40 protein-coding genes and 1 pseudogene (1 of these 41 running past the window's edge) are annotated in these 57671 nt (G+C 59.8%); 19 read left to right on the forward strand and 22 right to left on the reverse strand.

Features of this window, described 5'->3' with window-relative positions; all coding sequences use genetic code 11:
- Positions 1 to 74 precede the first annotated feature (74 nt).
- Together DKB71_RS27760 and DKB71_RS27765 are read left to right on the forward strand one after the other, a co-directional pair.
- Positions 75 to 3197, forward strand: coding sequence for a transglycosylase domain-containing protein (locus DKB71_RS27760; protein WP_408598718.1), 3123 nt, complete (start codon positions 75 to 77; stop codon positions 3195 to 3197).
- Between the two features lie 151 nt (positions 3198 to 3348).
- The gene (locus tag DKB71_RS27765) at positions 3349 to 8391 is read left to right on the forward strand and encodes an NEL-type E3 ubiquitin ligase domain-containing protein (protein ID WP_408598720.1); all 5043 of its coding nucleotides are present in this window, start codon (positions 3349 to 3351) and stop codon (positions 8389 to 8391) included.
- 51 nt (positions 8392 to 8442) lie between these two features.
- On the opposite strand, the gene DKB71_RS27770 is transcribed toward DKB71_RS27765, so the two are convergent.
- From DKB71_RS27770 to DKB71_RS27795, 6 genes are all read right to left on the reverse strand, one after another.
- The gene (locus DKB71_RS27770) at positions 8443 to 9699 is read right to left on the reverse strand and encodes a hypothetical protein (RefSeq protein WP_408598722.1); all 1257 of its coding nucleotides are present in this window, start codon (positions 9697 to 9699) and stop codon (positions 8443 to 8445) included.
- Between the two features lie 10 nt (positions 9700 to 9709).
- Positions 9710 to 10210 carry a CS1 type fimbrial major subunit gene (locus DKB71_RS27775; protein WP_408598724.1) on the reverse strand — a complete coding sequence of 167 codons (501 nt, stop codon included), beginning with the start codon at positions 10208 to 10210 and terminating at the stop codon, positions 9710 to 9712.
- A gap of 4 nt (positions 10211 to 10214) precedes the next feature.
- A complete protein-coding gene (locus DKB71_RS27780; protein ID WP_323606921.1) occupies positions 10215 to 10955 on the reverse strand; it encodes a molecular chaperone in 741 nt (246 codons plus the stop codon).
- A 42-nt stretch (positions 10956 to 10997) separates the two neighbouring features.
- The gene (locus DKB71_RS27785; protein ID WP_408598727.1) at positions 10998 to 12254 is read right to left on the reverse strand and encodes a hypothetical protein; all 1257 of its coding nucleotides are present in this window, start codon (positions 12252 to 12254) and stop codon (positions 10998 to 11000) included.
- A gap of 33 nt (positions 12255 to 12287) precedes the next feature.
- Positions 12288 to 14810, reverse strand: a complete 2523-nt coding sequence (locus DKB71_RS27790; RefSeq protein ID WP_408598729.1) for a TcfC E-set like domain-containing protein — start codon at positions 14808 to 14810, stop codon at positions 12288 to 12290.
- Positions 14811 to 14920: 110 nt separating this feature from the next.
- Positions 14921 to 15418 (reverse strand): CS1 type fimbrial major subunit, encoded by a 498-nt coding sequence (locus DKB71_RS27795; RefSeq protein ID WP_408598731.1) that lies wholly within the window; start codon positions 15416 to 15418, stop codon positions 14921 to 14923.
- Between the two features lie 490 nt (positions 15419 to 15908).
- Here DKB71_RS27795 and DKB71_RS27800 point away from each other — a divergent pair, with 490 nt between their 5' ends.
- Positions 15909 to 16484: a PadR family transcriptional regulator gene (locus DKB71_RS27800; RefSeq protein ID WP_274074256.1), complete on the forward strand. Its 576-nt coding sequence runs from the start codon at positions 15909 to 15911 to the stop codon at positions 16482 to 16484.
- The gene (locus DKB71_RS27805; protein WP_274074255.1) at positions 16481 to 17266 is read left to right on the forward strand and encodes a siderophore-interacting protein; all 786 of its coding nucleotides are present in this window, start codon (positions 16481 to 16483) and stop codon (positions 17264 to 17266) included. Before DKB71_RS27800 ends, DKB71_RS27805 begins: the two co-directional genes overlap by 4 nt.
- A 438-nt stretch (positions 17267 to 17704) precedes the next feature.
- On the opposite strand, the gene DKB71_RS27810 is transcribed toward DKB71_RS27805, so the two are convergent.
- From DKB71_RS27810 to DKB71_RS27825, 4 genes are all read right to left on the reverse strand, one after another.
- The gene (locus DKB71_RS27810; protein ID WP_408598734.1) at positions 17705 to 17875 is read right to left on the reverse strand and encodes a hypothetical protein; all 171 of its coding nucleotides are present in this window, start codon (positions 17873 to 17875) and stop codon (positions 17705 to 17707) included.
- Positions 17876 to 18400: 525 nt separating this feature from the next.
- Positions 18401 to 19417: an RHS repeat-associated core domain-containing protein gene (locus DKB71_RS27815; RefSeq protein ID WP_408598736.1), complete on the reverse strand. Its 1017-nt coding sequence runs from the start codon at positions 19415 to 19417 to the stop codon at positions 18401 to 18403.
- 278 nt (positions 19418 to 19695) lie between these two features.
- Positions 19696 to 20337 (reverse strand): Pr6Pr family membrane protein, encoded by a 642-nt coding sequence (locus tag DKB71_RS27820; RefSeq protein WP_408598738.1) that lies wholly within the window; start codon positions 20335 to 20337, stop codon positions 19696 to 19698.
- 19 nt (positions 20338 to 20356) lie between these two features.
- Entirely contained in the window at positions 20357 to 20587 is a 231-nt protein-coding gene (locus DKB71_RS27825; protein ID WP_274074250.1) for a VF530 family protein, read from the reverse strand.
- A gap of 259 nt (positions 20588 to 20846) precedes the next feature.
- Here DKB71_RS27825 and DKB71_RS27830 point away from each other — a divergent pair, with 259 nt between their 5' ends.
- The 5 genes and pseudogenes from DKB71_RS27830 to DKB71_RS27850 all read left to right on the forward strand — a co-directional run bounded on the left by DKB71_RS27830 (position 20847) and on the right by DKB71_RS27850 (position 28797).
- Complete coding sequence (locus DKB71_RS27830) at positions 20847 to 22214, forward strand: carbohydrate porin (protein WP_408598740.1); 1368 nt, start codon at positions 20847 to 20849, stop codon at positions 22212 to 22214.
- Between the two features lie 41 nt (positions 22215 to 22255).
- Positions 22256 to 22345, forward strand: a pseudogene (locus DKB71_RS27835) (outer membrane lipoprotein carrier protein LolA); the annotation flags it as partial.
- Between the two features lie 94 nt (positions 22346 to 22439).
- Positions 22440 to 24848 (forward strand): glucose/quinate/shikimate family membrane-bound PQQ-dependent dehydrogenase, encoded by a 2409-nt coding sequence (locus tag DKB71_RS27840; protein ID WP_408598742.1) that lies wholly within the window; start codon positions 22440 to 22442, stop codon positions 24846 to 24848.
- A 316-nt stretch (positions 24849 to 25164) separates the two neighbouring features.
- Entirely contained in the window at positions 25165 to 27216 is a 2052-nt protein-coding gene (locus DKB71_RS27845) for a putative bifunctional diguanylate cyclase/phosphodiesterase (RefSeq protein ID WP_408598744.1), read from the forward strand.
- Positions 27217 to 27441: 225 nt separating this feature from the next.
- On the forward strand, positions 27442 to 28797 hold the full coding sequence (locus DKB71_RS27850; RefSeq protein ID WP_274074246.1) for an imelysin family protein: 1356 nt from the start codon (positions 27442 to 27444) through the stop codon (positions 28795 to 28797).
- A 91-nt stretch (positions 28798 to 28888) separates the two neighbouring features.
- Here the strand turns inward: DKB71_RS27850 and ltrA are convergent, their stop codons facing one another.
- Both ltrA and DKB71_RS27860 read right to left on the reverse strand, forming a co-directional pair.
- Entirely contained in the window at positions 28889 to 30310 is a 1422-nt protein-coding gene (gene ltrA, locus DKB71_RS27855) for a group II intron reverse transcriptase/maturase (protein ID WP_408598746.1), read from the reverse strand.
- A gap of 477 nt (positions 30311 to 30787) precedes the next feature.
- Positions 30788 to 35038, reverse strand: coding sequence for a dermonecrotic toxin domain-containing protein (locus DKB71_RS27860; RefSeq protein ID WP_408598748.1), 4251 nt, complete (start codon positions 35036 to 35038; stop codon positions 30788 to 30790).
- A gap of 191 nt (positions 35039 to 35229) precedes the next feature.
- On the opposite strand from DKB71_RS27860, the gene DKB71_RS27865 reads away from it, so the two are divergent.
- From DKB71_RS27865 to DKB71_RS27885, 5 genes are all read left to right on the forward strand, one after another.
- Positions 35230 to 36657, forward strand: a complete 1428-nt coding sequence (locus DKB71_RS27865; protein ID WP_408598750.1) for a di-heme oxidoredictase family protein — start codon at positions 35230 to 35232, stop codon at positions 36655 to 36657.
- Between the two features lie 26 nt (positions 36658 to 36683).
- The gene (locus DKB71_RS27870; RefSeq protein ID WP_274074243.1) at positions 36684 to 37748 is read left to right on the forward strand and encodes an imelysin family protein; all 1065 of its coding nucleotides are present in this window, start codon (positions 36684 to 36686) and stop codon (positions 37746 to 37748) included.
- Positions 37749 to 37762: 14 nt separating this feature from the next.
- On the forward strand, positions 37763 to 38863 hold the full coding sequence (locus DKB71_RS27875; RefSeq protein WP_323627512.1) for a DUF1513 domain-containing protein: 1101 nt from the start codon (positions 37763 to 37765) through the stop codon (positions 38861 to 38863).
- Positions 38864 to 39054: 191 nt separating this feature from the next.
- The gene (locus DKB71_RS27880) at positions 39055 to 40203 is read left to right on the forward strand and encodes an efflux RND transporter periplasmic adaptor subunit (protein WP_274074241.1); all 1149 of its coding nucleotides are present in this window, start codon (positions 39055 to 39057) and stop codon (positions 40201 to 40203) included.
- Positions 40204 to 40217: 14 nt separating this feature from the next.
- Positions 40218 to 43244: a multidrug efflux RND transporter permease subunit gene (locus DKB71_RS27885; RefSeq protein WP_274074240.1), complete on the forward strand. Its 3027-nt coding sequence runs from the start codon at positions 40218 to 40220 to the stop codon at positions 43242 to 43244.
- 145 nt (positions 43245 to 43389) lie between these two features.
- Here DKB71_RS27885 and DKB71_RS27890 read toward each other — a convergent pair whose 3' ends face one another.
- The 5 genes from DKB71_RS27890 to colR all read right to left on the reverse strand — a co-directional run bounded on the left by DKB71_RS27890 (position 43390) and on the right by colR (position 47098).
- Positions 43390 to 43617 carry a hypothetical protein gene (locus tag DKB71_RS27890; RefSeq protein ID WP_081504798.1) on the reverse strand — a complete coding sequence of 76 codons (228 nt, stop codon included), beginning with the start codon at positions 43615 to 43617 and terminating at the stop codon, positions 43390 to 43392.
- A gap of 2 nt (positions 43618 to 43619) precedes the next feature.
- Positions 43620 to 44333, reverse strand: a complete 714-nt coding sequence (locus DKB71_RS27895; protein ID WP_274074239.1) for a lipopolysaccharide kinase InaA family protein — start codon at positions 44331 to 44333, stop codon at positions 43620 to 43622.
- A 3-nt stretch (positions 44334 to 44336) separates the two neighbouring features.
- Positions 44337 to 45005 carry a class I SAM-dependent methyltransferase gene (locus tag DKB71_RS27900; protein ID WP_408601164.1) on the reverse strand — a complete coding sequence of 223 codons (669 nt, stop codon included), beginning with the start codon at positions 45003 to 45005 and terminating at the stop codon, positions 44337 to 44339.
- A 136-nt stretch (positions 45006 to 45141) separates the two neighbouring features.
- Positions 45142 to 46425, reverse strand: a complete 1284-nt coding sequence (locus tag DKB71_RS27905; protein WP_408598754.1) for a sensor histidine kinase — start codon at positions 46423 to 46425, stop codon at positions 45142 to 45144.
- A complete protein-coding gene (gene colR, locus DKB71_RS27910) occupies positions 46415 to 47098 on the reverse strand; it encodes a two-component system response regulator ColR (protein ID WP_053155177.1) in 684 nt (227 codons plus the stop codon). Before colR ends, DKB71_RS27905 begins: the two co-directional genes overlap by 11 nt.
- Before the next feature lie 219 nt (positions 47099 to 47317).
- Here colR and DKB71_RS27915 point away from each other — a divergent pair, with 219 nt between their 5' ends.
- The gene (locus tag DKB71_RS27915; protein ID WP_408598757.1) at positions 47318 to 48055 is read left to right on the forward strand and encodes a phosphatase PAP2 family protein; all 738 of its coding nucleotides are present in this window, start codon (positions 47318 to 47320) and stop codon (positions 48053 to 48055) included.
- Positions 48056 to 48215: 160 nt separating this feature from the next.
- Here the strand turns inward: DKB71_RS27915 and groL are convergent, their stop codons facing one another.
- From groL to DKB71_RS27935, 4 genes are all read right to left on the reverse strand, one after another.
- Positions 48216 to 49862: a chaperonin GroEL gene (gene groL / locus DKB71_RS27920; protein WP_274074236.1), complete on the reverse strand. Its 1647-nt coding sequence runs from the start codon at positions 49860 to 49862 to the stop codon at positions 48216 to 48218.
- 49 nt (positions 49863 to 49911) lie between these two features.
- Positions 49912 to 50205: a co-chaperone GroES gene (locus DKB71_RS27925; RefSeq protein ID WP_020799908.1), complete on the reverse strand. Its 294-nt coding sequence runs from the start codon at positions 50203 to 50205 to the stop codon at positions 49912 to 49914.
- A 250-nt stretch (positions 50206 to 50455) separates the two neighbouring features.
- On the reverse strand, positions 50456 to 50932 hold the full coding sequence (locus tag DKB71_RS27930) for an FxsA family protein (RefSeq protein WP_408598760.1): 477 nt from the start codon (positions 50930 to 50932) through the stop codon (positions 50456 to 50458).
- Positions 50933 to 50998: 66 nt separating this feature from the next.
- Entirely contained in the window at positions 50999 to 51730 is a 732-nt protein-coding gene (locus DKB71_RS27935) for a HugZ family protein (RefSeq protein WP_274074234.1), read from the reverse strand.
- A 153-nt stretch (positions 51731 to 51883) separates the two neighbouring features.
- On the opposite strand from DKB71_RS27935, the gene DKB71_RS27940 reads away from it, so the two are divergent.
- Entirely contained in the window at positions 51884 to 52642 is a 759-nt protein-coding gene (locus tag DKB71_RS27940; RefSeq protein WP_274074233.1) for an SDR family oxidoreductase, read from the forward strand.
- A gap of 132 nt (positions 52643 to 52774) precedes the next feature.
- Here the strand turns inward: DKB71_RS27940 and apbC are convergent, their stop codons facing one another.
- Positions 52775 to 53869: an iron-sulfur cluster carrier protein ApbC gene (gene apbC, locus DKB71_RS27945; protein WP_406592745.1), complete on the reverse strand. Its 1095-nt coding sequence runs from the start codon at positions 53867 to 53869 to the stop codon at positions 52775 to 52777.
- Between the two features lie 153 nt (positions 53870 to 54022).
- Between apbC and metG the strand changes: the two genes are divergently transcribed.
- From metG to rsxB, 3 genes are all read left to right on the forward strand, one after another.
- Complete coding sequence (gene metG / locus DKB71_RS27950) at positions 54023 to 56074, forward strand: methionine--tRNA ligase (RefSeq protein WP_408598763.1); 2052 nt, start codon at positions 54023 to 54025, stop codon at positions 56072 to 56074.
- Positions 56075 to 56275: 201 nt separating this feature from the next.
- Complete coding sequence (locus DKB71_RS27955; protein WP_408598765.1) at positions 56276 to 56845, forward strand: Rnf-Nqr domain containing protein; 570 nt, start codon at positions 56276 to 56278, stop codon at positions 56843 to 56845.
- Positions 56842 to 57671, forward strand: the 5' portion of a protein-coding gene (gene rsxB, locus DKB71_RS27960) for an electron transport complex subunit RsxB (protein WP_408598767.1). It continues 181 nt past the right edge of the window; 830 of the gene's 1011 nt are visible here — the first part of the coding sequence; it begins with the start codon at positions 56842 to 56844; the stop codon falls past the right edge of the window. The genes DKB71_RS27955 and rsxB overlap by 4 nt, the downstream gene beginning before the upstream one ends.

Here is a 57671-nt window from a genome sequence, read left to right on the forward strand (position 1 = left end):
ATCGCAGCCTGCGGCAGCTCCTACTAAGCTTCAAACAAGTCCGATCAATCTGCGCGTGAATGGATCAATCGACTATGGGCGCTTTAGAACAAACCGATTCGAGTAAAACCGTGGTCCAGACTGAACCTGTGGATGAAGCGCCAATACCTGAAAAACCTCCTCGCAGTCGCGTCAAGCACGGCTGGAAAGCGTTTTGGCTGTTAGTGGTGATCATTGCAATTGTCCTGGGCCTCGCGGCGTCCAAGGAGATGCGAACGTCACGGTTTCAAGCTCGGGAAGCCAGCAAGTTCGCCAAGACCCTGAGCTATGAACTCAAACCCGGTCCCACCGACTCGATCCGCTACCCTGGCGCTGGCCCCTTCGACCTGCGCCTGGGTTACAGCTCGCTGGGCGAGTTCCTGCCGCGCCTGCTCAAGCGTGATTACGTGATTTCCGCCCAGACCCGGTTTTCTCCTGCCCTGATGGACTACACGGGCAAGGGCCTGTTCGTGCCTTATGCGGAGAAAATCCAGGCGGGATTGTCGATCACCGATTGCCGCGCCAACCCCTTGTACCAGTACAAGTATCCGCAACAGCTCTATTCCAGCTTCGAGGCGATCCCGCCGGTGGTGGTCAACAGCCTGCTGTTCATCGAAAACCGCTTTCTGCTCGACCCACGCCAGCCCCTGGCCAACCCGGCCGTGGACTGGCCGCGATTCGGCATGGCGGCCTATACCCAGGTCGCCAAGATGCTGCACCTGCCTGGTCAATCGGCAGGCGGCAGTACCCTGGCCACGCAACTGGAGAAGTATCGGCACTCACCCGACGGATTGACCGTGTCGGGCGGGGAAAAGATTCGCCAGATGATTTCCGCCACCGTGCGCGCCTATCAGGATGGGCCGCAAACGCTCATCGCCCGGCAGAACGTGGTGCGCGACTACCTCAATAGCGTGCCGCTGTCGGCGGTGCCGGGCCACGGTGAGGTCCATGGCATGGCTGAGGGCTTGCGCGTGTGGTACGGCGCCGACTTCAACACGGCCAACAAAACCCTGGCGAGCGACGCCACGGATGCAAAGAGCCTGGCGGAAAAAGGCCTGGCCCTGCGCGAAATGCTGTCCTTGATGATTGCCCAGCGCCGACCTTCCCATTACCTGACCAAAGGTCGCGATGAACTGGCCGACCTCACCGACAGCCACATTCGCCTGCTGGCACAAAACGGCGTGATCGATGCGCCCTTTGCCGCCGCGGCATTGGCGAGCAAAGTGACCTATCGCGACTGGGCCACCCAACCGACCATTCAACCAATCGAAACCAACAAGGGCATCAGCGTGGCACGCAGCCGCCTGGCCGGGCTGCTCAATCGTCCGCTGTACGATCTCGACCGGCTCGACCTCTCGGCCACCAGCACCCTGCAAGGCGACCTGCAAACCCAGGCCACCGCCTACCTCAAGCGCCTGGCCGACCCGGCCTATGCCGCTGAAATCGGCCTGATGGGCGAACGCTTGCTGACCCCCACCAGCACCACCCAGGTGCGCTACAGCTTCACCCTGTTCGAACTGACCCCGGATGGCTCGCGGGTGCGGGTACAGACCGACAGCACCGACCAGCCGTTCGATATCAACGAAGGCAGCAAGCTGGAACTGGGCTCTACGGCAAAAATGCGCGTGCTGACCACCTACCTGCAGATCATTGCCGAGCTGCACGACAAATATGCCGAGATGAGTGTCCCGGACCTGAAGAAAGTCGAGGTGCCGGAGCAGGATCGCCTGAGCCGCTGGGTGGTCGACTACCTGATCCAGAACAAGGACCACGGCCTGCAACCCATGCTCGGCGCCGCGCTGGATCGCAAGTACTCCGCCAGCCCCGGCGAAGCGTTTTTCACCGGTGGCGGCTTGCATGTGTTCCATAACTTCCGCAAGGAAGACAACGGGCGCAACCCGACCTTGCGCGATTCCCTGCGTGAGTCGATCAACCTGCCGTTCATTCGCCTGATGCGCGACCTGGTGCGCTACACCACCTATTCGGGCCCCAACAACCGGGCCGAACTGCTCAAGGATGATCGCGACCCTCGGCGCCAGGAATACCTGGCCTCGTTCGCCGACCGCGAAGGCACGTCGTTCCTGCTCAAGTTCTGGAAGAAATACAAGAACAAGGACACCCAGGCGCGGCTCGAGACCTTCCTCGACAGCATGCGCCCGACCCCCATCCGCCTGGCCGCCGTGCACCGTTACCTGTTACCCCAGGCCAGCCAGCAAAGCTTCAACACCTTTGTGCGTTCGCACCTCACAGGCGAAAAGTCCACCGACAAGGAGAAACTCACCGACGAGCGTCTCGAACGCCTGTACCTCGCCTATGGCCCCGGCACCTATGACTTGCCCGACCAGGGCTTCATCGCCAAGGTCCACCCGTTGGACCTGTGGATGATGGGCTACCTGCTGACCCACCCGGACGCCACGTTCAAGGACATCGTCAAGGCCAGCCAGTTCGAGCGCCAGGAAGTCTACAGCTGGTTGTTCAAGAGCCGTCACAAGGGCGCCCGTGACAACCGTATCCGCACCATCCTGGAAATCGAAGCGTTCCTCGACATCCACCAGCGCTGGCAGAAAGTTGGCTATCCGTTCGATCACCTGGTGCCCTCGCTGGCCACTGCCATCGGCAGCTCCGGTGACCGGCCGGCGGCGCTGGCCGAGCTGATCGGCACCATCCTCAACGACGGTGTGCGCATGCCGACGCTGCGCATCGACAGCCTGCACTTCGCGGCGAACACACCCTACGAAACCAAGCTGATCAACGACCCGGACGTCGGCAAACGGGTGATGCCATCCGAAGTCGCCACGGCCATGCGCGAAGCCTTGTCGCAGGTGGTGGATGCCGGTACGGCCAGACGTTTATCCGGCAGTTTCATCACCCCGGATGGCAAGGCGTTGGCCATGGGCGGCAAGACCGGCACCGGCGACAACCGTATCGAAGCCATTGGCTCCGGTGGGCGAATTCTCAGCTCCAAGTCACTCAACCGCACGGCCACGTTCGTGTTCTACATCGGCGACCATCATTTCGGCACCCTGACGGCATTCGTGCCGGGGCGCTCGGCCGAGGCGTTCACGTTCACTTCGGCGTTGCCAACCCAAGTGCTCAAAGGAATGGCGCCGATTCTCACCCCTTATTTGCAACCAGGGAGTAATACACAGTGCCTGCCCGTAGAGGTGGCACGGCGTTGAGGAACCCGGGTAGTAATTAATTATTTTCGGCATGGAAAATCCCGCTGTTTCGTACGGACGAACAGCGGTTTAACAGCAAGAATTCAGACTTTTACTTTGGGCGATGGAAGATAGGCTGGTGACTTCCATTGGTACTCAAGGTTTATTAAAAGTGAATGAACTACAAGGACGTACAACCGACAATAATGGCCGCCACTACGATTTCATTAAAAATCGAATTCCTTCTGTCATCCAGGCTGCTTCCCTGCAGCGGATACAGGCACTGGACGCCGCCAAAAAGGGCCCCTCGCGCTGGGTCACGACAGCCTCGAACTACAATCACAACCGGCTGAAAAATGCCAACCTGGAACTCTGGGCAACACACAACAAGGTCGATAAGGCCCTGGACAAGCTACAAAATATTTACGAATTCGCCGAACCGCTATTAAGTGCGGCCCTGAAAAAACAATACGGCGTCGATGACGACGTTCGAACAACTTACTTACATCTTTACTTGCCTAAAGAACGACCCTGGTATGCCCTCAATATCTCAAGTGGCGTCACCACTCGTACTGTTTCCCTGCTGGACGCCGCCTTGCATAACTTCGCCCTCTCCGAAACCTGCGAAGCGGATTCCGATTTCATCAGTCAGCCCGATGAACGCGGACTGTTCGACATCAAACCGATCAAACGCAAAATGTCGATTGCCCAGTTCCAGACCCTGTGTCGCGAACTGGACATCGGCGCGCAATACACCGAACACCTTGAAAGCTTTTTGCTACCCGGCGATCCGGTCGCAGAGACTTACCTGAAACGCAGCGTGGTCAAAAGCCAAAAAGCCGCGTTCACGGCGGCTGCACAACTGGCCGTGATGACTGGCGACATTCAGCGCGACACCCTTCAGCTCGTACTGGCCATGCTCGATGGCCAGCGCAACCTCACCTTCAAGGGCAAAATAGTACAGTTCGGCGAATTGTCGATCATGGGTACGGCGCTGACCGGCATCGTGCTGATTTCGCCAGACCTTGAGCGAACCCGCGAGGTCGCGCCGATCATCGCTTACCTCCCTCACGATCCGGAACATCCCCTTAAGGAGTACCCGTCGGTCACCGACTTCCTGAACGAACTGACTCGCCAGTTGCGCGATAACAACTTCATCCCTTCCAGCGGCATGACCTATCGTCAATACTTCAGCCAGTTCGTCGATCAGCCCGAGCGCGGGGCGTTTTTTGCCGGGCTGCAGCAACGTCTGTTCACAATTGAATGGCATCAGAAGGAGCCCCTGGATCAACGCCCGACATGGCGCGAGGAGCCCGTGCCTACCCCGCACCTGCAGTTTGCGGTGACACCGGTCAGCGGTGACCTCTGGGAACATCTCTTTCAGAAAAAACTGAACAAGATCCTTAACGACGCCAAGCACATTGCCGTGTCCACCGCCGACACCGACAGCAATGCCCGCTGGGCCTGGTGGGACAATTTCAAAAAAGTAGTTTCCGACATCTTCAATGTCGCGCTGATGGTCCTCACCCCGTTCGTACCCGGCCTGGGCGAATTGATGATGGCCTATACCGCCTACCAGATCACCAGTGACGTTATCGAGTCGTTGGTAGACCTGGCCGAAGGCTTGTGGATCGAAGCCGCCGAACATATCGTGTCCGTGGTGACCAATGTCGTGGAGTTGGCGATTTTCGCGGCGGGGGCCGAGCTTGGGAAAATCCCCCGGCTGAGGCTCTCGGCATTTATCGAAAGCCTGAAGCCTGTCGTACTCCCCGAGGGTCAGACCCGCCTGTGGAACCCCGATCTCACCCCCTACGCGCTGCCAGACTTCAAGCTGCCGGCCGACAGCCAACCCGATGCATTGGGACTGCACACCCACGAAGGCAAGCACATCCTGGCGCTGGACAATCAGCATTACGAAGTCCAGCGCCAAGACCCGATAACACAGCGCTATCGCATCAAGCACCCACAGCGCCCGAACGCCTATTCACCTGAGCTCGAGCACAATGGCCTGGGCGCCTGGACCCATGAAGCTGAAAACCCGCGAACCTGGGACAGCCCGACGCTGATGCGTCGACTCGGCCATGGCGTGGACGGATTCAGTGATACCGAGCTTGAGCAAACCCGCATAATCAGTGGTACCGAGGACGGCGAGCTGCGTCGGATGTACGTCGACAACACCCCGCCACCACCGCTCCTGGCGGACAGCCTCAAGCGCTTGCAACTGCAGAAGCAGACCCGCCAAGCCATCGAAAACATCCGCACCGGCGACGCGCTTGAACCGACCGCTTACTGGTTCGAACCGCTGGCGACTTATCTGGACGGCTGGCCCACGGAAAAAGCCCTGAAGGTCTACGAAAACGCCGATCTCACAGGACACTCTCGTCACTATGGCAATGCCGAGGCAACGCCGGCGCAAACCCTGTCCGTCAGCCTCTCTCACATCACCAGCGGTGAACTGCCACAAAGCCTTGTCGATTTTCTGAGTAAAGAAGAACTGCGCGACTTGATCGGCAGTCACCCCGCCAAGCAGGAGCAGCTTCAGGCCTTGCGCAATCGCCTGGCTGATCTGGCCAACAGCCTCGAACCGGATATTTTCAATCAGCTCTACCGGGCTGCGCAAAGCTCCGACACCCCCTCCGTTCAACTGCTTTGCACCACGTTCCCGGACTTGCCGGCCAATGTGGCGCAGACGCTGCTGACCCGTGCCAGCGCCACCGAGTTTGAACGCATGACGGACCATCAACAGATACCGTTGCGCCTGAAATCCCTGGCCCGTGAAGCAGCCTTCGAAGCACAAACCAATCATGCCTACGAAGGGTTCCAGGATGATGTGCAGATGGTGGCGGACACGGAACGTTTGGTGCTGAACACCCTGAGGGTTTTCACCGATTCGTTCGGTGATTTGCGTATCGAAGTCCATGACGGCACGTACGACGGTGACTTGCGTTGCAGTGTTGGCCCTGAGGACGCTTCGACCCTGCGCAAACTGATCAGGGAGCAGCCGGGAAAATATGCCGTTTATGACGCTTCAAACACCCCACTGCATGCAGCCGATGATTTTTACCAGGCAGTGCTCAACGCGCTACCCGCCGACCAACGTGCTCGCCTGGGCTATCGACCCGGCCAGGGCGCCCAATTCAAGCAGTGGGTGATGGTGAAAACCGAGGCACCGGCTGAACGTCGGACCGTGCTGGCTGAGCCACCGATTCGCGCGACCCAGGATTTGCAGACCGAACGGTTACTGCGTGGCCCGAGCCTTTCTACCGTTGCGCAGACGCCGGAAGAACGGGTGCGAGAGATCTATCCGCATTTCAATGAACGGGAGGTCGCGATATTTGTAGAGTCGCTGGGCGAGCCAGACGAAGCGCTCGAGACGCTCAAACGCCTGGAACGCGAACAGTACGAGCTGGGTGAAATTCTCGACAAATGGCGCAACCAGCAACCGGAGCACTGGGGCCCTGACAGGAACGGGTTTTTAAACGGTGGTGGGCAGCATATTGCCGACCGGCTCATGCAATGTTTCGAAAGGAAGTCGACCGTGTTCGGCGAGCGCAGCACGCGCCTTGAAGACGGCTACGTATTGGACCTCTCAGTCGAATTAAGCCGCTACGATCTCGAGTTGTGGTGGAAAAAGCTGCCGGATATTCAGCGCTACCTCGATCAGATAGAAACCCTGAACCTGGATCGCACGACGTTTTCCGCCAACGCCGGCGGCCTGCTGAAAAACTTTTCGAGACTACGACAATTGAGTGCCAGGGGCTGCCAACTGACGCAACTGCCGGAAGGTATCGGCGCCATGCACTATCTGCGAACCCTGCGCCTGATGAGCAACCGGATCAGGTTGACGCCGCGCGCTGTCGAGCACCTCAAGCACCTGACGCGCATGGAAACCATCAGGCTGGACGACAACCCGCAGCTGGGACTGATGCCAAACGTGGAGCGCATGCCAAAACTGAAGATCCTGAGCTTGAGCAATACCGGCGCGACCACCTGGCCTGAGGGCCTGTTCAACAAGCGCCGGCCGCGGGGTTTTCTACTGGACCTGATGCAAAACCCGCTCACCGAGATTCCAAGCGTGGTACCGGGTTCCGATGACGCGCGCCTCGTGGCGCGGGCACGGCTCTATGTGAAAGACCTCTCGGACGCCAATCGTATCGCCTACCAGGACTACAGACGCTCGGTAGGCCTGAATGCCGAGCAGTTCTATTCCGCCATCGCCGATCGAGCGATCGATCAATGGCCCATGTCGGACGACTCCCAGTGGTGGAGCGACCAGGCGACCGGATTGGGGACCTTCAGAGTGGAAGCCTGGCACGACTTGATTAACGAGCCTGGCGCCGAAGATTTTTTCGCCTTGATCCAGAAGCAGACGCGGTCTGCCGATTACCTTGCGGGAGGTGACCTGCGCCAACAACTCAGTGATCGGGTGTGGCGGATGATCGAAGCCATGGACCTGGACAGTGACCTGCGCACAGAGCTGTTCGAGATGGCAACATCGCCTACCACCTGCGCCGATGCCGGGGCCCAGGTGTTCAACCACATGGGCATCAAGGTGCTCGCAGCCGAAGCCTATGCCTTGTCGACGTCGGCTACCGTCCTGGAAAGCCAACTGGTCACGCTGGCAAAAGGTGCCGCGCGCCTGATGCGGGTCGATGACATCGCCCGTGCGGATTTCGGCAGTCGTACCGGTACGCCCGATGAAGTCGAAGTGTACCTGGCCTATGAAACCGGACTGGCTGAGCGCCTGGGTCTGCCGTGGCAATCACAGGCAATGCTTTATCGAGAAGTTGCCGGTGTCAGTGTCGAGACCCTCGACACCGCTTTTGATACGGTGATTTCGATGGGAGAAGGCGATGGCTTGATCAACGACATGCTCACCCAGACATTCTGGGAAACCTACCTGCGCAACACTTACCCGCGCGAGTTCCAGCGTAATGCCCGAAATTTCGAGCTCAAAAACGATTTGCTCGAAGAACTGCGGGACGCACAACGCGCCTGGTCTGAATCGCCAGGATCGTCGATTGAGCAACGACAAAAGAGCAAGCAACGGTTGCTGGACCTCGCCACGCAACTCAATGTTGCGCCAACCACCGTGCTCACCGCAGAGCGAATGAGCGACGCGGTGTACGAAGGGTTACAAAACGACATCGGTTATGAGGAACAACAACTGAGCAGGCGGTTGACCCGTGAGGCCCTGCAACGCGCCGGGCAGTAGTCGATCCCTGGCCAGGATACGCCCCTGAAGGTCACCTTCAGGGGCGTGCATTCATACCTCCGAATCCCAGATGACATTGACCCAACCCGAATACTGTCGTGACTGTCGCGGCTTGATCATCTCCCCTACTTCGTCGGGGGCAATCTCGAAATGCAGCGTTCCCGGTTTTCTGTCCACATAGATGCCTGGCTGAAACAGTTCGGTACCGCTGCCATCCAACAACAACCGACGGCGATTGATGGCTAACCCCTCGGCGTCGGTCAACCCATGGGGCAAGCTCACACTGACCAACAGCGGTACGGCATGGCCGGTCAGGGGTTCATACAACGAGCAGGTCTTGCTGTCTTGGGAATGCTGGCATTCCAGGCTCATCTTGAACCGCGAGCTGGCGGAGATGTTGAACGTCTGGTCGCGCAACAGACGCGTCGGCTTGCGCCCCTGGGTGAGCCAGGATTGCCAGCCACCCTGGGGGACCAGCTCCACGCGATTGCCGCCCGGTGGCACTTCGACTTTCAACGTGTGCTGGACCTCCAGCTCAAAGTTCAAGAGCATCTGGGGATCGTTGGGAACCATGACATCGCCCATATCGAAGTCGCCCCCGGGGCCGACGCGATAACTCAAGGTGCCCGTATAAGAACCTGATGACATGCCCAGTGGATTCGGCGTTCGAAGTTCGTAGGCGAAATCCAGATAGTTGTAAGCCATTGCCGAAATGGGAAACAGGGTCGTTTTGAGACAGGTACCCGCGACAGGCGTCCTCCAGAAAAAAGAGTAGGAGTAAGGGGAGTAGAATCCGACGCCACTGTACTCGCAGGGCGGGGGGGCATAGACCCAGCTCGATTGGGTCCACAATCTCTGGTGCGCTTCACCTTCCGGGGCACCTGTCAGATTGGCGGCCGTATCGCTTAGACTGTATTGTGAGCCGAACCCTGCAATGCGTACTTCCACTTGCTCCGACTCTCCTGTACTGATGTTCCTCACCGTCAGGGAGCGCCACTGTGCCGGCACGCTAAAGATGGCATTACTGCGTGGATCAGTGTCAGGCAGAAGCGGCCTGGTTGACTCGAACCTCAGGGGTAGCCGAATGCTGAACATGTTCAGCCGATTACACTCGACGGGGTTGGACACGCAATACCCACTGTTCGGTGTTTGATTGATGAACTTGTTGTCCATGGGCTTCGATGAATCCGGCCGAAACAGCGCCTTGATGTCCGTGGAAGCACCCATCGCTGGTTCAATGCTCCCTGCAAGCAACACCATGACCCAGGCTAAACGGCTGGTTTTTCCTGATATTTTTTTGAAGTTCATCGCCTTTCACTCAAGCCTCCGGCAATACCGCATTGAAGATCAAATTGACGCTGCCAAAATAGTTGCCGGGTTTGTAGACACCATCGGCAGGTGGCATGGGCAGGATTTCCAGCAACACCCGTTTACCCGGCGCCGCATCGCTCAGGGAAACCACTTCGCTGCTTTGCAGTTCGCTCAAAGCCGTGCCGTTGAACAGCACCTGCAAGCCGATGTCTTGGGCCGCGAATCCGTTGGACAAATAAGGCCGACCTTCAAGCCTGGCCTCTATGGCGCCCGCTTCGTTCTTGACGTCGAAATACTTGCGCAAGCCGCCCAGCGTCGAGGCGCTCAGGTTCCAGGGCAGTTGTTGTTCGCGGTGGATCCAGCCGGGGTCAGCGGGAATGACGTAAAACCCCAGGGTCGGAATGGTGACGAACACGTCGAACGTTTGCACTTCCCGGGCCGCAAATGCCGACAAGCTGGCCCACGCAAAGGTCGTAGCAACAAGCACCCGTGAAAGCTTCTTGAACATGGCGTTATCCCTTCACATCAAGTTTTTTGCTGCTCTGGCCTTCCACCAGCGTGAAGTGGTACTGACGACCCGCCTGTTTTTCGAAGGTGAACGTGCGGCCCGCGAGAATGTGGTGTTTGGTGGTGGGTTGGCAGTCTTGTTCGTTCTTGATCGAGCAGTCGCGAAACTCATCGACCACCACGACGGAATTGCCGTTGTTGCGGATTCGATAGTTGCCCGGGTCATTCTCGATGGCACTGTTGAAAACCGTGTCCTTGGGCCGGACAAAAAACACCGCGCCATAACCGGCCAACACGGTGACCCCGGCGGACAATTCCTTTTTATAGTCATCGCGCTCTTCACTGGAGACCGCGAACTCATCCTCTTTCTCGGGCACCACCGGCACGAAACGCACGCGGAAATAGCGCTCTTTGTCACGCTCGCCCATGAACAACAGGCGTGTGCCCTGCATGCCGTTGGCCGGCACGATCAGCCGCGCCGGGCTGGCCATCAGGCCATCGCGGGAATTGCCGTCGGCATGGGTCTTGAGCGGCACTTCCTGGGATGTGCCATCGGCGCTGTAGAGAATCTCGAGGATGTTGACCTTGACGAACGCCGTACTGTCGCCGCCATTGAATACGCGTTTCAAGAAGGTACTTTTGTCCCCGTCCAGATAGTCATACACGGTGCCGATATTGATGTTCGGGGCGGCCTGGGCCACCTGGGTGAGCAGACAAAAACCAACAGTTGCCAACAGACGTTTCATCGTCCTGTACCTCGTCGAATGGATGTGCAATAACGCAAAGACCTAGACTTCGGAGTCCCAGATAATCGTGACCTGGCCCGAGTAATGTCGCAGGCGTCGCGGCTGGATCATTTCCGCAACTTCGTTCTGGGCAATCTCGAAATGCAGCGTTCCCGGTTTACGGTCCACATAGATGCCTGGTTGGAATAGTTCGGTACCGCTGCCATCCATCAATAACCTGCGGCGGTTGATGGTTTGCCCGTCAGCGTCGGTCAACCCATGGGGCAGGCTCACGCTGACCAATAGTGGTACCCCATGTCCGGACCGGGGCTCATACAAAGAGCAGGTCTTGCTGTCTTGTGAGTACTGGCATTCCAGGTTCATTTTGAAACGCGAACTGGTGGAAATACTGAATGTCTGGTCGCGGAACAGACGCGTCGGTTTCAGGCCTTGTTGCAACCAGCTCTGCCAGCCATTCTGGGGTTCCAATTCAACGCGGTTACCACCAGGAGGAATCTCAACTTTCAATATGTGTTCAACATCCAGCACAAAGTCGAGCACGATCACGTTGTCTTCGGGCTGCATGATGTCGCCGAGATCAAAATCCTTATGGGGACCTACTTGAAACACGTGCTGGCCGGTGTACTGACCCGCGACCATTTGCAGCGGGTTGGGGGTCGTCAGCTCATAGGTGATGTCGAATGTCAGATAACGAAAGGGCTGTGGGATATTGACAAGCGCACGCTTGGCACACACCCCGGCACCCACCGGGTGTCTCCAGAAGCTGTTGAAACCAATGTCATCGCCCGCCCCGTCAAGACCTGTGCAAGGTGGCCCCGCGTGCATCCAGATTCCGTGTTCCCACACAAAATTGTGCCCGGCCCCATTCGTCAATTCTGGTGCGGGAAGTGGCAGCATGTAGGCGACGCCCATACCTGCAACCCGGAATTTGACAACTTGCGGCGGCGCGGTGGGATGCGTAACAACAATGTCCTGCCAGTCCGAGGGTATGTTGAACATGGCTCCCTGGCGTGGATTCGAATGCAGTCCCTGGATCGTGGCAATCGAATGGGAAGGAATCGGTAGTCGGAGGCTGAATAAATTGGCTTCGCGGCATTGCGATGGGTTATCCAGGCAAAATCCGCTGTTCGGCGTTTTGTTGATGAATTCGTTGTACTGCGGGTTTGTCGGATCCGGCCGGAAGGTGGCGCTGATTTGCTGAGTTACCGCCTCCACGGAAGCCGGCAGCAGCATCGCCAAGCTGAAAAAACACGCGGCGCTGCCACGCAACCGCTTCGGTAATACGCGAAAAAAATTCACTGTCCTGCCCCCTTGAAATACGTCCGAGACGGATTAACCCGCCTCCCCTTCCGCCTGCCCGATACCCGCCAACGTATCCGGCGTGCAGCGCAGATCGCCGATCATCAACACGTTGTTTTCAGTGCGCCCAAGGCTCGGGTCCAGGCGGAACTGGCAGAGCAACTGGTTACCGTGGCGCACCTCCAGCGTCGGTGAGCCTGCGTTCATTTCCATGGAGAAAAACCCGTCCACTTCACTCACGCCGCGGCTGGCGTGGTTGATGATGTGGTGGCCCTTGAGCGGATTGCCCTGGGGGTCGATCAAGCGACCGAGCACGGTGAGGGTTTTCATCACGCGGACCTGGCGATATTCCACGCCACCCTTGTTCAGGTGATAGCTCGAACGGGCGGGCTGGATGGTCGCGGCAGGCACGTGATTGCCCTCGAAATCGAAGCTCACCGAGCTGCTTCTGTAGGCGGTGATCGGCACGAAATTTCGCCCTGGGCGCAGCACCGCGCTGCCGCCACTGAGGTCGTCGGCACGCAGGGCAATGCCCTCGATATCGGACTCCACGTCGATGATCATGCCGGCGCCGTTACGGTGGTACTGGCTGGTCATGACCATTTTCTGTCCGCCAACGGCCACGGTGCTGTCCAGGTTCAGGCCACCGGTGAGGTCGTTGTTGTAGGACGAGCGCTGAATGAAACCGTCGCCGTTGATCAGGTCCGAGGTCATGGTCGCCATGGCGTTCAGACCGATGCCATAAGTATCGGTGATGGCTGTCGCCGAAACGCTCTGCAGCAGGTGATCCTGCAAGTCCTTGCGGTAGGTGACCGAGGCATTGTTGTCCCGCCCGCCATCGCGGTCGGTGCGCGAGCCGATGCTGCCCGAGATCTGCTCACCCGGCCCGCCCAGGGCCAGGGTCAGGCTCAAGTCGACGCCACGATTTCTATCGTCACCGGAGCTGTAACTGCCAGGCCGATCGAACAGCGACAGCCGCCAGTTGGCATCGCTGCCGAACAGGCGCGTGCGCTGGGTCCAGCCGAGATCGACGCCGGTGCCTTCGGTGTTGCCTTCACTGTGGGAGACCCGGGCGTTGAGGGAATTTTTACTGTCGAGCCGATGATTCACCGACAACGAAGAGTTGCTGGTCTGGCCGACAAACACGTTGCGCTGCCGTACCCGCGTACCATCGGGCAAGGTGTCGTAGAGTCGGGTCGTGTCGAGCCAGCTGCGGGTGTGGCTGGCGACGATGCTGCCGCTGCCGTAGGACCAGAGCCCCTGCACATCGAGGCCGGTGCCGTAGTCTTCGGTCTGGTAGACGTTGGCAAAGAGATTGGCATTGTTGACGATCGCCCAATCGACCGACGTGCCGTATTGCAACGTGTCGCGCACCTGCCGCCCGCTTAAGCCCAGGATGACCCGCGGGTGCAGCAGGAAGTTGAAGGCCGCGCCGGCGGTCATGTCGCCATCGTCCTGCTCGTCCCAGTTACTGAGCACCTTGGATTCACGGCCGGCAAACAGGTTGTAGCGCCAGCGCTCGTCGTGATTGCGCCAATTGTTGGGTTTGTAGATCAGCTCCTGTGTGCTGGAGGTGATCTGGCCGTCCTCGATCAGGCGCACTTCCACTTCATAAATGCCGCCCGGTAGCGGCCGGGTATCGAGGGTCTGCAATCCGGCCGGTACGGCCTGGGTATTGATCAACAGACCGTCGCGGTAGATTTCCACCGACCCCTGGCGATTGGCGGTGACGTAGACCGGATAGACCGCCGGTTTCGGGTTGTTGATGGCCAGGCTGTCGGAGCTGCCATACATGACGCCTACCGCGGTGTCGGGGCTGGTGCCGAACGTACGCGGTTGTCGGGTCAGGCCTTCGGACGAGGGCGTGAACAACCCCAGGCGCAGGAAGTTGCCCTCCAGTTCGCGTTGGGTGTACAGCTCGTTGACCGAGTGATAGAGCTGGTTATCCAGGCCACCCAATCGAGACAATTGAATGTTGGCCGCTTGCGTCCAGTTGCCCAGGCTGCTGCTGGCCTCCAGGCCATAACGCCCACCCAGGTCCTGATTCTGGCCACCATTGAGGTTCAACTGGTTGCGCACGATCAAGCCGGTACTGCCGCCTTCGGGCAGGCTGTAGTAACGCTGCACCTGGTCGTCGCGCTCGGCGTTTTCGGTCAGGATCGACACCAGGGAATTTTCCAGGCTGTAGTGCACGGCCAGCAGCTGTTCCGGGCACTTGGCCTGACACCCGCCCAACGCTATGCCTTGCTTGAGATAGCTCGACCAGGTATCGCGTTCACTGGCCTTGATGGAGCTGTCGCTGACATCAGTGAAGTCAACGAGGGTGATGCGATCGTCGCGCGATAACACGACCATCGCCTCACCGAGAAATTGTTGATCAAGTTCCACGCGCACCGCCAGCGGCACATCAAAGAAGTGCTCTTCAAACTCACTCGGTAAACCTTTGGCTTGCGCCAGCAAACTTCGAGGCGTCTGGCTGTTATCCATGGGCGCAGCCAGGGCGCTTGCACAAAAACACAGGGCAAGCGCCGTCGCGATGGGCGTCATCGGGAACATGAACGGAATTCTCTGAAGATAAATGCATTGAAACCCGATCGACGGACAGAAGTTACCCGTCGACCGGTATTTGTCATCAAACAGGGACAGTGCCCTGGTGAATAACCGTATTACTGGGTGACGCGAGGAATGGCGTCGAAGATCACCACTGGATTGGCGGTGTACAGGCCGGTCTGACCATCGCCCGGTTTGGCCGCCGCAATACGCATCTCGGCACGCATCCCGCCATTGGACTCGGTGTCACCCACCACTTCCTGAGAAACGCCGGTCAGTGTTACGTTGTTGAAGGTGTAGGTCAGTGGAATGTTTTGCGCTGGATTGCCATTGAACAATGGCTGCGGGCCGCCTTCGACGTAAGCATTCACCGAGCCATTGGTGTGCTGGATGTCGAACATGCCGGCCACATCGGTCAAGGTACCGGTGCCCAACTGGTACTGCATTTTTTCGTCTTTGCCGAAATCCGGGTTCACAGGCTGGGCATGGAACACCTTGCTCGGAATATCAGCGGTGATGTTGATGGAGGTGCGCGCTTCTTCCGCAGCGAACGCCATCGAAGTGCTGAGGGCCAGGAGGGTCATCGGGACGGCGATTGCAAACTTCTTGAACATTGTCGAGTACCTGTGTTTTCAAAGGATTGGTCTGTAGAAAGTTTTGATGATCCGTGCCAACAACCAGAATGATGGCGTTTCGGTTCAACTTTCGACACGGAGAATGATTGACCAATTTCCTAAGAAAGTAAGTACGAAAACTCTGCGCAACATGTAGTAAAAGTGACTCACGCATCGACAGAAAAAGCATTCAAATCAGACAATTACGACATTTACCCATCAGCCATATCCTACACACAGTTTTAGCTGAAAAAGCATACAGACAAAAACTAAAACAACTTCTGTAAGAACAATACTACTTACCCAACAACTAACGCCTAACAATAGTTGCATGCCTGATAATTAGTTTAATTACTCTAAAATAGCCAGCACTCCTTTCTCCCGCCGGACCGGCGGGCGCGGCGCTCCTACCGACCGCTGGTCAAAAAAGCTTGCACGGCCCATAAGATATATCTTACGTTGTATCTAGACACGACAGGAGAAGGAAAAAATGAGAGACCATCATTCCCCCCACCGCGAACACGGCGACGGTCGCGACGGCTTCGAAAAACGCCCCGGCCGCGAACGCGGCGGTCGCGGACCCCGGGTATTCGCCCCCGGCGACCTGAAACTGCTGTTGCTGGCCCTGATCGCCGAACAGCCCTGCCACGGCTACGACCTGATCCGCCAGATCGAAGGCATGTTCGACGGCGCCTACAGCCCCAGCCCCGGTGTGATCTACCCCACCCTGACCTTTCTGGAAGAAAGCGAAATGATCCAGGGCGATGCCGAAGGCGGGAAGAAACGCTACAGCGTGACCGACGCCGGCCGCCTGTCCCTGAGCGATCAGGCCATCGCCCTCGAAGGCGTGCGGGTGCGCATCGATGTCAGCAAGCGCTCGTTGCGCGGCCACGATCGTCCGCCGGAAATCCACGAGGCTGTGCATAACCTGCGCCATGCCCTGCAACTGCACCACGGTCGCTGGAGTGCGCAAGAAATCCAGCGCGTTGCCACCCTGCTCAACAACACCGCCAAAGCCATTGTCGACGGCCCAGCCGTTCAGGCTGGCCAGGAGATCGCCGAATGACCGCAGTCGATACCTCAACCATTCACCGTGTGATGCACGAGATCAAACGTCGCAAACTTGAAGTCCTGCGCGTCGTCGACCTGACCCCGCGCATGCGCCGTATTACCTTGGGCGGCCCTGAGCTGGCCGGTTTCATCAGTCTCGGCACCGACGACCACGTCAAGCTGCTGTTCCCGCAGGACGCGGCGCAACAGGCGGCACTGGACACCCTGGTACTCGGCGCCGGCAAGGACGACGGCCCAAAGCCGGCCATGCGCGACTACACCCCGCGCCGCTACGACCTGGATGCCCTGGAGCTGGATATCGATTTCGTCCTGCACGGCGACGGCCCTGCCTCGACCTGGGCCGAACAGGCTCAGCCCGGGCAGTTCCTGCACATCGGCGGGCCACGGGGTTCGATGATCGTGCCGGACATCTTCGACAGCTACCTGCTGATCGGCGACGAGACCGCCCTGCCCGCCATCGCCCGACGCCTTGAAGGCCTGGCGGCCAATCGCAAGGCGCTGGTGATTGTCGAAGTGGAAAACGGCAAGGAACAGCAGGTGTTGGAGAGTGCTGCCGAGGTCAATGTAATCTGGGTACTGCGCGAAGGCGGCAAGGATCATCTGCTGAGCACCGTACGCCAGATCCAGGTGCCCGCCGGCAGCCTGTACGCGTGGGTGGCGACCGAGAGCAAAGTGTCGCGGCAGATTCGTCGGGTGTTGCTCGATGAGCATGGGCTGGATGAGCAGTTCGTCAAGGCCGTGGGTTACTGGCGGCTGGATGACAGCGACGAGGAGTGACCGGCTTCAGGGCCCCATCGCCAGCAGGCTGGCTCCCACATGGGATCTGTGTACACCACACCCTAGTGGGAGCCTTGTGGTGCCATGCTGGTTCAAATGATGGTGAGTAAAATCGGGTCTGAGTCTGTAGTCAGACTCGATCCCCCCACTCCCTGATAACGCAATGGCTCGGTTCGACCCTTGAATCTTTGCAACTGCGCCAGGGACAGCTCGACCTCCAGGTCTTGGCTCTGTTGATATTCACCGTCTTCCGGTTCTGCATCTGGCGATGAGGGTACCCACTCGCCTGCGGCGATGTCGGCACCTTTCAATTCGGGGTCTTCGGGATTACCCAGAATGGGGTAGACCCTGCCTTCCGGATAAAGCTGTGCTGTATTGGAACTGTTAGAAATAACAGTTCCGACCAGTGGTGCAATGCAGAGGTCAGGCGCTGCGGGTTCAGGGCAATTCGGGATTTTCTACCCGTCCCGTCAGATAATCGACGCGTTCGACGCTGCCATCACCCAATACGTAGAATTTTTTTCGTAGGATTTTCCAGGTGGTTCCCGGCATCCAGTCGAATTCGACATAGTCTTCATTGTTGACATGGAGGTCGAACACTTGGGACATCTCGTAAGCCATCTGTAGTGTTTCGGTTGGAAATACAAATTGATGTCTTATTGGCATGGCTGAATACCCCAGCAGTGATTGAACTGCCGATTTAGCCTGCCTCGTTGACCGCGCATAACTGTTAGAAGTACCAGTTACGAGGAGCTGCCACGTTCGTTTCCACACGAATGGGTGACAGCTGTGCGCAGGGTGGAAAACCGGGAATCAAGGAAACCGGCACGTCCGAAGACGTCCCACGCACAGCCGCCATAACTCACGCCGCAGACACAAATAAAGCGCCGGCAGACGTGATGGGGGCGCTGTTGCGCCTTGATTTACACGGGTTTCCACACCCGGTCGCTGAATTGGCAGCGACGGTGGGAGGGTATCGTGTGGTCCCTTTTCCCGAAACCTTCGAGAGCGCTGAACAATGATTTGGTCAGTCACCGCCGGAAAAGCGGGACGTAAAAGCGGACAGGCTTATTTCCCAGCTAAGAGCAATAAATCGTCCCCTTGTTCGTTTTTCACGACTAGACATTCGCACTATTAACGGCGGATAGGGGGGAACCTGGCGTTAAATTCTAAACCTGCTTCTAAACCAGCCCTGGCTATATCCGCCTGCATTCTTCGAGGATCTTGTCCAGCTTCTCGAATTTGTCGAGCCCGCATTTGCATCATGTCATTTACTGCTCGTTCTCGCGCTAGGGCCCGATGTAGCCGCAGTTCTCGCGATTCTTGGGGTGGTAGTGGGCGGTTGCCACGTAAATCACTTGGATGACCTCCAGCTGCGTCGCCTTGAAGTTGATTGTGTTCAAGGCTCGGCTCTTTTACTTTACCGTTCCATACAACACGTCTGTCGGGGTCAATTTTACCGGCTAGCAGATTCGGGTTTTGATTAGGCCTACTCGTAGACGGAAAATAGCTAGGCCTCTCATGCGGTGGTGGTCCGTCGTATCCGTGGTATAGGCCCGTGGTTGGTTGAATGTCGCTGATAGCTGGACTGTTATTTCCTCTTGGACCCGGTGTTGAAGCGGTAACGGTACTTATTCTGCCTAACGCCTTCAGTTCCCCAGTTTTTTCAGGACGCATTGGGCCGAGAGGAGCTGAAGCCATTAGGCTTTTGGAACGACTTGGCCCCGTAATGTCGGCGCCACCAAATAGAAAGTTAAAAATATTGGCTCCCATCTTACCCCATCGAACATGCCCCGTCGGATCCGAAAAATTTACCGGATCCCCCACGCAATACACATACGTATTCAACCCGCCATTTCCAAACGGACTCCATCTATCTGGGCTATGGAAGCGCATGAATATCGGGTTGTAAGCGCGGTAGCCGTTGCCCAGTAAATACCAGCCGATGCGCGCCTCACGCAATTCACCGTTGAAACCTAATCGCGTCGCAACTTCCTGCTGCCCGGATTGTTGACCGTAGGCAGAATAGGCGATGGAGTTGGGCTTGCCCCCTGCGATTTCGGCGAACACCGAGTTCTTATTGTCGGTTGCCAGCAGGACAGTGCGTTGCCCAAGCGAGTTGCGATGGTTATCAGCCATAGAGTCAGTCATGAAAAGGTCTACCTTGTTGAACTTTCCGACTTTATTCAAGGCCTCCAGTTTGATTCATTCTGCATAGCGTTGGGTACTAGCAGAACTGCTAGTACCCATGGGCGGACTTGCTCCGGGCGGCGTTCCGACGTAAGCGGTGGTCAGCTGACATCTCTATCGACTGGTCGGCAGTCTTCGCGAGCAAGCCCGCTCCCACATTGGATGATTGCCATGTACAGGATCTGCGTTCGCAGGCGATCCACTGTGGAAGCCTGCTGGCGATGGCGATATTACCTACACTACAAAGCCAGGCCTTTATTACGACGCCCCAGCCACCGATCCCACGCGATCACCATCAACGCAATCAAGACAAACCCCAGCAGCAATCCCCCGGCATTGATAAACACCTGTGGATAACCCAGTTTCTCCACATCAATGAATGGGTAGGGATAAACCGCCAGCACATGCCCACGCAGCAGCGAATAGGCGAAGTAGACCAGCGGGTAGATCACCCACAATCCGATGTGTCCCACCCGCAGCCTGCCCTTGGGCACGCAACGCCACCAATACACCAGGAACAGCAGCGGCATCACGTCATGCAGCAACTCATCGGCCAGCCATTGCCAGCCTTCTGGATGCCATAGATGACGCAGCAACAGGTTGTAGGCCAGGCTGACCACTACGATGCTCACGGCAATGCCACTACTGACCCACGGCTGCAGGAACCAACGACGCGCCGCCGATTCGCGGGACGTCGCTGCACAGGTCAGCACGGTCGCCACCAGGGTGTTACTCAGCACGGTGAAGTAGCTGAAGAAACTCACCAGGCCGCCGAGCAGACTGGCGCCGAAATTCCAGCGCGCAAAAAAAATCAGGTACAGCTGGATACTTAGGCCGGCCCAGCCCAGCACGGCCGCCAGTGTAATCAAGCGTCGCTGCATACCCTGCGCGGGCGGCATGTCAGACCGGGCGCTTGGTGCGCATCAGTTTCACGTATAGACGTTCGACTTTCTCCCGCGCCCACGGGGTCTTGCGCAGGAACGTCAGGCTCGACTTGATGCTCGGATCGCTCTTGAAGCAACGGATATCGATGCGCTCGGCCAGCCCCGACCACTCGTAGTGTTCAACCAGCGCGTTGAGGATCTGTTCCAGTGTCACGCCGTGCAGCGGATCGGGGTTGTGTTCGTTCATGCCAGGCCTTCGAGCAGAGTGTGGAATTGGAAGCCGCGCACCTTACGTTAAATGTAGGTGAAACGGAAAAGATCGCAGCCTGCGGCAGCTCCTACAGGACTGTTACCAAATCTGAAAGGATGCATGTCGGTAAAAGCGCTTTCTCTATTTGTAACAGAACATTATCCTTACACCCGCCCAAGCTGAAACGCTTCTGCCGTCAGCTTTGCTTCTGTCGTTTACGTTCATCCCCCAGAAAAAGATCAAGAATTCCTTCTCTATGCCTGAATTACGATTCTCGAAAGACAGCGCTGTCTTTACGCCTGTCGCTTGCCTGCTCACAGGCCTCGGCGCTTTCAGCCTCGCCACTTGCGCCCAGGCGGCGCCCGCCTTTGACAGCGACTCACCGTGGATGCTCGGTGACTGGAACGGCACCCGCAGTGAACTCTCGGCAAAGGGCTACGATTTCAAGATCGACTACACCGGCGAAATGGGCAGCAACCTGCATGGCGGCTACGATCACGATCGTACCGCTCGCTACAGCGATCAGTTCGCCCTGGGCACTCACCTGGACCTGCAGAAAATCCTCGGCTGGGACGACGCCGAGTTCCAGCTGACCATCACCAAGCGCAGCGGCAACAACATCAGCAACGACCGAATCAACGACCCACGGGTCGGCGGCTTCACCTCGGCTCAGGAAGTCTGGGGCCGTGGCCAGACCACGCGTCTCACCCAGATGTGGTACCAGCAGAAATTCCTCGACCAGAAGCTCGACATCAAGGTCGGCCGTTTCGGCGAGGGCGAAGATTTCAACAGCTTCCCCTGCGACTTCCAGAACCTGGCGTTCTGCGGCTCCCAGGTCGGCAACTGGGTGGGCGACATCTGGTACAACTGGCCCGTCAGCCAGTGGGCGATGCGGGTCAAGTATCACCTGACACCCGAGTTGTACGCGCAGGTCGGCGCCTACGAGCAAAACCCGTCGAACCTCGATCGCGACAACGGCTTCAAGCTCAGCGGCAGCGGTACCCAAGGGGCCATCCTGCCGGTGGAACTGGTGTGGACGCCAAAGCTCAACGGTCTGCCGGGTGAATACCGTGCCGGCTACTACTACAGCAACGCCAACGCCACCGATGTCTACAAGGACAGCCACGGCCTGCCTGCCGCCCTGAGTGGCGAGGCTTACCGCAGCGCATCGAGCAAGCATGGGGTGTGGCTGGGCATCCAGCAGCAAGTCACCAGCATCGCCAGCGACCACTCCCGCGGCCTGAGCCTGTTCGCCAACGGCACGATGCACGACAAGAAAACCAACGCCATCGACAACTATGTCCAGGCCGGCCTCGTCTACAAAGGCCTGTTCGATGCCCGCGCCCGGGATGACATCGGCTTTGCCATGGCCCGCGTGCACGTCAACCCGGCGTATCGCAAGAATGCCGAGGCGAGCAATCAGGCCAAGGCTGTCTTCGACTACGACGACCCGGCCTTCCTGCCGCCCCAGGACACCGAATACAGCGCCGAGCTCTATTACGGCGTGCACGTCACGAACTGGCTGACCGTGCGCCCGAACCTGCAATACATCCGCCACCCCGGTGGCGTGAACGAGGTCGATGACGCGCTGATTGGCGGGATCAAGATCCAGTCGTCCTTCTAACCAACACCACAAAACCCCTTGTAGGAGCGAGCTCGCTCGCGATGGTCGTGAACGATAACGCTGCGAACCTGACACCCCGCATCGTTCTCAGGTTTTTCGCGAGCAAGCTCGCTCCTACAGGGGATTGCGTGAACCCGATAGATATATCTGAACCATGCCCACGCGGGATCGTCATCTACAGTGAACCTGCGCGGGACCACTTGAAACGTCACGGAGAACCACACTATGAGCACTGAAGGTGCTTTGAGTCGAAGCCGTTTATTGCCGACCTTGCTCGGCATACTGCTTCTGGTAATGGGCCTGGCCATGCTGGCCGGCGGGATCAAGCTGAGCATGCTCGGCGGTTCGCTGTACTACCTGCTGGCCGGTATCGGCCTGGCGCTGACCGGCATCCTGCTGATCGCCGCGCGCCGCGCCGCGCTGGGCCTGTACGCACTGGTGCTGTTCGCCAGCACCGCCTGGGCACTGTGGGAAGTCGGTCTCGACTGGTGGCAACTGGTGCCGCGCCTGGCAATGCTGTTCGCCCTGGGCCTGGTCATGTTGCTGCCGTGGTTCCGCCGTCCACTGCTGCGTAATGGCGCCGCTCCCATGGGCACCGGCGCCCTGAGCGTGGCCGTGGTGATCGCGGGCGCAACCGCCCTGGCCAGCCAATTCACCAACCCGGGTGAAATCAAGGGTCAGCTGGATCGCGACAGCGTGCCGGGCATGACCAACACCGCCCCGGCCATGCCTGACGGTGACTGGAACTCCTATGGCCGCAGCGCCCATGGCGACCGTTACTCGCCGCTGGCGCAGATCACCCCGCAGAACGTCAACAAGCTGGTACCGGCCTGGACCTACCGCACCGGCGACCTGCCAGGGCCGAACGACCCGGGTGAAACCACCGCCGAAAACACCCCGCTGAAAGTCAACGGCATGCTCTACGTGTGCACGCCGCACAGCCAGGTGATCGCGCTGGACCCGGACACCGGCAAGGAAATCTGGCGTTTCGATCCGAAGCTCTCGACGCAGAATGCGGCGAACTTCAAGGGTTGGGCGCACATGACCTGCCGTGGCGTGACCTATCACGATGACGCGGTGTATGCCTCCGAGCAGAGCCCGACCGGTACGGCCAGCCCGGCCCCGGCCAGCGCTTGCCCGCGCAAGATCTTCCTGCCGACCGCCGACACCCGCCTGATCGCCCTGAACGCCGACACCGGCAAGATGTGCGAAGACTTCGGCGACAAGGGCCAGGTCGACCTGCGCGCCAACATCGGCGGCTTCACGGCCGGCGGTTACTACTCCACCTCGCCACCGGCGGTCACCAAGGACCTGGTGGTGATTGGCGGCCACGTCACCGACAACGTCTCCACCGACGAGCCGAGCGGCGTGATCCGCGCGTTCGACGTGCACACCGGCAAACTGGTGTGGAACTGGGACAGCGGCAACCCGGACGACACCACGCCGATTGCCGAGGGCAAGACCTACACCCGCAACTCGCCAAACATGTGGTCGATGTTCGCGGTCGATGAAAAACTCGGCATGCTCTACCTGCCGATGGGTAACCAGACCCCGGACCAGTTCGGCGGCGCGCGTACCCCCGAATCGGAATTGCACGCGGCCGGCCTGACCGCCCTGGACATCGCCACCGGTAAAGTGCGCTGGAACTTCCAGTTCACCCACCATGACCTGTGGGACATGGACGTCGGCGGCCAGCCTACCCTGATGGACCTGAAAACCGCTGACGGCGTGAAGCAGGCCGTTTTGGCGTCGACCAAGCAAGGCAGCATCTACGTGCTGGACCGCAGCACCGGTCAGGCCATCGTGCCGATCAACGAAGTGCCGGTGCCGCAAGGCGCGGTGGAAGGCGACCACACCTCGCCGACCCAACCGAAATCCGACCTCAACCTGATGCCACCGCCGCTGCAGGAGCGCGACATGTGGGGCGTCACGCCGTTCGACCAACTGATCTGCCGGATCGACTTCAAATCCATGCGCTACGACGGCCCGTTCACCCCGCCTTCGCTGCAGGGTTCGATCGTCTATCCCGGTAACTTCGGCGTGTTCGACTGGGGCGGAATCTCGGTTGACCCGGTGCGTCAGATCGCATTCGTGAACCCGAGCTACATGGCGTTCAAATCGAAGATGATCCCGGCCGCGGAAATCGCCGCCCAGGGCCCGCGCAAAAGCGAAACCGAAGGCGTGCAACCCAACAAGGGCGCGCCGTACGGTGTGGTGCTCGAAGCCTTGCTGTCGCCAATGGGCCTGCCGTGCCAGGCACCGGCGTGGGGCTACGTGGCCGCGATCGACCTGACCACCCATGAAAAGATCTGGATGCACAAGAACGGTACCGTGCGCGACAGCTCGCCTGTGCCGATTCCGCTGAGCATGGGCGTACCGAGCCTGGGCGGCACCTTCACCACCGCCGGTGGCGTCGGTTTCCTCAGCGGTACCCTCGACCAGTACCTGCGTGCCTACGACGTGAAAAACGGCAAGCAACTGTGGGAAGGTCGCCTGCCGGCCGGCGCGCAAACCACGCCGATGACCTACACCGGCAAGGACGGCAAGCAATACGTGCTGGTCGTGGCTGGCGGTCACGGTTCGCTGGGCACCAAACAGGGTGACTATGTGATTGCGTACAAACTGTCGGAATAAGCAACAACCGTAGTTAAAGCCAGGGCGACTCTCGCAAGAGGGTCGCCTTTTTTGTGCCCTGAAACCGGCACTCGGCCCCTTGCCTCAGCGCCACAGCCGTCTAACATCAAACAAAAGGAAATTTTGTCCCAATCCCCTCAAGTTGAAGGACTCGACTACCGACACAGTACTCATTGGGCAATCGCCCCAGACCACAGCAAATCGGCCAAGCAGCAGGCAAATTCCCCCAGGGTGGATTGTCCCTTTGACTGCCATCACGGGATTGCCAATACTCATGGCAACTTGACGCTACCCGCACGGAACAAGGAATAACCCTTTGAAGCTGGAACTCAAGAACAGCTTGTCGGTGAAGTTGCTCCGGGTCGTGCTCCTGTCGGCATTGATCGTCGGCGTGGTCTTGAGCTGCGCGCAGATCGTTTTCGATGCCTATAAAACACGCCAGGCCGTCGCCGGCGATGCCGAACGCATCCTCGACATGTTCCGCGACCCCTCGACCCAGGCCGTCTACAGCCTGGACCGGGAAATGGGCATGCAGGTGATCGAAGGCCTGTTCCAGGACGATGCCGTGCGTCAGGCGTCCATCGGCCATCCCAACGAAGCCATGCTGGCGCAGAAATCCCGTGAGTTGCAGCACTCCAGCAGTCGCTGGCTGACCGACCTGATCCTCGGCAGGGAACGCACCTTCACCACCCAATTGGTGGGACGCGGCCCCTACAGCGAGTACTACGGCGACCTGAGCATCACCCTCGACACCGCCACCTACGGCAAGGGTTTTATCGTCAGTTCGGTGATCATCTTCATTTCCGGGGTATTGCGTGCCCTGGCGATGGGACTGGTGCTGTACCTGGTCTATCACTGGCTGTTGACCAAACCTTTGTCGCGCATCATCGAGCACCTGACCGAAATCAATCCCGACCGCCCCAGCGAGCACAAGATTCCGCTGCTCAAGGGCCACGAGAAAAACGAACTGGGGGTGTGGATCAACACCGCCAACCAGTTGCTCGAATCCATCGAGCGCAACACCCACCTGCGCCACGAAGCGGAAAACAGCCTGTTGCGCATGGCCCAGTACGATTTCCTCACCGGCCTGCCCAACCGCCAGCAATTGCAGACGCAGCTGGACAAGATCCTGGTCGATGCCGGCAAGCTGCAACGCCGGGTCGCGGTGCTGTGTGTCGGGCTCGATGACTTCAAGGGCATCAACGAACAGTTCAGCTACCAGACCGGCGACCAGTTGCTGCTGGCCCTGGCCGATCGCCTGCGCGCCCACAGCGGACGCCTGGGCGCCCTCGCCCGCCTGGGTGGCGACCAGTTCGCCCTGGTCCAGGCCGATATCGAGCAACCCTACGAAGCCGCCGAACTGGCGCAAAGCATTCTCGATGACCTGGAAGCGGCGTTTGACCTGGATCACCAGCAGATCCGCCTGCGCGCGACCATTGGCATCACCCTGTTCCCCGAGGATGGCGACAGCACCGAGAAGCTGCTGCAAAAAGCCGAGCAGACCATGACCCTGGCCAAGACGCGCTCGCGCAACCGCTATCAGTTCTATATCGCCAGCGTCGACACCGAAATGCGCCGGCGTCGCGAACTGGAAAAAGACCTGCGCGATGCACTGACCCGCGACCAGTTCTACCTGGTCTACCAACCGCAGATCAGTTATCGCGATCACCGGGTGGTCGGCGTCGAAGCGTTGATCCGCTGGCAGCATCCCGAGCACGGGATGGTGCCTCCGGACCTGTTCATCCCGCTGGCCGAGCAGAACGGCACCATCATCGCCATCGGCGAGTGGGTGCTGGACCAGGCCTGCAAGCAGTTGCGCGAGTGGCACGACCAGGGCTTCAGCGACCTGCGCATGGCGGTCAACCTGTCCACCGTGCAGTTGCACCACGCCGAGTTGCCACGGGTGGTCAACAACCTGCTGCAAATGTATCGCCTGCCACCGCGAAGCCTGGAGCTGGAAGTCACCGAGACCGGCCTGATGGAAGACATCAGCACCGCCGCCCAGCATTTGCTCAGCCTGCGCCGCTCCGGCGCGCTGATCGCGATCGACGACTTCGGTACCGGTTATTCGTCACTGAGTTACCTGAAAAGCCTGCCGCTGGACAAGATCAAGATCGACAAGAGCTTTGTCCAGGACCTGCTCGATGACGACGACGACGCAACCATCGTTCGCGCCATCATTCAACTGGGCAAGAGCCTGGGCATGCAGGTGATTGCCGAAGGCGTGGAGACCCTGGAGCAGGAGGCCTACATCATCTCCGAGGGCTGCCACGAGGGGCAGGGCTACTTCTACAGCAAACCGCTGCCGGCGCGGGAGTTGAGCGCTTACCTGAGGCAGGCCCAGCGTAGCAACGCCGCCATTTTGTAACCTATGTAGGAGCGAGCTCGCTCGCGATGGACGTTAACGATAACGCGTGCGGTCTGAATAAACGCGGCGCCCTGACGTTCATCGCGAGCAAGCTCGCTCCCACAAGGTGAATAAGAAATATTTCCAACCACAACCCTTTACACATAATGCGAAAGATTTGCATTATGTCGCAGTTTTGCGCGCTGGACGCGTTATACCACCCCCTCTCGAAGCAGGATGTTCGCCATGATTCGTATGCCTCTGGCTACCGCCAGTCTGTTGGCCATCGCAATTTCCCTCGCCGGTTGCGGTGAAGGTAAAGACAAAGAAAAAGCGGCCGCTCCTGCGCCAGCGGCCAGCACCGCTGCTGCCCCGGCCGCTCCAGCCGCTGCACCTGCGGCTGCCAGCAAGGTCGACGAAGCCGCTGCCAAGGCCGTTGTCGCACATTACGCCGACATCGTGTTCGCCGTTTACAGCGATGCCGAATCCACTGCGAAAACCCTGCAAACCGCCGTTGACGCTTTCCTGGCCAAGCCGAACGCCGACACCCTGAAAGCCGCCAAGGCTGCCTGGATCGCCGCCCGCGTTCCTTACCTGCAGAGCGAAGTGTTCCGCTTCGGCAACACCATCATTGACGACTGGGAAGGTCAGGTGAACGCCTGGCCACTGGACGAAGGCCTGATCGACTACGTCGACAAATCCTACGAGCACGCACTGGGTAACCCTGGCGCCACGGCCAACATCATTGCCAACACTGAAATCCAGGTCGGCGAAGACAAGGTCGACGTGAAAGACATCACCCCGGAAAAACTCGCCAGCCTGAACGAGCTGGGCGGTTCCGAGGCCAACGTCGCCACTGGCTACCACGCCATCGAATTCCTGCTCTGGGGCCAGGACCTGAACGGCACCGGCCCTGGCGCCGGCAACCGTCCAGCTTCGGACTACCTGGAAGGCAAAGGCGCCACCGGCGGTCACAACGATCGTCGCCGCGCTTACCTGAAGTCCGTGACGCAATTGCTGGTCAGCGACCTGGAAGAAATGGTCGGTAACTGGAAGCCGAACGTGGCCGACAACTACCGTGCCACCCTGGAAGCGGAACCGGCTGAAAGCGGCCTGCGCAAAATGTTGTTCGGCATGGGCAGCCTGTCCCTGGGCGAACTGGCGGGCGAGCGCATGAAGGTTTCCCTGGAAGCCAACTCCCCGGAAGACGAACACGACTGCTTCAGCGACAACACCCACAACTCGCAGTTCTACGATGCCAAGGGCATCCGTAACGTGTACCTGGGCGAATACACCCGCGTCGATGGCACCAAAATGACCGGCGCCAGCCTGTCGTCCCTGGTAGCCAAGGCCGACCCGGCTGCCGACACCGCGCTCAAGGCCGACCTGGCCGCCACCGAAGCCAAGATGCAGGTCATCGTCGATCACGCCAACAAGGGTGAGCACTACGACCAGCTGATCGCTGCCGGTAACACCGCCGGCAACCAGATCGTCCGTGACGCCATCGCCTCACTGGTCAAGCAGACCGGTTCGATCGAAGCCGCCGCCGGCAAACTGGGGATCAGCGACCTGAACCCGGACAATGCTGATCACGAGTTCTGATCAACGCAGGCCAGCATGTGATCGAGTAGGAGGCGGATTCACATCCGCCGTCCTCTCACACCACCGTACGTACGGTTCCGTATACGGCGGTTCAGGTTACACGGCTAAGCCGGTTTATCGTATCCAGTATCGAGACCAAACCGAGGCGATCCCACAGCTTCTTCGGCAGCGCCTGATTCATATGTGACGCTCCCGAGTTCCACCAAGGGCCCTGCCCATTGGACGCCGATCTACGAGCGCGTCCTTCGTCGATCCCCAGACGCATCAGGTTACGCGCCCTGGTTGAGGGCTGCTTCCATTGGCGCCAGAGGATGCAGCGCAGTTTGTGACGCACCCAACCGTCCAACTCCTCAAGGGGTCGCTTGCTTTGACTGAGCTTGAAGTAACCCGCCCAGCCGCGCAGTACAGGGTTAATCCGCTCGATGACGCTCGCCATCTTGCAGCCCTGCGCTCCGCGCAGCAGGTCTCTAAGCCGGTCGCGCAAGCGGCCCAGGCTCATCACAGCTACTCTCAGTCTCGGCTGCTGATGCCAGCTCATCCCGTAACCCAGGTAATCGCACCTCCAGGATCCGGCTACCCGGCTCTTGTCCCGATTCAGCGTCAATTTAAGGCGCTGGTTCAGGAACCGCTCCACGCCGGCCATCACTCGCTCGCCAGCACGGCGACTGCGCACATAAATGTTCGCATCGTCGGCATAGCGCACGAAGCGGTGACCCCGTCGTTCCAATTCGCGATCGAGTTCGTTGAGCAGGATGTTCGACAGCAACGGCGAGAGCGGGCCGCCTTGCGGCGTCCCTTCCTGCCGTCGGCTGGCAAGACCACCTGACATCGTCCCCGCTTCGAGGTAGCGACGGATCAGCGTGAGCACACGTTTGTCTTCGATTTGACGCTCGATGTAGGCCATCAATACATCGTGGTTGACCCGATCAAAGAACTTCTCCAGATCCAGTTCCACGCACCAGCGGTGACCCGCTGCCACGTGGGCACGGGCTGTTTCGATGGCTTGATGAGCGCTTCTGCCCGGACGAAAACCGTAGCTGTAGTCCGAGAACAACGGATCGAAGATCGGCGTGAGCTGTTGCAGCAGGGCCTGTTGGATCAGACGATCCACGACGCAGGGGATTCCCAGCTGTCTTGTTCCGCCTTTGGGTTTGGGGATGTCGACGGCGCGCACACCTTGCGGGTGATACTCGCCGGCCAGCAACCGAGTCTTGAGGATCGGCCAATACTGTTTCACGTAGCCCGCCAATTCGTCGACCGTCATGCCATCGGCACCCGGCGCGCCCTTGTTGCTGACTACGCGTTGATACGCACGTCTGAGGTTGGCCGGTGCAAGCACCCGCGCCATCAGCGTGTCCGGCTCCGCGTTCGTCCACGTCACAGACGCCGTCGATGCTTGCGCCCTGTCAGCCGTCATCCTCGGATACCGTCCGGGACCTGGGGTAACAGTTTCCTCTTGGAGAATATTCTGCGTTTCAGCATTCGACGAGACTCTGACGCCTACTGGCGGCATAACCTGTTCGGCCCTTGGTGGCATGGTTATTTGCCACTTACTACGGCCTCGGCTGACTTCTGCAGGTTCATCCCGTCGCCTCTCGACGCTCGGTAGCACAGTGGCAAACCTACAGATCTCCCAGGGTAATTCGCGCGACCTTCCTGCTTATGCCTGTCGGATATACGTCGCAGCGTTCCGTGCAAGTATTGGGCTTTGGCAATTATGGCTACCTTACCCCGCTGCACCGCCTCATCCGCTTCCTGTTCGTCAGGCCAGCATTTTGCCTCGGGCTTCCTTCAGATTCGCAGTCGCCCGCGACACCCTTGCCTCTGGCTAACACTTCCCCTTGCCGGGTGTGTAGAGGACTTTCACCTCCAAGTCACCAGCGAGGCCACCACAGCCAAGCTGGTTGCGCTTGCGCGCAACGCGCCATGCCTGGCGCACCATAAAAATGCCCCGACACGTTCGGGGCATTTTTTTTTCGCTTCGCTTGCCTCAGATGCGGAAAACGAAAATATTCACCGCGCCACCCTCCACCGGCCGCTGGATGCCGCCGATCAATGTCACCAGGTTGTTGTCAGCTTGAGCTTGAACGAACAACGCACGGGTTGCAGCGTCCATCTGGTGAGTCCTTGGACCGACATAGCTGCCGCCCTCGACCACGTCCCCCACGACGCTGCGTAAGGTCAACCAATACAGCGTCTCACGCCCCGGACGCCGGAAAATCAGCTCGGACCCGGCACCGCCGGGGACCACCTGGTAGCGACTGCCGGTCAATCGCTCGGTCATCAATGTCCGTAGCGTACTTCCAGATCCGCTACTGAGCGCGTCATGCAACAGCACATCAACCCCTTCAGTGCTGAAATGCAGCCGACTGTAATAACCTGGAGGGCTGTTCAGCGTCCAGGACCCATCCAGTGCCCTCGGCGCTCTCGGCAGCATCGACAACGGATCACCCAATGACGCTCGGGTTGCCGAGGGCCCGAAACGCCAGTTCTGCAGGGTGCGCCGCATCGAAGTGATCCCCCAGCCGGTTGGCCCCGCTGGATTGGCCTGATTGAACAGGCGGTTGGCCACCTGCAACCGCGAATCCACGGTCAACGTCGCAAACCCATCCTCCACGTACGCAGCGATACTTTTCTCGAAAGGCAACTCGATCGGATGTACCCACCGGGACAGTGTCGTACTGAAGGTGGCCACTCTTGGCTGGCTGAACGGATCAGACCGCAGCAACTGCTCGAATTGCACAAAATTATTGATCTCGATGGCCGGGTCGTACATGAAAACCAGCCCCTCTCTCACGGTTCCCCCGGCAGGCAGGATCGGATAATAGCGCTCGTCGATCTTGACGTAGTCGCGCCCCACCAACGCCGGGTCGCCCGCCGTTCGTCGATAGATCCCCATTTGCGCGTTTTGTAACTGAAGCTGGGTCGCATCAATGACTTGCCCCCAATCGGCAAATTTCTCATTGGCTGGACGGGCCGGGCGCGACGGGGCGGGCGCCGGTCGACTCGGCCCTGGCGTCGGCTCGACGGGTGCCGGTCGACTGGTGTCGGTAACCTCGCCGCCGCTCCATGAGCGCGAGAAATCCAGGCCTCTGAGGCGTAATTGCAAACGATGGGGAGAGATTGTCAGGTACGGGTCGAAAACACTCAGGTCCATTCCTCTGCGCAGGTGATCAACCAGACTCAATTCGAACTCGCTTTGACGTCCTCGCGGAAAAAGGAACGAGTCGAACACGCGCCTGGCCTGTGTTTCGTCGAGAAACGGACGGATATCCCTGAGTGCTCTCTCGGTGACTCCGCCGCCCAACCCGGGCGCATCGTGATGAGTGCCGATTTCCCAGTGCCCCGCCGAATCCTGACGAATCGGTGAGTAATGCCCCTGGATCGGTTTGCGAGCGTCCCTGACTCGCCAGGCGTCCTCGAAACCTTCATCGATGATCGAGTACCAGTGGTTTCGGTCATTGAGGAAATACTGCTTTGAACCATCGACTTTCGATTTTCTGTAGTGGATGCCCTTGCCCTCCCACCCCGGCAAGGGCAACAGCCCCTCGGGCTTTTTCCCCAGAGCCATTTCCGGGCTCAACCATCGCGCGCCTGGAGCGACCTTCAGTCCACCACTGACATGCCGCGAGCCGACAAACCCATCGGCCAACGCACCGACAAACTCGCCCAATGCCCGGACGACGTGATGGGCCGCGGCGGTTCGGTCTCCCAGGCTCGCCGCTTCAACCACGTTGAAGACGGAATACAGGCTCCTGGCCAGGCCGATCGGCAAGGTCACCCGCACCGGCAATACCATCATCAGCACATCGAGCGCCTTGGTGGCAACGCTGATTCCAGTCTCGACGTTGGTTTGCTCGGTGGTGGTCACTTGAGCCGCTGCATCGTTGATCGCAAAATTGGCCTCGGTTTCGTAGGCGTCCTCAAAGACGTTGTTGGCAATCCTGGACATGTGAACCATTGAAAGGTCGCCCCGGCCTCTCAACGTGGACCGGACATGGGGTTGGAACGCCCGCTCTACCCGCCCAACCAGATACTCCCGCCATTGACTGTCATGGGTGAAATCAAGCGTGAAGCGCTCAGCGACAAACTCATGGAACACCCGTCCGCCAGGCGCCTGGGGCGTATACGCCACAATCGAGCCGCCGGCCGCTGACGTACGGAACAACAACACCCCGCGTACCCGCTGACCGCGCAGCTTCAAATGTTCTACCACCACCCGATGCCCCTCGACCTCGCGACGCTTATCGTCGTCGACCGGCGCATCCAGCACCGCCTGTACCCAGTTGAAACCACGTGCCAGCCGGTCCGGGTAAAAATCGCCATTGATCTTGGCTTCAATGGCGTCCAGGCGCAGCTGCCGTTCCATGACCCGGGCATAAGCTTGCTTGCGAACCGCCGCCTGCGGGGAAGTGATCAATGCGTCCTTCAAAAAAGCGTCGTAATTTTTACCGACGTTGAGCCTGCGGACCAGGTCCTTGACCTGCTCAAGGCTCAATTCGTCAAACGTCTCGGCCGATTTCGCGGCCTGCATATCCTCGGGCTGCAAGGCTTCATCGGGCTTGTCGCTGCCCTCGACCTTCAAGGTCATCCTGGAGAAATGGGTGAAGTTGAAATCCAGTCCACCGACATTTTCCAGGGCCAGCTCGGTCAACGTCCGCTTGCGGTGCTTGAACAGCGGCTCGCCGGGGTCGCGGATGGTGGAGCCGGGCGCGCCGGGGGGAACGACAATCGGAGGGACTGATGGCTCCTTGCTGTGGACGATGATGTCGTCCGGATTGACCGTCAGGCCATACTCGCCCTCGAGGGCCGCGCGAAGTCGGCGATTGCTGTAGGCCAACAGGTCACGGCGGTTGCTGAACTGGGTTAATGACGGAAACCCTTCGGGCTCGGACAGGTTGGCCAGTTCCTCGCCATAACTGGCCGTTGCTGTGGCCCAGGCATTTTTGTCGGTTTCGTCGGCATCCTGCAGAAAGGCCGCCAACCGGGCCCTGCAGCGCTTTTTGATCCGCGCCCACAAGACCTGCTCGACATCAAAGGCCCTGCGCAAATCGGTCACCCGGTCAAATCCGCAGGGCAGGTCCGCCTTATCGATGTGCGCTCCCGTATCCTGGTACCTGTCAACGGTCGAGGCGAGGTTTTCGCGAATCAGCAGGCACTGCGATTCAATGCCATGGCTGAAGGGAGAGTCCAGACGCTCAAGGTAGTGCACCCGATCGCGTTCAGGGGCAGCACGATGCAAGGCCAGGCCGCGGGCCTGGTCCTTGTCGGCCACCAAGGCCAGCAACGTCGTGAACTCGGCGCCATGACTCAATCTTCGATGCAGTTCGCGGTCAAGGCTGGCCAACGAGTCGAACGCCTCAAGCCCCATGGCCGGGACAAACAACAACACCTGGCCCACATTGGCTGTCGGCGCAACGGGACGAATCGTCGGGGCAGCGTCCTTGGTATCCCACTTCACCTCCGAGTCTTGCGGGTCCCGTGCGGTCAGGATGAACGCCCCATGCAGCGGGATATGGGCTGCCTCATCGTCCTTGAGGGCCAGCCCATACACACAAGGACGATAACTTTTTAAAATCTGCCGAGCCTGGGCGGTCGGGTAGCGCAACACTTTGCCAAACAGCGCCTCATCGGTGGCGTCGAGCAGGCCATCACCCTTGAGCAAGGCAACTTCGGCTTTCAGCGCCTCAGTTCGAGTCTCGATCAAACATTGCTTGCGGGTTCGCGAATCGGTCGGGCCCACGGCGCCAGCCCAGTATTCATCCAGGTACTCTCCATAGTTCGCCAGCACCCCGCCGGCCAGGTCATCGAGAAATGTATCGAACGCCCCGGGCGTGAGCGCGGTCAGGAGCGTCGCCTCCTTGCCCGCTTCGGGTAGTCGATAGAAGCGGGCCTTGCGACGGGTAAAGTCCGCCGCTTGCCCGGTGACGATACGTTGCACCACCGCGTCCATCAGGCTGGACGACATCGACTGGATATCGAACGTGTCGTCCGGCTCCCCGGTGGACGCGTCGTCGGTTTCGAGACACTCGATAAAGCTGCGCAGCAGATCCAGCGGCGGCGTCAGATCAGGGAACGCCTTGTCGAAGCGCTGTTGCACGAAAGCATGGAAGGCAGGTTGGCTCTGGAACAGCTCTGCGGTCTGGATACTCAGTTCCGACAACTTCCTGCTCTGGGTGATTTGCAAGGAATTGTCCCGGACGGCAGGTAACGCTGCCAGGGATGAAGGTTCATGCAGCATGGCGAATCTCTTCTGTGGGTAAACAGCCCCCATCGTGCCCCTGGGAGAACCCCCTGGTGCGTTACATATGTATTGGGTGCGTCAGGCCTGGGTCTATGTCCCAAATCAGGCAAACGATAATTCCTCTTATTCAAAACCCCCTGCCCTGTTAGACTTTGCGCCCTTGTTTTGCTCGTCTTGCAGGATGTCTGATGCCCTCGCTGCCTCTTCGCTTGTCCGCACTGTTGCTGGCCCTGTGCCTGAGTGCCTGCGATGACGCCCCGAAGTTCACCCAGGCCGAACCCGGTGAAGCCCGCTCCGGCGGCAGCACGACCGTGCGCAAGACCGACCAGAACGCCTTTTCGCTGCCCTCCGCCAACCTGCCGCCGTCACGGCGCGTGGACTTCAGCGTCGGCAACAGTTTCTTTCGCAGCCCCTGGGTGATCGCGCCTTCGACCACCACCGCCCGCGACGGCCTCGGCCCGCTGTTCAATACCAATGCCTGCCAGGGCTGCCATATCAAGGACGGCCGCGGTCACCCGCCGCCCGCCGATGCGTCGAATGCCGTGTCGATGCTGGTACGCCTGTCGATTCCCGACGCCCCGGCCTACGCCAAGGTCATCGAGCAGCAGGGCGTCGTACCGGAGCCGGTCTATGGCGGGCAGTTCCAGGACATGGCCGTGCCTGGCGTCACCCCGGAAGGCAAGGTGCGGGTCGAGTACACGCCGGTGCCGATTCGCTTCAAGGACGGCACCGAAGTCCAATTGCGTAAACCGAGCCTGAATATCACCCAACTGAACTACGGCCCGATGCACCCCGACACGCGACTCTCGGCCCGGGTGGCGCCGCCGATGATTGGCCTGGGCTTGCTGGAGGCCATCCCGGAAGAGGCGATCCTGGCCAATGCCCAAGCGCAGGCAAAGGCCAATAACGGCATTGCCGGGCGTCCGAACCGGGTCTGGGATGACGTACAGCAGAAAACCGTGCTCGGGCGATTTGGCTGGAAAGCCGGGCAACCGAACCTCAATCAACAAAATGTGCATGCGTTTTCCGGTGACATGGGCCTCACGACCAGCCTTCGCCCCTTTGACGACTGCACCGACGCGCAAACCGCCTGCAAACAGGCACCAAGCGGCAACGGCCCCGATGGCGAGCCTGAAGTCAGCGACAACATCCTGCGCCTGGTGCTGTTCTATACCCGCAACCTCGCCGTGCCGGCGCGTCGCGATGTCGGCACGCCCCAGGTGCTGGCCGGCAAGAGCCTGTTCTACCAGGCCGGCTGCCAGTCCTGTCACACCCCCAAGTACACCACCGCCGCCAACGCCGCCGAACCTGAACTGGCCAATCAAGTGATTCGCCCCTACAGCGATCTGCTGCTGCACGACATGGGCGACGGCCTGGCCGACAACCGCACCGAGTTCCAGGCCAGTGGCCGCGATTGGCGCACCCCGCCGTTGTGGGGCATTGGCCTGACGCAGGCGGTCAGTGGCCACACCCAGTTCCTGCATGACGGCCGCGCCCGCAACCTGCTCGAAGCCGTGCTCTGGCATGGCGGCGAGGCAACAGCGGCGCAGCAACAGGTTTTGACTTTCAATGCCGAGCAGCGCGCTGCGTTGCTGGCGTTTTTGAATTCCCTTTAATACGCATCTTCCAGCGGGAGCCCGACATGTTCCGTCCCAAATTGTTGTTCACCAGCCTTGCCGCACTCGCCCTGGGCGCCTGCTCGCCGCAGGACCCGCAGGCCGTCACCTCGGCAGCGATCGCCAAGTCGGTGATCCTGCCGACCTACACCCGCTGGGTTGAAGCCGACCGCCAGTTGGCCGTCAGCGCCCTCGCCTATTGCGAAGGCAAGGAAAACCTGGAAACCGCCCGCGCCGACTTCCTGCACGCGCAAAAAGCCTGGGCCGAGCTGCAACCGCTGCTGATTGGTCCATTGGCCGAGGGCAACCGTGCCTGGCAAGTGCAGTTCTGGCCGGACAAGAAGAACCTGGTCGGTCGTCAGGTCGAACAACTGGTCACCGCGCAACCACAGATCGATGCCGCGGCGCTGGCCAAGTCCAGTGTGGTGGTGCAAGGCCTGTCGGCCTATGAATACATCCTGTTCGACAGCAAGCCTGATGTGGCCAACGCCGAGCAGAAGGCCAAGTACTGTCCGCTGCTGATCGCCATCGGCGAGCGCCAGAAACAACTGGCCGAAGAGATCCTCAAGAGCTGGAACAACACCGACGGCATGCTCGCGCAGATGAGCAAGTTCCCGAACCAGCGCTATGCCGACTCCCACGAAGCGATCGCCGATCTACTGCGCGTGCAGGTGACCGCCCTCGATACCTTGAAGAAAAAGCTCGGCACGCCGATGGGCCGCCAGAGCAAAGGCGTGCCGCAGCCGTTCCAGGCCGATGCGTGGCGTAGCCAGTCGTCCCTGAGCGCCCTGGAGGCCAGCCTCGCCGCCGCCAAAACGGTGTGGGAAGGTGTCGACAACAAAGGCCTGCGCGGCCTGTTGCCGAGCGATCAAAAGCCATTGGCCGACAAGATCGACGCGGCCTACGCCGCCTCGTTGAAACTGTTCGCCAGCAGCCAGCGCTCGCTGACCGAAATGCTCGACGACGACGCCGGTCGCCAGCAACTCAATGATCTCTACGACAGCCTCAACGTCGTCCACCGCCTGCACGAAGGCGAGCTGGCCAAGGCGCTGGGCATCCAACTGGGCTTCAACGCCAACGACGGTGACTGATGAGGGCAAGTTCCATGCTGCGACGCCAGGCTCTGAAGTTAGGGAGTTTGCTGCTGGGTGCGGTGACACTGGGCGGCTGGACGCTGTCCAGGCACAAGGATGAAAGCCCGCTGCTGCTCTCGGCGCGGGACGATACCGACGGCAAGCACTACGCCGTCGGTTACCGACTGGACGGCACCCGGGTGTTTGCCACCCAGGTCGGCCAGCGCTGCCACGACATCATCAACCACCCGGCGCTGCCGATCGCGCTGTTCGTTGCCCGGCGTCCGGGCACCGAGAGCTACCTGATCGACCTGCGAGACGGCACGCTGCTGCAAACCGTGACGTCGCAGCCGAACCGGCACTTCTACGGACATGCGGTGATTCACCACAGTGGTGACTGGCTGTACGCCACAGAAAACGACACCACTGATCCGGGTCGCGGCCTGCTTGGTGTCTACAAGTTCGAAGGCGAACGCCTGGTCCACAGCGGCGAGATCCCCACCCACGGCATCGGCCCGCATCAAGTGTCGTGGATGCCCGATGGCGAGACCCTGGTGGTGGCCAACGGCGGCATCCGCACCGAAGCCGAAAGCCGGGTCGAGATGAACCTCAATGCCATGGAGCCCAGCCTGGTGCTGATGCAGCGCGACGGCACCCTGCTGAGCAAGGAAACCCTCGGCCAGCAGATGAACAGCGTGCGTCACCTGGGCATCGCCAGCGACGGCACCATCGTTGCCGGCCAGCAATTCATGGGAGCGGCTCACGAGCACTCGGAGCTGCTGGCGATCAAGCGTCCCGGCCAGCCGTTCTTGGCGTTCCCGGTGCCCGAGCATCAATTGCAGGCCATGGGGCACTACACCGCCAGCGTCGCGGTGCACAGCGACTTGCGCCTGGTCGCCTTGACCGCGCCCCGGGGCAATCGCTTTTTCATATGGGACCTGGACAGCGGCGAAGTGCGCCTGGACGCGCCACTGCCCGATTGCGCCGGGGTGGGTGCGGTGGCCGACGGGTTTGTCGTGACCTCGGGCCAGGGCCGTTGCCGTTACTACGATTGCCGCCAGGAAAACCTGCTGGCAAAACCGCTGGAGCTACCTGCGGGGCTCTGGGACAACCATCTTCACTTGATGGCTTGATGGAGATCTTGTAGGAGCCGGCTTGCCGGCGAAGGCGCCCCAAAGATCGCTGCAAATCCAACGGCCCCTTCGCCGGCAAGCCGGCTCCTACAGATGGGGGGAAGCCCCAAAAAACATCCATTGGAATCACCCGCGGAGTCGGGGTAAGGTTCCCCACTGTCTCACCTGATTTTCTCCAAGGAACTGGAAATATGCTGCGTCGCCGCATGCTGATCATGTTGGGTGTTGTTCTGTTGGTCGTGCTGGTCCTGGCCGGTTACAAAGCCTTCTCCATCTACACGATGATCCAAGGCTTCTCCGCGCCCAAACCGCCGATCAGCGTCGCCGTGGCCACGGCAACCGAACGGCCATGGCAGGCCCGCCTGCCCACGGTCGGCACGCTCAAGGCGCTGCAAGGCGTGGACCTGAGCCTGGAGACCGACGGCACGGTCGTCGATCTGCAGTTCGAGTCCGGGCAGAAGGTCAAGGCCGGTCAACCGCTGCTGCGCCTGGACAGCGCCGTGGAAACCGCCTTGCTCGAAACCGCCCAGGCCGACCTCGGGTTGGCCCAACTCGATTACGGTCGCGGCAGCCAGCTGGTGGGCAGCCAGGCCATTTCCAAAGGCGAGTTCGATCGCCTGTCGGCGGTACAGAAAAAGAGCAAGGCCACGGTCAATCAACTCAAGGCGGCGCTCGGCAAAAAAAGCATCGTCGCCCCCTTCAGCGGGACCATCGGCATTCGCCAGGTGGACGTTGGCGACTATCTGGCCAGTGGCACCATGATTGCCACCCTGCAAGACCTCAGCAGTCTCTACGTCGACTTTTTCGTGCCCGAGCAGTCGGTGCCGAAGGTCGCCATCGGCCAGCCGGTGGAAATCATCGTCGCGGCCTACCCTTCCCTGACCTTCCCCGGCACCATCAGTGCGATCAACCCGAAACTGGAAAACAGCACGCGCAACATGCAGGTCCGCGCGACCCTGGCCAACCCCGATGGCAAGCTGCTGCCCGGCATGTTCGCCAGCCTGCAGGTGATGTTGCCCAACCCGCAACCGAGCATCGTCGTGCCGGAAAGCGCGATCACCTACACGCTCTATGGCAACTCACTGTATGTCGTCGCAGAGAAAAAGGCCGAAGACGGCAGCCTCGAAAAGGACGACAAGGGCCAGCCGGTCCTGATCGCTGAACGGCGCTTCATCGAAACCGGTGAACGCCGCGACGGCCAGGTGGTGATCACCAAAGGTGTGAAGAACGGCGAAAAAGTGGTCACGGCCGGCCAGATCAAACTGGACAACGGTGCGCACATCGCCATCAGCGACGACAAGACCCTGGCCGAGAAGAACAGTCAGCCTCGCGCGGACTGATCAAGGAACCCCCAATGGCTTTTACCGACCCGTTCATCCGTCGCCCGGTGCTCGCCACCGTGGTCAGCCTGCTGATTGTGCTGCTGGGCTTCCAGGCCTGGAGCAAGTTGCCGCTGCGCCAATACCCGCAAATGGAAAATGCCCTGATCACGGTCACCACCGCGTACCCCGGGGCCAACGCCGAAACCATCCAGGGCTACATCACCCAACCGCTGCAACAGAGCCTGGCCAGCGCCGAGGGTATCGACTACATGACCTCGGTCAGTCGCCAGAACTTCTCGGTGATCTCGATTTATGCGCGCATCGGCGCCAACAGCGACCGCTTGTTCACCGAACTGCTGGCCAAGGCCAACGAGGTCAAGAACCAGCTGCCCCAGGATGCCGAAGACCCGGTGCTGAGCAAGGAAGCCGCCGACGCCTCGGCGCTGATGTACATCAGTTTCTTCAGCAAGGAACTGAGCAACCCGCAGATTACCGACTACCTGTCGCGAGTCATCCAGCCGAAACTGGCGACCCTGCCGGGCATGGCCGAAGCCGAGATCCTCGGCAACCAGGTATTCGCCATGCGCCTGTGGCTGGACCCGGTGAAACTCGCTGGTTTCGGCCTTAGCGCCAGCGACGTGACCAACGCGGTACGCCAGTACAACTTCCTTTCCGCCGCCGGCGAAGTGAAAGGCGAGTACGTGGTCACCAGCATCAACGCCAACACCGAACTCAAATCCGCCGAAGCCTTCGCCGCGATCCCGCTCAAGGTCGACGGTGACAGTCGTGTGCTGCTAAGCGATGTCGCGCGGGTCGAGATGGGCGCGGAGAACTACGACACCATCAGCTCCTTCGGCGGTACGCCCTCGGTGTACATCGGCATCAAGGCCACGCCCGCAGCCAACCCGCTGGACGTAATCAAGGAAGTGCGCAAGCTGATGCCGGAACTGGAGGCCCAGCTGCCACCCAACCTCAAGGGGGAAATTGCCTACGACGCCACGCTGTTCATCCAGGCGTCGATCGACGAGGTGGTGAAGACCCTGTTCGAAGCAGTGCTGATCGTGATCGTGGTGGTATTCCTGTTCCTCGGTGCGTTGCGCTCGGTGGTGATCCCGGTGGTCACCATTCCGCTGTCGATGATCGGCGTGATGTTCTTCATGCAGATGATGGGTTACTCCCTGAACCTGCTGACCCTGCTGGCGATGGTGCTGGCCATCGGCCTGGTGGTGGACGACGCCATCGTGGTGGTGGAAAACATCCACCGTCACATCGAGGAAGGCAAGACACCGCTGGACGCCGCCATCGAGGGCGCCCGGGAGATCGCCATGCCGGTAGTCTCGATGACCATCACCCTGGCGGCGGTGTATGCGCCGATCGGCTTCCTCACGGGCCTGACGGGGGCCTTGTTCAAGGAGTTCGCCCTGACCCTGGCCGGTGCGGTGGTGATCTCCGGCATCGTCGCCCTGACCCTGTCACCGATGATGTGCGCCCTGCTGCTGCGCCACGATGAAAACCCCACGGGCCTGGCCCACCGCCTGGACATGATTTTCGAACGCCTCAAGCGCCGTTACCAGAAAATGCTCCACGGCACCCTCAACACCCGGCCAGTGGTGCTGGTGTTCGCGGTGATCGTGCTGTGCCTGATTCCGGTGCTGCTCAAGTTCACCAAGTCGGAACTGGCACCGGATGAGGACCAGGGCATCATTTTCATGCTGGCCAACGCTCCCCAACCGACCAACCTCGACTACTTGAACACCTACACCGACGAGTTCATCGAGATCTTCAAGGCGTTTCCCGAGTACTACTCATCGTTCCAGATCAACGGCTTCAACGGTGTGCAATCGGGCATCGGCGGTTTCCTGCTCAAGCCCTGGAACGACCGCAGCCGCACGCAGATGGAGATCCTGCCCGAGGTCCAGGCCAAGCTGGAAAGCATTTCCGGGTTGCAGGTTTTCGGCTTCAACCTGCCCTCCCTGCCGGGCACCGGCGAGGGTCTGCCGTTCCAGTTCGTCATCAACACCGCCAACGATTACGAGTTGCTGCTGCAGGTGGTCGACCGAGTGAAAAAACGCGCAATGGAGTCCGGCAAATTCGCTTTCGTCGACGTCGACCTGGCCTTCGACAAGCCGGAAGTGGTGGTGGACATCGATCGTGCCAAAGCGGCCCAGATGGGTGTGTCGATGCAGGACCTGGGCGGGACACTCGCGACCTTGCTGGGTGAGGCGGAAATCAACCGATTCACCGTTGATGGGCGCAGCTACAAAGTCATTGCCCAGGTCGAACGGCCCTTCCGCGATAACCCTGACTGGCTGAACAATTACTACGTGAAGAACACCCAGGGCGAACTGCTCGCCCTCTCGACCCTGATCAGCGTGACCGACCGGGCGCGGCCGCGGCAACTGAACCAGTTCCAGCAACTCAACTCGGCGATCCTGTCCGGGGTACCGCTGGTGAGCATGGGTGAAGCCATCGACGCCGTGCGCCAGATCGCCCGGGAAGAAGCGCCGGCGGGCTTTGCCTTCGACTATGCCGGCGCATCGCGGCAATACGTCCAGGAAGGCAGTGCGCTATGGGTCACCTTCGCCCTCGCATTGGCGATCATTTTCCTGGTGCTCGCAGCTCAGTTCGAAAGCTTCCGCGACCCGCTGGTGATCCTGGTGACCGTACCGCTGTCGATCTGCGGCGCATTGCTGCCGCTGTTCCTCGGCTGGTCGAGCATGAACATCTATACCCAGGTCGGGTTGGTGACGTTGATCGGCCTGATCAGCAAGCACGGGATCCTGATCGTCGAGTTCGCCAACCAGTTGCGCAAGGACAAGGGCCTGACGCCCCGCGAAGCGGTGGAGGAAGCCGCGTCCATTCGTCTGCGTCCGGTATTGATGACCACGGCGGCGATGGTGTTTGGCATGGTGCCCTTGATCATCGCCACGGGGGCGGGCGCGGTGAGCCGGTTCGACATCGGTACGGTCATCGCCACGGGGATGTCGATCGGTACGTTGTTTACCCTGTTTGTGTTGCCGTGCGTGTATACGCTGCTGGCCAGACCCGATAAACCTTAAAATCAAAAGATCGCAGCCTTCGGCAGCTCCTACAGGGTGTACGCCGATCCCCTGTAGGAGCTGCCGCAGGCTGCGATCTTTTGATGTTGCCGTTAAACAAAAGGCCTCGCATTTAGCGAGGCCTTTTATTTGGGCTTCAATCTGTTCAACTTTGCGGCCTCAGTCCTTGAGAAAGTCCGAACATGAACAGCAACAGATCATGATCGGGTTGAGTGGCCACGGATGCCTTGGCAACCCGTGGCAACGGACAGTGCGCATCACTGTGTACTGAACTGAGGACTTGCGTGCGGGGCTGCTCCCATGCCGCCACCGCGAGTGAAGCAACTGCCAAGGCTCCTACCAGAAACAAACCTCGCGCAACTTCAAGTTTCATTTCTATAAACCTTTGATAGCGCTGCCAAACGCCGTCTCATAAAAATAGACGAGTTTCTTCCAGTCCGTCGTGCTGAATGACGAGTGGCGGCGCAGCTGCTTCATGTCATGGGCAGCCGCCTGGCGGGCGCTCAAGCGCTGCCGGCACTTCTCCAGATCGATCAAGGCAACCTCGACTTTGGCCGCCTCGCCCTCACCGGTGACGCGAACAAATACGTGCTTGATATAGATGCAGCTGTGTTGCCAACGCCCCTTGTGCATGCGCGCCAGATTATCGGCCAGGTCCTTGAGCACGCGATCGTGCACAGCCTCGCCATGGCGCTCGCGTCCACCACCTTCGTACCACTTCTCGATTTCCTCGAAGCCGTCCAGGGACTTGGTCACCAGCAATGCGCGCCATTTATGCACGGGATCGCGTTGTGCTTCACAGAAAACGATTTCCGGAACTCGAACATTGAGTAGGCGAAGGCCGGTGAGTGCATCACGCTCACGCAACACCGTCGGCCGTCCGAAAGGGTGCAAGAGCCCCCGATGGATATGGCCGGTCTGGCGTTTTACGTAGAGCAACTGCCCATCACTGCCCATCAGGCGCTGCACGCCACTCTCACCACCGCGCCGGACGTTGGGCTCTTCCACCCATTCTCCGCGCTGATTCCAGAAGAAATCGAATCGGTCCTGGGAGGCCAGGCCCGATCCTGCTGCACACTGCTCTGCCATCTGTTACCTCTTGCGCAATACGTAAACTCGCCACATGGCATAGAGCGGCAAAAAGTCGATACGTTCCTGAATACGGAAACCTGCCTGCTCAAATTCTTTTTCTACGACAGCTGCCGGTAACACAAATCGATTTTGGTAACCTTCCTGCCCACGGGTTCTCTCCGAGCGCTTGCGTTTCCAGGCTTTGAAATTGCCGTCGACCCACAGCGAGAGGATGACGCTGTCACGGCTGACGCGCTCGAATTCGCGCAAGATCGCCAGTCGATGCTCGGCTTCACCGATGTGGTGGAGCAAACGCATGCAGAAAATACTGTCGACGGCGTTATCCGGCAACGCGATGTCGAACGCAGAAGTCTGCAAGGGTTGTACCCGTTTCACCACTTCAGCCGGTTGCGACTGTGTAGCGATCTTGATCATGGACTCGGAGTTGTCGGCACCGATGATCACGCGGTTGGGTTTTTCCGCCAGCATTGGCCAGAAACGCCCCGCGCCGCAGGGCAGATCGAGGACCAGTCCCGGTTCGCCGACCAACGCCAGCGCCTTGCGCGCCATTTGCACGTCACGCCAGTGGGACAAGCGGCGGCCAACGCCATCCTTATGCTTTTGCAGGTAACGTTGGGCGTGTTGATCGTCGTACTTGTTGGAAAAATCCAGTTTGATCGGGCCATCCACCATCTTCAATCTCTCCTGAGCTTCTGATGCCGACCACCTTAGGTAGCGATGTGTCAGTTTCAGGTCATGCAATTGTGAAAAATTTGTCATGTACAACCCAGAATCATTTCAAGGTTTTACAAGTCAGCGATACCGATCAATTCACATTCGATGTATTGAACTGGACGTGAAAACGACAGCCATTGGGTTCCATGGTCGTCAGGCTGACGCTCCAGCCCTGGTTTTCACAGATCCTTTGTACTAACGATAGCCCAAGACCCAAGCCCTCCCCGCGTTTCTCGTTACCCCGCACGAAAGGTTCGAACATCGCTTCGCGTTTTTCCTCGGGAATGCCCACGCCACTGTCCTCGACCATGAATCCCGTGGGCATCAGGCTCAGGCGGATAAACCCACGGTCGGTGTAATGCAGAGCGTTACGCAACAGGTTGCCCATCACCGCCTGCAGGAGCGTCGCGTTGTAACGCGTCGTGTGTGGGCTTCCCCAGTCGACGATCAGCTTGAGACCTTTGGTCTCGATCGGCTCGCGCCACAGGCTGATCAACCCGTCGGCCACTTCGCCCAACGTCTGCTGCGCAGACATGCCGGCATCTTCGCGCTGAGTGCGAGCCAGCATCAGGAAGGTTTGTACCAGCTCGCGCATTTCTTCACTGGCGCGGGCAATTCGCTCGACCTGGGCACGGCCGCGCTGATCGATACCGGGGTTTTCCAACAGCAACTCGCAGGAACTGGCCAGCACCATCAAGGGTGTGCGCAGTTCATGGCTGACGTCGCTGGTGAACATGCGCTCGCGGGTCAGCGCCTGGCGCAAACGGCCGAGGGTCGCGTCGAAGGCCACGGCCAGTTCACCCACTTCATCGGCCGCATAATCAGGCGCCAGCGGCGGCGCCAGGCCCAGCAACTGATCGCGATGACGTACCTGGCGCGCCAGCCTGACCACCGGCGCCATCACCTTGCGTGCCAGTACCCAGCCGAGGAACACCGCCAGCGCCAGACTCAGCACGAACCCCACCAATACCACGGCAAACAGCACCCGCTCGCGTTCTTCGAAGTCACTCTGGTCTTGCAACAGGACATAGCGCCGGCCATCGACGATCTCGACCATCGCGTGGTACGACAGTTGCTCGCGGAAGACTTCGTGAAAACCCGAGTCCAGGTGGCGCAAATCCTTGGGCAACTCGAAATCGCCCGGCCCGCCGCTGAAATAGAACAGTTGGTCCGGTTCCGGGCGGTGGCTCCAGTCCGAGACGTTGTCCATCAGCAACAGGCGCTGCAAATCACCGCCCAGGCCCGCCGAGATCAGTTTTTCTTCCACCAGGTGCACGGTGAAGACGATACCCATGGCAAAGGCGCCCGCCACCAGTGCGCTCATCAGCGCAAAGGCAATGATGATCCGTTGCGAAAGGCTCTGTTTAAACTCCATCACGCCCCTCGGCCAGGCGGTAACCCACACCGTGCACGGTTTGCAGCAGCGGTTTGGCGAACGGTTTGTCGATCACCTGGCGCAATTGATGGACGTGGCTGCGCAGGCTGTCGCTGTCCGGACAGTCATCGCCCCACAGGGCCTCTTCGAGAATTTCCCGGCGCAGTACATGCGGGCTTTTCTGCATCAGTACCGCCAGCAACTTCAGGCCCACCGGATTGAGCTTGAGCAAGCGACCTTCGCGGGTGACTTCCAGGGTGTCGAGGTCATAACTCAGGTCGCCGACCTGCAAGGTCCGGCGACCGCCCCCCTGGGTGCGACGCATGACCGCTTCGACCCGCGCCGCCAGTTCGGACAAGGCGAAAGGTTTGATCAGGTAGTCGTCGGCACCGGACTTGAAGCCCTGCAGCCGGTCATCCAGTTGATCGCGAGCGGTGAGCATGATCACTGGAGTGTCGCGGCGGGCATCTTCGCGCAGGCGTTTGCACAGCGTGTAACCGTCGATGCCAGGCAACATGATGTCGAGCACGATCAAGTCGTAATGCTCGGTGGCTGCCAGATGCAGGCCCGACAAGCCGTCCTGTGCGCAATCCACGGTATAGCCCTTGAGTCCCAGGTAATCGGCCAGATTGGCCAGGATATCGCGGTTGTCTTCAACCAATAAAATTCGCATGGGCATCTTCTCCGTACACAGTGACGGCCGTCTTGGCCCGCGCAGCTTAAGGCCAAGTAAGCCTCAGGGCCAGGGTTGTGTGCAGGCGTTTGCCTGGCGAAATGACCGGCTCGAGCCTCAACGTTTTTTTCACTATCGGTTCACAGGTTGACGACAGGATAGAGCGCAGACTCCGCGCGGCTGCGTACTCAAGAACATTCCACTGACCAAGGATTTGCCATGGTTTCGATCTCTGCACGCCCCGCTTCCCGACCGCTCAACTTCTGGGTGTGCCTGGGTGTTCCCGCCATTGCAGCCATCATTCTGGTATTGCTCGAACTGACGACGTTGGACATGGACCTGGCCAGGCTGTTCTACGACCCGGTCGCCGGGGATTTCATCGGGCGGCACAGTTATTTCCTGGAAACCGTCCTGCACGACCGGGCCAAGCAACTGGTCATTGCCTTTTCGGTGCTGGCAATCTTCGGCTTTGCCGGTTCATTCTTCATGACCCGGCTCAAACCGTTCAAGCGGGAATTGGGCTGCCTGGTGCTGTCCCTGGGGCTGGCGACGTCCTTCGTCACCCCGATGAAAGCGGTAACGGCGGTGCAATGCCCGTGGAGCCTCGAGCAGTTCGGCGGCCACGAGACCTACAGCGAATTGTTGAGCCCGCGTCCGGCCACGGAGAAACCGGGTCGTTGCTGGCCTGGCGGTCACGCCGCGACCGGTTTCACCCTGTTTGCGCTGTTTTTCGTGTTGCGTGATCGCCGTCCACGCATGGCACGTGCGGCACTGGTTTTCGCCTTTACCCTGGGTTCGGTGTTTTCCATCGGCCGGATGCTGCAGGGGGCACACTTTTTCTCGCACAACGTGTGGACGGCGGTGTTTTGCTGGCTGATTTGCCTGGGGTCTTATTACTGGATTCTGTATAGGCCTGCTTCGAGGGTTGAGCCCGTGGTCAATGTTCAAACGGCCTGAGCCTGAACGAAGATCAAAAGATCGCAGCCTGCGGCAGCTCCTACAGGGGAACGCATTTCCATGTAGGAGCTGCCGCAGGCTGCGATCTTTTGATCCGGGCTAATAAAAAACCCCGCCTGCTTTCGCAGGCGGGTTTTTTTAGTACAGGGGTAAGGCTGGCTTACATCATGCCGCCCATGCCGCCCATGCCGCCCATGTCTGGCATGCCGCCGCCAGCACCGCTGTCTTTCTTCGGTGCATCAGCTACCGCAGCTTCGGTGGTCAGGATCAGACCGCCGATCGACGATGCAGCTTGCAGCGCGGAACGGGTGACCTTGGTAGGATCCAGGATACCCATTTCGATCATGTCGCCGTATTCGCCAGTCGCAGCGTTGTAACCGAAGTTACCTTTGCCGTTCTTGACTTCGTTGACCACAACGCTTGGCTCGTCACCGCTGTTGGCAGCGATCTGACGCAGCGGTGCTTCAATGGCACGGCGCAGAACAGCGATACCTACGTCCTGATCAGCGTTGTCGCCTTTCAGATCGTTCAGGGTTTGCAGAGCGCGGATCAGTGCAACGCCACCGCCAGGTACCACGCCTTCTTCAACGGCTGCACGGGTAGCGTGCAGGGCGTCTTCAACGCGGGCTTTCTTCTCTTTCATTTCAACTTCGGAACCAGCGCCAACCTTGATCACCGCAACGCCGCCGGACAGCTTGGCCAGACGCTCTTGCAGTTTTTCACGGTCGTAGTCCGAGGAAGTCTCGGCAACCTGGGCACGGATCTGGTTGATACGTGCTTCGATGTCGCCTTGAACGCCAGCACCGTCAACGATGATGGTGTTTTCCTTGGACAGGGTCACGCGCTTGGCGTTACCCAGGTGCTCAAGGGTAGTGCTTTCCAGGCTCAGGCCGATCTCTTCGGAGATCACGGTACCGCCGGTCAGAACGGCGATGTCCTGCAGCATGGCCTTGCGACGGTCGCCGAAGCCCGGTGCCTTGACGGCTGCGACTTTGACGATGCCACGCATGTTGTTCACAACCAGAGTCGCGAGGGCTTCGCCTTCAACGTCTTCGGCCACGATCAGCAGTGGACGGCCGGCTTTGGCAACGGCTTCCAGTACTGGCAGCATTTCGCGGATGTTCGAGATCTTCTTGTCGACCAGCAGGATCAGCGGGCCGTCCAGCTCAGCGACCATGGTCTCTGGCTTGTTGACGAAGTACGGGGACAGGTAGCCACGGTCGAACTGCATGCCTTCAACAACCGACAGTTCGTTTTCCAGGCCCGAGCCTTCTTCAACGGTGATCACGCCTTCTTTACCGACTTTTTCCATGGCTTCGGCAATGATGTCGCCGATGGAGTTGTCGGAGTTGGCGGAGATGGTACCTACCTGAGCGATAGCCTTGGTGTCAGCGCATGGCTTGGACAGGGCCTTCAGCTCTTTGACGATCGCGATGGTCGCTTTGTCGATACCGCGCTTGAGGTCCATCGGGTTCATGCCGGCAGCGACGGCTTTCAGGCCTTCGTTGACGATCGATTGAGCCAGAACGGTAGCGGTGGTGGTGCCGTCGCCTGCGTCATCGTTGGCACGGGAGGCAACGTCTTTGACCAGCTGCGCGCCCATGTTTTCGAAACGGTCTTCCAGTTCGATTTCTTTGGCTACGGAAACGCCGTCCTTGGTGATGGTCGGAGCGCCGAAGCTCTTCTCGATGATCACGTTACGGCCTTTCGGGCCCAGGGTCGCTTTTACCGCGTCAGCCAGGACGTTGACGCCTTTGAGCATTTTCTTGCGGGCGGAATCGCCAAACAGAACTTCTTTAGCAGCCATGATCGATATTCCTTAAATACTTTGTAGTAACGGGAAAATGAGCGGGTAATCAGCCTTCGACAACAGCGAGGATTTCGTTCTCGCTCATTACCAGCAGGTCTTCGCCGTCGACTTTCACTGTGTTGCTGCCGGAGTAAGGACCGAACACAACCTTGTCGCCCACTTTCACGGACAGTGCACGCACTTCACCGTTTTCCAGTACGCGGCCAGTGCCGACAGCGAGGATTTCGCCGCTGTTGGCTTTTTCAGCAGCCGAACCTGGCAGGACGATACCGCCAGCGGTTTTCTTTTCTTCTTCGCTGCGACGGATGACGACGCGGTCATGCAGAGGACGAAGCTTCATTGTCGATCTCTCCTAATTGTGGTTTTCATCGGCCGGTGTAGTCCCGGCGGGTTTAACAAAGTCCGGCGGTGCCGGGTGCGGTTCGTCGAGCGAACCGCGGAAGTCTGTCTGGCGTGCTCGCCAGAAACCTTGCGGTGACCGTTACATAAGGGCGTACAAGCTGATTACAAGGGCGGGGATCGAAAAATTTTTTACGCCGATCTCCCGAAAACGAACACGGCACCCGAAGGTGCCGTGTGCAGGTGACGCATCACTTGGTATCGCGGTGTTCGAACTCGCCTTCGATCACATTGGGCTCGCGACCGAGCGGCTCGCGGGGTGCGGGACCGCCACGGGGCGCAAGATCATCGGCGAACGCACGCTGGCGGATCGCTTGTTCCTCGGCACGCTGGCGCATTTTATTGGCCAGCAGGCGACGGCTGACCGGCAGCAACATGACCAGGCCGATCACGTCGCTGATGAATCCCGGAAGGATCAACAGGCCCCCGGCCAAAGCCAGCATCAGGCCCTCGAGCATGGTCTGGGCCGGCAGCTCGCCGCGGTTCAGGCTTTCACGGGCACGCAGCGCCGTGGCCAGCCCGGCGACGCGCAACACGAACACACCGAACATCGAGCCGAGAATGATCAGCAGCAGGGCCGGGAAAAACCCGATCGCCCCTGCCACCTTGACGAATACGAACAGCTCCAACACCGGAAACAGCAGAAAGAGCAACAAAAAAGGGCGCATCAAATGGTTCCTCAACGCAAGAATGCCTTGCCAGTAATCCTTAGATGACGTCGCCATTTCGTGAATTCAAGCGTCGGCCACTGCATTTTTCGGCCAATGTTCGGCGTGAGCCAGGAAAACCAAGGCTTCGCGAACTTGTGTCGGCGTATTACAAGGCGCTTGGAACGGCAACCAATGCAGCCCTTGACCGATCAGCAGGTGCATACCTTCGCTGTCGATGCCCACCAGCCTGGCTGGCGAGGTATTCGGCAGGCCGGCCAGTTCGACGTAATGCGCGATGGCCTTGGCGTGATCGGCGTTCATGTGCTCGATCATGCTCAGCTCGGCCTTGCCGGCAAAGGGGTTGGCCAGGGTCAGCTCGTTGACCCAGTGAATCGCGCCGAAGCCGCCGATGTAGCGATGACGCACCGGCGTGAGCACCCAGAAATCGAAATCGTGGGCCTTGTGATAACTCTGCGAATCCGGGAAATAGCGGTAGTAACGTTCGGCGGCGGCTTCGATGGCTGCCTCGTCTTCGATCTGTTGCGCCTCGGCCAGGTAGGTCAGGCGACCAACGGCCTGGACATCTTCAGCGCCTCGCTCGCCCACGAACAGCGAGCATTTTGGATCCTTTTGCAGGTTGTGGGTGTGCTGGGCGATGCGGCTGATAAGGATCAGCGGCCGGCCGAGCTCGTCCAGGCAGTACGGAACCACGGAGCCGAACGGGAAACCGGGCATCGATTTGGAGTGTGTCGAGAGCACCCCACGGTATTCCTTGAGGAGCAATTCTCGTGCATTCTTAGCCGCTTCAACGCTCAATTTATGACTCCTTATTAAGAATCCGTCGTAAAAACGGATCAGCTACTGGCACAGGTACCAGTTGACCATTGGGGGCAGTTCTCATGTGCCAAGGTAGGCGTGATGGAGAAGATGCCTTATGAAAAAACACAGAAACCTACCGGGGCATTACGAATGCAACTCACTGACAAAGTAATCATTATCACTGGCGGTTGCCAGGGTTTAGGCCGCTCCATGGCCGAGTATTTCGCCGCCAGGGGCGCGAAGCTGGCGCTGGTGGACCTGAACCAGGAAAAACTCGACGACGCCGTTGCCGCCTGCAAGGCCAAGGGTGTCGAAGCCCGCGCCTACCTGTGCAATGTGGCCAACGAAGAGCAAGTAAGCCACATGGTCGCTCAGGTCGCTGACGACTTCGGCGCGATCCATGGCCTGATCAACAACGCCGGTATTTTGCGTGACGGCCTGCTGCTCAAGGTCAAGGATGGCGAAATGACCAAGATGAGCCTGGCCCAGTGGCAGGCGGTCATCGACGTCAACCTGACGGGCGTATTCCTGTGCACCCGTGAAGTCGCCGCGAAAATGGTCGAGCTGGACAACAGCGGCGCGATTATCAATATCTCGTCGATTTCCCGCGCCGGCAACGTCGGCCAGACCAACTACTCCGCCGCCAAGGCCGGTGTCGCTGCGGCGACGGTGACCTGGGCCAAGGAACTGGCGCGCTACGGCATTCGCGTGGCCGGCATTGCACCGGGCTTCATCGAAACCGAAATGACCCTGAGCATGAAACCTGAAGCGCTGGAGAAGATGACGTCGGGGATTCCGCTCAAGCGCATGGGCAAGCCGGAAGAAATCGCCCAATCGGCGGCTTACATCTTCGAGAACGACTATTACACCGGTCGGATTCTGGAGCTGGATGGCGGGTTGCGGATTTAAGGCATACACAGAACCTATGTGGGAGCGGGCTTGCTCGCGAAGGCGGTAGATCAGTCAACTAATCTGTTGAATGTCACACCGCCTTCGCGAGCAAGCCCGCTCCCACAATTGGGATCGCGTTTCTTCAACCGATCAATCGTCGCTGATGCTGATATTCGGCATCGCCGGCGTCAACGCCTCCTGCAACACGATCCGTGCGCCGACATGGCGCGCCAGCTCCTGGTAAACCAGGGCGATCGGGCTGTCAGGCTCGGCGATCACCGTTGGCTTGCCGCCATCGGCCTGCTCGCGGATGGCCATTGCCAGCGGCAACGAAGCCAATAGCTCGACGCCATACTGATTGGCCAGCTTCACCCCGCCGCCCTCGCCGAACAGATGTTCGGCATGCCCGCAGTTCGAGCAGATGTGCACGGCCATGTTTTCCACCACGCCCAGCACCGGGATGTTGACCTTGCGGAACATCTCCACGCCCTTGCGTGCGTCCAGCAGTGCCAGGTCCTGGGGGGTGGTCACGATCACCGCACCGGCCACCGGGACTTTCTGCGCCAGGGTCAGCTGGATATCGCCGGTGCCTGGCGGCATGTCGATGACCAGGTAATCCAGGTCGCCCCACGCGGTCTGCGTCACCAGTTGCAGCAAGGCGCCAGAGACCATCGGCCCGCGCCAGACCATCGGCGTGTTGTCGTCGGTGAGGAACGCCATGGACATCACTTCGACGCCGTGGGACTGGATCGGCACGAACCATTTCTGATCCTTGATCTGCGGCCGGGTACCCTCGGCGATGCCGAACATGATGCCCTGGCTCGGACCGTAGATGTCCGCATCGAGAATGCCGACCTTGGCCCCTTCGCGGGCCAGGGCCAAGGCCAGGTTGGCGGCGGTGGTGGACTTGCCCACGCCGCCTTTGCCGGACGCCACGGCCACGACGTTCTTGACGTTGGCCAGACCCGGGATCTGTGCCTGGGCCTTGTGCGCGGCGATCACACTGGTGATGTCGACGCGGGCAGTACTGACACCGTCAAGGCCTTCAATGGCCATTTGCAGCATCTGCGCCCAACCACTCTTGAACAAACCGGCGGCATAACCCAGTTCCAGCTGCACGCTGACGCGGTCGCCCTGGATCTCGATATTGCGCACGCACCCGGCGCTGACCGGATCCTGGTTCAGGTAGGGGTCGGTGTATTGGCGAAGGACGGCTTCCACCGCTGCGCGATTGACGGCGCTCATGGGCAACTCCGAAAACAGGACTGGGAATAGATGGCGGGTATCCTACCCCTTCTGTCTTCCGGACGGCATGCCCGGCAACGATTTGCAGGGGTGAAATATCTTTGCCGGCGCTTTATAGTGGCCGACCTCCGTTTCATCAAGTAGCCGAGCCCCATGTCCGAGCCACGCAAGATCCTCGTCACCAGCGCCCTGCCCTATGCCAATGGTTCGATTCACCTCGGCCATATGCTGGAGTACATCCAGACCGATATGTGGGTGCGCTTCCAGAAGCACCGCGGCAACCAATGCATTTATGTCTGCGCCGACGACGCCCACGGTTCGGCGATCATGCTGCGCGCGGAAAAGGAAGGCATCACCCCGGAACAACTGATCGCCAACGTCCAGGCTGAACACAGCGCCGACTTTGCCGAGTTCCTGGTGGACTTCGACAACTTCCACTCCACTCACGCCGAAGAAAACCGTGAGCTGTCGAGCCAGATCTACCTCAAGCTGCGCGACGCCGGGCACATCGCCCAACGCTCGATCACGCAGTATTTCGACCCGGAAAAGAAAATGTTCCTGGCCGACCGCTTCATCAAGGGCACCTGCCCGAAATGCGGCACTGAAGACCAGTACGGCGACAACTGCGAAAAATGCGGCGCGACCTACGCACCGACCGACCTGAAGGATCCGAAGTCGGCAATCTCCGGCGCCACCCCGGTGCTCAAGGATTCCCAGCACTTCTTCTTCAAGCTGCCGGACTTCCAGGAAATGCTGCAGACCTGGACCCGCAGCGGCACCCTGCAGGACGCCGTGGCGAACAAGATCGCCGAATGGCTGGATGCCGGCCTGCAACAGTGGGACATCTCCCGCGATGCGCCGTACTTCGGCTTCGAGATCCCCGACGAGCCGGGCAAGTACTTCTACGTCTGGCTGGATGCACCAATCGGCTACATGGCCAGCTTCAAGAACCTTTGCGACCGTACGCCGGAGCTGGACTTCGACGCGTTCTGGGGCAAGGACTCGACCGCCGAGCTGTACCACTTCATCGGCAAGGACATCGTCAACTTCCACGCCCTGTTCTGGCCAGCGATGCTCGAAGGCGCGGGTTACCGCAAGCCGACCGGCATCAACGTGCACGGCTACCTGACCGTCAACGGCCAGAAAATGTCCAAGTCCCGTGGCACCTTCATCAAGGCCCGGACCTACCTCGACCACCTGTCGCCGGAATACCTGCGCTATTACTACGCGGCCAAGCTGAGCCGTGGCGTCGACGACCTCGACCTGAACCTCGAAGATTTCGTGCAGAAGGTCAACTCCGACCTGGTTGGCAAAGTCGTCAACATCGCCAGCCGTTGCGCCGGGTTCATCAACAAGGGCAATGCCGGCGTGATGGTCGAGACCAACGCCGCGCCGGAGCTGACCGAAGCGTTCCTGGCGGCCGCGCCAAGCATCGCCGACGCCTATGAAGCCCGCGACTTCGCCCGCGCCATGCGCGAGATCATGGGCCTGGCCGACCGCGCCAACGCCTGGATCGCCGACAAGGCACCGTGGTCGCTGAACAAGCAGGAAGGCAAGCAGGATGAAGTCCAGGCCATCTGCGCCACCGGCGTCAACCTGTTCCGTCAACTGGTGATCTTCCTCAAACCGGTACTGCCGCTGCTGGCCGCCGATGCCGAGGCGTTCCTCAATGTTGCGCCACTGACCTGGAACGATCACGCGACCTTGCTCGCCAACCATCAGTTGAACGAGTTCAAGCCGTTGATGACCCGTATCGACCCGGTCAAAGTGCAAGCCATGACCGACGCCTCGAAAGAAGACCTGACCGCCAGCCAGACCGACACCGGCGAAGCCACACCAGCCGGTAATGGCGAGCTGGCCAAGGATCCGCTGTCGCCGGAAATCGAGTTCGACACCTTTGCCGCGGTTGACCTGCGCGTCGCCCTGATCGTCAAGGCCGAACACGTGGAAGGTGCGGACAAGCTGCTGCGCCTTACCCTGGACATCGGTGACGAGCAACGCAACGTGTTCTCCGGCATCAAGAGCGCCTACCCGGACCCGTCCAAGCTCGATGGTCGCCTGACCATGATGATTGCCAACCTCAAGCCACGGAAAATGAAGTTCGGCATTTCCGAAGGCATGGTGATGGCAGCCGGTCCTGGCGGTGAAGAAATCTACCTGCTCAGCCCTGACAGCGGCGCCAAGCCTGGTCAGCGGATCAAGTAAGGCACTGCGGTAAACCGATCCCACAGTCGCGCCTGGCGCGACTGTGGGATTTTCATGTCTGGCCCATACTATTACTGAACTCGGGCATTACTTGTAGGAGCTGCCGCAGGCTGCGATCTTTTGAATTTGCTTTGAAAAAGATCAAAGATCGCAGCCTGCGGCAGCTCCTACAGGGTTATCGAGCAACGGATACGGACGATCATGACCGAAACCCTGCTTACGCTTATCGGCACCGCCCTGCTCAACAACCTTGTGTTGCACTGGCCGCTGGGTGTGGATCCGCTGCTGGCCAGCGAACGTCGCCAGGTCCATGCCCTGGGCATCGCGACGACCTGCCTGATGCTGATTACCGGGGTGCTCGGCTATGCGCTCTATCACTGGTTGCTGATGCCGCTGGAGATGACGGCGCTGCGCCTGTTTGTGTTTCTGCCATTGAGCGTGCTGCTGATCGGCCCGTTGTTGCAGCTGCTGGCACGGGTGTTTTCGACATTGTCCTTCGAAGGCCTCTGGCCTTTGCTGCTGTGTAATGCCGGGGTGCTCGGCGTGGCATTGCTCAACGCCCGGGAGGACAAGGGATTTTTTCACGCCACAGCCTTGAGCCTCGGTGCCGGGCTGGGCTTCTGGCTGGTACTGAGCCTGTTCAACGACCTGCGCCAGCGCACACTTGATAACGATGTGCCCCTGCCCTTTCGCGGCCTGCCGATCGACCTGGTCGGTGCCGGCCTGATTGCAGTGGCCTTTCTCGGATTCAGCGGACTGATCAAAACATGAGTCTGATTCAACGCATCGACGCCCTCTTGCCGCAGACCCAATGCGGCAAGTGTGGCCATCCCGGATGCAAGCCGTACGCCACCGGCATTGCCAACGGCGAGCCGATCAACAAGTGCCCGCCCGGCGGCAGTGAAACCATCCACGCCCTGGCCGAACTGTTGCACGTACCGGTGCTGGAGCTGGACGTCAGTCGCGGCTCGGCCCCGGCGCAGATTGCCTATATCCGTGAGGCCGAATGCATTGGCTGCACGAAATGCATTCAGGCCTGTCCAGTGGACGCCATCGTCGGCGCGGCCAAATTGATGCACACGGTCATCATCGACGAATGCACCGGGTGCGACCTTTGCGTGGCGCCTTGCCCGGTGGACTGCATCGAAATGCATCCGCTGCCATTGAACAGCGTGCTGCCGATTGTCGGTGGCCTGGCTTTCAGCCTGGAGGAGCAACGGGCACGCGCCGCCAAGCGCGATCATGCGCGGCGCCGTTTCGAGCAGCGCAACGCCCGCTTGCAGCGTGAAGAACAACAAAAAACCGCCGAGCGCGAGGCCCGTGGGCAACGGGTCGTCCAGCCCAGCGAAACGATCCTCGACCCGGTACAGGCAGCGCTGGAACGCGTCCGCGCGCAAAAGGCGGCGAATGCCGATGCGGCCCTGAAAAAAGCCAAGATCGACCTGGCGATGAGCCGGGCGCAGTTGAACAAGTCGCTCAAGGCCTTCGGTCATCCGCCGACCTTCGAACAGCAATCGCAGTTGATTGTCCTGCAACAGCAGTTCGAAGCCGCTGAGCAGGCTTTGGCCCAACTGGAACGCAGTGCGCCACCTACCCC

It is taken from the genome of Pseudomonas sp. PLMAX (assembly GCF_046042685.1).
Taxonomy (GTDB): Bacteria; Pseudomonadota; Gammaproteobacteria; order Pseudomonadales; family Pseudomonadaceae; genus Aquipseudomonas; species Aquipseudomonas putida_AE.

What these genes read in the sequence shown, in the direction of transcription:
- DKB71_RS27800 (WP_274074256.1), top strand. Translation starts at nt 15,909, where the DNA reads ATGAGAGACCATCATTCCCCCCACCGCGAACACGGCGACGGTCGCGAC.
- DKB71_RS27895 (WP_274074239.1), bottom strand. Translation starts at nt 44,333, where the DNA reads ATGGCAGAGCAGTGTGCAGCAGGATCGGGCCTGGCCTCCCAGGACCGA.
- DKB71_RS27805 (WP_274074255.1), top strand. Translation starts at nt 16,481, where the DNA reads ATGACCGCAGTCGATACCTCAACCATTCACCGTGTGATGCACGAGATC.
- colR (WP_053155177.1), bottom strand. Translation starts at nt 47,098, where the DNA reads ATGCGAATTTTATTGGTTGAAGACAACCGCGATATCCTGGCCAATCTG.
- DKB71_RS27940 (WP_274074233.1), top strand. Translation starts at nt 51,884, where the DNA reads ATGCAACTCACTGACAAAGTAATCATTATCACTGGCGGTTGCCAGGGT.
- DKB71_RS27890 (WP_081504798.1), bottom strand. Translation starts at nt 43,617, where the DNA reads ATGAAACTTGAAGTTGCGCGAGGTTTGTTTCTGGTAGGAGCCTTGGCA.
- DKB71_RS27820 (WP_408598738.1), bottom strand. Translation starts at nt 20,337, where the DNA reads ATGCAGCGACGCTTGATTACACTGGCGGCCGTGCTGGGCTGGGCCGGC.
- DKB71_RS27775 (WP_408598724.1), bottom strand. Translation starts at nt 10,210, where the DNA reads ATGTTCAAGAAGCTTTCACGGGTGCTTGTTGCTACGACCTTTGCGTGG.
- DKB71_RS27885 (WP_274074240.1), top strand. Translation starts at nt 40,218, where the DNA reads ATGGCTTTTACCGACCCGTTCATCCGTCGCCCGGTGCTCGCCACCGTG.
- DKB71_RS27875 (WP_323627512.1), top strand. Translation starts at nt 37,763, where the DNA reads ATGCTGCGACGCCAGGCTCTGAAGTTAGGGAGTTTGCTGCTGGGTGCG.
- DKB71_RS27780 (WP_323606921.1), bottom strand. Translation starts at nt 10,955, where the DNA reads ATGAAACGTCTGTTGGCAACTGTTGGTTTTTGTCTGCTCACCCAGGTG.
- ltrA (WP_408598746.1), bottom strand. Translation starts at nt 30,310, where the DNA reads ATGCCGCCAGTAGGCGTCAGAGTCTCGTCGAATGCTGAAACGCAGAAT.
- DKB71_RS27865 (WP_408598750.1), top strand. Translation starts at nt 35,230, where the DNA reads ATGCCCTCGCTGCCTCTTCGCTTGTCCGCACTGTTGCTGGCCCTGTGC.
- DKB71_RS27880 (WP_274074241.1), top strand. Translation starts at nt 39,055, where the DNA reads ATGCTGCGTCGCCGCATGCTGATCATGTTGGGTGTTGTTCTGTTGGTC.
- DKB71_RS27955 (WP_408598765.1), top strand. Translation starts at nt 56,276, where the DNA reads ATGACCGAAACCCTGCTTACGCTTATCGGCACCGCCCTGCTCAACAAC.
- DKB71_RS27815 (WP_408598736.1), bottom strand. Translation starts at nt 19,417, where the DNA reads ATGACTGACTCTATGGCTGATAACCATCGCAACTCGCTTGGGCAACGC.
- DKB71_RS27850 (WP_274074246.1), top strand. Translation starts at nt 27,442, where the DNA reads ATGATTCGTATGCCTCTGGCTACCGCCAGTCTGTTGGCCATCGCAATT.
- DKB71_RS27825 (WP_274074250.1), bottom strand. Translation starts at nt 20,587, where the DNA reads ATGAACGAACACAACCCCGATCCGCTGCACGGCGTGACACTGGAACAG.
- DKB71_RS27795 (WP_408598731.1), bottom strand. Translation starts at nt 15,418, where the DNA reads ATGTTCAAGAAGTTTGCAATCGCCGTCCCGATGACCCTCCTGGCCCTC.
- DKB71_RS27810 (WP_408598734.1), bottom strand. Translation starts at nt 17,875, where the DNA reads ATGTCCCAAGTGTTCGACCTCCATGTCAACAATGAAGACTATGTCGAA.
- DKB71_RS27905 (WP_408598754.1), bottom strand. Translation starts at nt 46,425, where the DNA reads ATGGAGTTTAAACAGAGCCTTTCGCAACGGATCATCATTGCCTTTGCG.
- DKB71_RS27760 (WP_408598718.1), top strand. Translation starts at nt 75, where the DNA reads ATGGGCGCTTTAGAACAAACCGATTCGAGTAAAACCGTGGTCCAGACT.
- DKB71_RS27770 (WP_408598722.1), bottom strand. Translation starts at nt 9,699, where the DNA reads ATGAACTTCAAAAAAATATCAGGAAAAACCAGCCGTTTAGCCTGGGTC.
- groL (WP_274074236.1), bottom strand. Translation starts at nt 49,862, where the DNA reads ATGGCTGCTAAAGAAGTTCTGTTTGGCGATTCCGCCCGCAAGAAAATG.
- DKB71_RS27870 (WP_274074243.1), top strand. Translation starts at nt 36,684, where the DNA reads ATGTTCCGTCCCAAATTGTTGTTCACCAGCCTTGCCGCACTCGCCCTG.
- DKB71_RS27830 (WP_408598740.1), top strand. Translation starts at nt 20,847, where the DNA reads ATGCCTGAATTACGATTCTCGAAAGACAGCGCTGTCTTTACGCCTGTC.
- DKB71_RS27840 (WP_408598742.1), top strand. Translation starts at nt 22,440, where the DNA reads ATGAGCACTGAAGGTGCTTTGAGTCGAAGCCGTTTATTGCCGACCTTG.
- DKB71_RS27915 (WP_408598757.1), top strand. Translation starts at nt 47,318, where the DNA reads ATGGTTTCGATCTCTGCACGCCCCGCTTCCCGACCGCTCAACTTCTGG.
- apbC (WP_406592745.1), bottom strand. Translation starts at nt 53,869, where the DNA reads ATGAGCGCCGTCAATCGCGCAGCGGTGGAAGCCGTCCTTCGCCAATAC.
- DKB71_RS27860 (WP_408598748.1), bottom strand. Translation starts at nt 35,038, where the DNA reads ATGCTGCATGAACCTTCATCCCTGGCAGCGTTACCTGCCGTCCGGGAC.
- DKB71_RS27925 (WP_020799908.1), bottom strand. Translation starts at nt 50,205, where the DNA reads ATGAAGCTTCGTCCTCTGCATGACCGCGTCGTCATCCGTCGCAGCGAA.
- DKB71_RS27930 (WP_408598760.1), bottom strand. Translation starts at nt 50,932, where the DNA reads ATGCGCCCTTTTTTGTTGCTCTTTCTGCTGTTTCCGGTGTTGGAGCTG.
- DKB71_RS27790 (WP_408598729.1), bottom strand. Translation starts at nt 14,810, where the DNA reads ATGTTCCCGATGACGCCCATCGCGACGGCGCTTGCCCTGTGTTTTTGT.
- metG (WP_408598763.1), top strand. Translation starts at nt 54,023, where the DNA reads ATGTCCGAGCCACGCAAGATCCTCGTCACCAGCGCCCTGCCCTATGCC.